Annotated in this window: 56 protein-coding genes and 1 riboswitch (2 of these 57 cut by a window edge); of the genes, 18 read left to right on the forward strand and 38 right to left on the reverse strand. The window is 62.2% G+C overall.

The annotated features are described in order from the left end of the window. The 12 genes from HFO71_RS32240 to HFO71_RS32295 form a co-directional block, all read right to left on the reverse strand. Positions 1-159: the 5' portion of an ABC transporter substrate-binding protein gene (locus HFO71_RS32240; protein ID WP_221988879.1), read on the reverse strand. 717 nt of this gene lie to the left of the window's left edge; the window shows 159 of its 876 coding nt (coding positions 1-159); it begins with the start codon at positions 157-159; the stop codon falls past the left edge of the window. A gap of 3 nt (positions 160-162) precedes the next feature. Further along, positions 163-942, reverse strand: a complete 780-nt coding sequence (locus tag HFO71_RS32245) for an ABC transporter ATP-binding protein (protein ID WP_168340043.1) — start codon at positions 940-942, stop codon at positions 163-165. A gap of 92 nt (positions 943-1,034) precedes the next feature. Then, positions 1,035-3,194 (reverse strand): TonB-dependent siderophore receptor, encoded by a 2,160-nt coding sequence (locus HFO71_RS32250; RefSeq protein WP_221988880.1) that lies wholly within the window; start codon positions 3,192-3,194, stop codon positions 1,035-1,037. Positions 3,195-3,361: 167 nt separating this feature from the next. Next, the gene (locus HFO71_RS32255) at positions 3,362-4,246 is read right to left on the reverse strand and encodes a helix-turn-helix domain-containing protein (RefSeq protein WP_168340045.1); all 885 of its coding nucleotides are present in this window, start codon (positions 4,244-4,246) and stop codon (positions 3,362-3,364) included. Between the two features lie 127 nt (positions 4,247-4,373). After that, entirely contained in the window at positions 4,374-5,132 is a 759-nt protein-coding gene (locus tag HFO71_RS32260) for a fumarylacetoacetate hydrolase family protein (protein WP_168340046.1), read from the reverse strand. 79 nt (positions 5,133-5,211) lie between these two features. Beyond that, a complete protein-coding gene (locus HFO71_RS32265) occupies positions 5,212-6,591 on the reverse strand; it encodes an FGGY-family carbohydrate kinase (protein WP_168340047.1) in 1,380 nt (459 codons plus the stop codon). Next, entirely contained in the window at positions 6,588-6,908 is a 321-nt protein-coding gene (gene rhaM, locus HFO71_RS32270) for an L-rhamnose mutarotase (RefSeq protein ID WP_128438651.1), read from the reverse strand. Before rhaM ends, HFO71_RS32265 begins: the two co-directional genes overlap by 4 nt. Beyond that, positions 6,905-7,912, reverse strand: a complete 1,008-nt coding sequence (locus tag HFO71_RS32275; protein ID WP_168340048.1) for an ABC transporter permease — start codon at positions 7,910-7,912, stop codon at positions 6,905-6,907. Before HFO71_RS32275 ends, rhaM begins: the two co-directional genes overlap by 4 nt. Then, the gene (locus HFO71_RS32280) at positions 7,909-8,910 is read right to left on the reverse strand and encodes an ABC transporter permease (protein ID WP_168340049.1); all 1,002 of its coding nucleotides are present in this window, start codon (positions 8,908-8,910) and stop codon (positions 7,909-7,911) included. The genes HFO71_RS32275 and HFO71_RS32280 overlap by 4 nt, the downstream gene beginning before the upstream one ends. 9 nt (positions 8,911-8,919) lie before the next feature. Next, positions 8,920-10,455 (reverse strand): sugar ABC transporter ATP-binding protein, encoded by a 1,536-nt coding sequence (locus HFO71_RS32285; RefSeq protein ID WP_168312210.1) that lies wholly within the window; start codon positions 10,453-10,455, stop codon positions 8,920-8,922. A gap of 72 nt (positions 10,456-10,527) precedes the next feature. After that, complete coding sequence (gene rhaS / locus HFO71_RS32290; protein WP_026265566.1) at positions 10,528-11,523, reverse strand: rhamnose ABC transporter substrate-binding protein; 996 nt, start codon at positions 11,521-11,523, stop codon at positions 10,528-10,530. A gap of 48 nt (positions 11,524-11,571) precedes the next feature. Beyond that, positions 11,572-12,384 carry a DeoR/GlpR family DNA-binding transcription regulator gene (locus HFO71_RS32295; protein WP_003547829.1) on the reverse strand — a complete coding sequence of 271 codons (813 nt, stop codon included), beginning with the start codon at positions 12,382-12,384 and terminating at the stop codon, positions 11,572-11,574. Positions 12,385-12,582: 198 nt separating this feature from the next. On the opposite strand from HFO71_RS32295, the gene HFO71_RS32300 reads away from it, so the two are divergent. Beyond that, on the forward strand, positions 12,583-14,679 hold the full coding sequence (locus HFO71_RS32300) for a bifunctional rhamnulose-1-phosphate aldolase/short-chain dehydrogenase (RefSeq protein ID WP_168340050.1): 2,097 nt from the start codon (positions 12,583-12,585) through the stop codon (positions 14,677-14,679). Between the two features lie 62 nt (positions 14,680-14,741). Here HFO71_RS32300 and HFO71_RS32305 read toward each other — a convergent pair whose 3' ends face one another. Further along, positions 14,742-14,900: a YqaE/Pmp3 family membrane protein gene (locus tag HFO71_RS32305; RefSeq protein ID WP_032991071.1), complete on the reverse strand. Its 159-nt coding sequence runs from the start codon at positions 14,898-14,900 to the stop codon at positions 14,742-14,744. A gap of 77 nt (positions 14,901-14,977) precedes the next feature. Between HFO71_RS32305 and rhaI the strand changes: the two genes are divergently transcribed. Continuing rightward, the gene (rhaI, locus tag HFO71_RS32310; protein ID WP_025397485.1) at positions 14,978-16,270 is read left to right on the forward strand and encodes an L-rhamnose catabolism isomerase; all 1,293 of its coding nucleotides are present in this window, start codon (positions 14,978-14,980) and stop codon (positions 16,268-16,270) included. 94 nt (positions 16,271-16,364) lie between these two features. Here the strand turns inward: rhaI and HFO71_RS32315 are convergent, their stop codons facing one another. Further along, a complete protein-coding gene (locus HFO71_RS32315) occupies positions 16,365-16,823 on the reverse strand; it encodes a carboxymuconolactone decarboxylase family protein (protein ID WP_168286876.1) in 459 nt (152 codons plus the stop codon). Positions 16,824-16,930: 107 nt separating this feature from the next. Here HFO71_RS32315 and HFO71_RS32320 point away from each other — a divergent pair, with 107 nt between their 5' ends. Then, the gene (locus HFO71_RS32320) at positions 16,931-17,797 is read left to right on the forward strand and encodes a sigma-70 family RNA polymerase sigma factor (RefSeq protein WP_168340051.1); all 867 of its coding nucleotides are present in this window, start codon (positions 16,931-16,933) and stop codon (positions 17,795-17,797) included. A gap of 261 nt (positions 17,798-18,058) precedes the next feature. After that, entirely contained in the window at positions 18,059-19,276 is a 1,218-nt protein-coding gene (locus tag HFO71_RS32325; RefSeq protein ID WP_206112735.1) for an amidohydrolase/deacetylase family metallohydrolase, read from the forward strand. A 22-nt stretch (positions 19,277-19,298) separates the two neighbouring features. Here the strand turns inward: HFO71_RS32325 and HFO71_RS32330 are convergent, their stop codons facing one another. Continuing rightward, a complete protein-coding gene (locus HFO71_RS32330; RefSeq protein ID WP_041472614.1) occupies positions 19,299-20,147 on the reverse strand; it encodes an IclR family transcriptional regulator in 849 nt (282 codons plus the stop codon). A gap of 249 nt (positions 20,148-20,396) precedes the next feature. On the opposite strand from HFO71_RS32330, the gene HFO71_RS32335 reads away from it, so the two are divergent. Next, positions 20,397-21,254 (forward strand): SDR family oxidoreductase, encoded by an 858-nt coding sequence (locus HFO71_RS32335; RefSeq protein ID WP_003553847.1) that lies wholly within the window; start codon positions 20,397-20,399, stop codon positions 21,252-21,254. A 123-nt stretch (positions 21,255-21,377) separates the two neighbouring features. Here HFO71_RS32335 and HFO71_RS32340 read toward each other — a convergent pair whose 3' ends face one another. Next, positions 21,378-21,593, reverse strand: coding sequence for a hypothetical protein (locus HFO71_RS32340; protein ID WP_025397489.1), 216 nt, complete (start codon positions 21,591-21,593; stop codon positions 21,378-21,380). Between the two features lie 127 nt (positions 21,594-21,720). Between HFO71_RS32340 and HFO71_RS32345 the strand changes: the two genes are divergently transcribed. Then, positions 21,721-22,344: a TetR/AcrR family transcriptional regulator gene (locus tag HFO71_RS32345; protein ID WP_094088656.1), complete on the forward strand. Its 624-nt coding sequence runs from the start codon at positions 21,721-21,723 to the stop codon at positions 22,342-22,344. Between the two features lie 75 nt (positions 22,345-22,419). After that, positions 22,420-22,608: a hypothetical protein gene (locus tag HFO71_RS32350; RefSeq protein WP_003547852.1), complete on the forward strand. Its 189-nt coding sequence runs from the start codon at positions 22,420-22,422 to the stop codon at positions 22,606-22,608. 47 nt (positions 22,609-22,655) lie between these two features. Here the strand turns inward: HFO71_RS32350 and HFO71_RS32355 are convergent, their stop codons facing one another. Next, positions 22,656-23,096 (reverse strand): DUF1810 domain-containing protein, encoded by a 441-nt coding sequence (locus HFO71_RS32355; RefSeq protein ID WP_131640527.1) that lies wholly within the window; start codon positions 23,094-23,096, stop codon positions 22,656-22,658. A gap of 173 nt (positions 23,097-23,269) precedes the next feature. Continuing rightward, positions 23,270-23,548 (reverse strand): hypothetical protein, encoded by a 279-nt coding sequence (locus tag HFO71_RS32360; protein WP_017958038.1) that lies wholly within the window; start codon positions 23,546-23,548, stop codon positions 23,270-23,272. A gap of 273 nt (positions 23,549-23,821) precedes the next feature. Between HFO71_RS32360 and HFO71_RS32365 the strand changes: the two genes are divergently transcribed. Then, complete coding sequence (locus HFO71_RS32365; RefSeq protein ID WP_168340052.1) at positions 23,822-25,192, forward strand: amidase; 1,371 nt, start codon at positions 23,822-23,824, stop codon at positions 25,190-25,192. A gap of 66 nt (positions 25,193-25,258) precedes the next feature. Next, positions 25,259-26,119: a sugar phosphate isomerase/epimerase family protein gene (locus tag HFO71_RS32370; protein ID WP_168340053.1), complete on the forward strand. Its 861-nt coding sequence runs from the start codon at positions 25,259-25,261 to the stop codon at positions 26,117-26,119. A gap of 137 nt (positions 26,120-26,256) precedes the next feature. Here HFO71_RS32370 and betC read toward each other — a convergent pair whose 3' ends face one another. Then, positions 26,257-27,765, reverse strand: coding sequence for a choline-sulfatase (betC, locus tag HFO71_RS32375; protein ID WP_168340054.1), 1,509 nt, complete (start codon positions 27,763-27,765; stop codon positions 26,257-26,259). A gap of 142 nt (positions 27,766-27,907) precedes the next feature. Here betC and HFO71_RS32380 point away from each other — a divergent pair, with 142 nt between their 5' ends. The 3 genes from HFO71_RS32380 (at position 27,908) to HFO71_RS32390 (ending at position 30,025) form a co-directional block, all read left to right on the forward strand. Next, entirely contained in the window at positions 27,908-28,810 is a 903-nt protein-coding gene (locus HFO71_RS32380) for a choline sulfate utilization transcriptional regulator (protein WP_168340055.1), read from the forward strand. A 119-nt stretch (positions 28,811-28,929) separates the two neighbouring features. Continuing rightward, on the forward strand, positions 28,930-29,133 hold the full coding sequence (locus HFO71_RS32385) for a hypothetical protein (protein ID WP_077980274.1): 204 nt from the start codon (positions 28,930-28,932) through the stop codon (positions 29,131-29,133). Positions 29,134-29,233: 100 nt separating this feature from the next. Next, complete coding sequence (locus HFO71_RS32390; protein ID WP_077980118.1) at positions 29,234-30,025, forward strand: HpcH/HpaI aldolase family protein; 792 nt, start codon at positions 29,234-29,236, stop codon at positions 30,023-30,025. 3 nt (positions 30,026-30,028) lie between these two features. On the opposite strand, the gene HFO71_RS32395 is transcribed toward HFO71_RS32390, so the two are convergent. The 19 genes from HFO71_RS32395 to HFO71_RS32485 form a co-directional block, all read right to left on the reverse strand. Then, on the reverse strand, positions 30,029-30,709 hold the full coding sequence (locus HFO71_RS32395) for a spermidine synthase (RefSeq protein ID WP_168340057.1): 681 nt from the start codon (positions 30,707-30,709) through the stop codon (positions 30,029-30,031). A 70-nt stretch (positions 30,710-30,779) separates the two neighbouring features. Next, positions 30,780-31,679, reverse strand: a complete 900-nt coding sequence (locus HFO71_RS32400; RefSeq protein WP_168340058.1) for an ABC transporter ATP-binding protein — start codon at positions 31,677-31,679, stop codon at positions 30,780-30,782. Continuing rightward, positions 31,676-32,479, reverse strand: a complete 804-nt coding sequence (locus tag HFO71_RS32405; RefSeq protein ID WP_168340059.1) for an ABC transporter ATP-binding protein — start codon at positions 32,477-32,479, stop codon at positions 31,676-31,678. Before HFO71_RS32405 ends, HFO71_RS32400 begins: the two co-directional genes overlap by 4 nt. Then, positions 32,476-33,354: an ABC transporter permease gene (locus HFO71_RS32410; protein WP_024320030.1), complete on the reverse strand. Its 879-nt coding sequence runs from the start codon at positions 33,352-33,354 to the stop codon at positions 32,476-32,478. The genes HFO71_RS32405 and HFO71_RS32410 overlap by 4 nt, the downstream gene beginning before the upstream one ends. A 1-nt stretch (position 33,355) precedes the next feature. Beyond that, positions 33,356-34,333, reverse strand: coding sequence for an ABC transporter permease (locus HFO71_RS32415; protein ID WP_077980113.1), 978 nt, complete (start codon positions 34,331-34,333; stop codon positions 33,356-33,358). A 55-nt stretch (positions 34,334-34,388) separates the two neighbouring features. Beyond that, positions 34,389-35,981, reverse strand: a complete 1,593-nt coding sequence (locus HFO71_RS32420; protein WP_376778088.1) for an ABC transporter substrate-binding protein — start codon at positions 35,979-35,981, stop codon at positions 34,389-34,391. A 95-nt stretch (positions 35,982-36,076) separates the two neighbouring features. Further along, entirely contained in the window at positions 36,077-37,099 is a 1,023-nt protein-coding gene (locus tag HFO71_RS32425) for a glycoside hydrolase family 3 protein (RefSeq protein ID WP_168340061.1), read from the reverse strand. 24 nt (positions 37,100-37,123) lie between these two features. Next, on the reverse strand, positions 37,124-37,603 hold the full coding sequence (locus HFO71_RS32430; protein ID WP_168340062.1) for a GNAT family N-acetyltransferase: 480 nt from the start codon (positions 37,601-37,603) through the stop codon (positions 37,124-37,126). A gap of 217 nt (positions 37,604-37,820) precedes the next feature. Continuing rightward, positions 37,821-38,630, reverse strand: coding sequence for a bifunctional hydroxymethylpyrimidine kinase/phosphomethylpyrimidine kinase (gene thiD / locus HFO71_RS32435; protein WP_168340063.1), 810 nt, complete (start codon positions 38,628-38,630; stop codon positions 37,821-37,823). Beyond that, the gene (gene thiE, locus HFO71_RS32440; protein ID WP_168340064.1) at positions 38,627-39,262 is read right to left on the reverse strand and encodes a thiamine phosphate synthase; all 636 of its coding nucleotides are present in this window, start codon (positions 39,260-39,262) and stop codon (positions 38,627-38,629) included. The genes thiD and thiE overlap by 4 nt, the downstream gene beginning before the upstream one ends. Next, on the reverse strand, positions 39,259-40,062 hold the full coding sequence (thiM, locus tag HFO71_RS32445) for a hydroxyethylthiazole kinase (protein WP_077980107.1): 804 nt from the start codon (positions 40,060-40,062) through the stop codon (positions 39,259-39,261). Before thiM ends, thiE begins: the two co-directional genes overlap by 4 nt. A gap of 43 nt (positions 40,063-40,105) precedes the next feature. Next, positions 40,106-40,202: riboswitch (TPP riboswitch) on the reverse strand. A gap of 150 nt (positions 40,203-40,352) precedes the next feature. Next, complete coding sequence (locus tag HFO71_RS32450) at positions 40,353-42,041, reverse strand: ABC transporter ATP-binding protein (RefSeq protein WP_168340065.1); 1,689 nt, start codon at positions 42,039-42,041, stop codon at positions 40,353-40,355. Continuing rightward, the gene (locus tag HFO71_RS32455; protein WP_025397514.1) at positions 42,038-42,982 is read right to left on the reverse strand and encodes an acetamidase/formamidase family protein; all 945 of its coding nucleotides are present in this window, start codon (positions 42,980-42,982) and stop codon (positions 42,038-42,040) included. The genes HFO71_RS32450 and HFO71_RS32455 overlap by 4 nt, the downstream gene beginning before the upstream one ends. 67 nt (positions 42,983-43,049) lie before the next feature. Beyond that, complete coding sequence (locus tag HFO71_RS32460) at positions 43,050-44,669, reverse strand: ABC transporter substrate-binding protein (protein ID WP_168340066.1); 1,620 nt, start codon at positions 44,667-44,669, stop codon at positions 43,050-43,052. A gap of 26 nt (positions 44,670-44,695) precedes the next feature. After that, the gene (locus HFO71_RS32465; RefSeq protein ID WP_168340067.1) at positions 44,696-45,616 is read right to left on the reverse strand and encodes an ABC transporter permease; all 921 of its coding nucleotides are present in this window, start codon (positions 45,614-45,616) and stop codon (positions 44,696-44,698) included. Further along, positions 45,616-46,464 (reverse strand): ABC transporter permease, encoded by an 849-nt coding sequence (locus HFO71_RS32470; RefSeq protein WP_168340068.1) that lies wholly within the window; start codon positions 46,462-46,464, stop codon positions 45,616-45,618. Before HFO71_RS32470 ends, HFO71_RS32465 begins: the two co-directional genes overlap by 1 nt. Next, positions 46,464-47,045: an ANTAR domain-containing response regulator gene (locus HFO71_RS32475; protein WP_168340069.1), complete on the reverse strand. Its 582-nt coding sequence runs from the start codon at positions 47,043-47,045 to the stop codon at positions 46,464-46,466. Before HFO71_RS32475 ends, HFO71_RS32470 begins: the two co-directional genes overlap by 1 nt. Continuing rightward, positions 47,042-48,175: a transporter substrate-binding protein gene (locus HFO71_RS32480; protein WP_168340070.1), complete on the reverse strand. Its 1,134-nt coding sequence runs from the start codon at positions 48,173-48,175 to the stop codon at positions 47,042-47,044. Before HFO71_RS32480 ends, HFO71_RS32475 begins: the two co-directional genes overlap by 4 nt. A 225-nt stretch (positions 48,176-48,400) precedes the next feature. Beyond that, positions 48,401-48,985: a DUF1349 domain-containing protein gene (locus tag HFO71_RS32485; protein WP_221988881.1), complete on the reverse strand. Its 585-nt coding sequence runs from the start codon at positions 48,983-48,985 to the stop codon at positions 48,401-48,403. Between the two features lie 226 nt (positions 48,986-49,211). On the opposite strand from HFO71_RS32485, the gene HFO71_RS32490 reads away from it, so the two are divergent. The 6 genes from HFO71_RS32490 to HFO71_RS32515 form a co-directional block, all read left to right on the forward strand. Further along, positions 49,212-50,738, forward strand: a complete 1,527-nt coding sequence (locus tag HFO71_RS32490; protein ID WP_131640564.1) for an ABC transporter substrate-binding protein — start codon at positions 49,212-49,214, stop codon at positions 50,736-50,738. 81 nt (positions 50,739-50,819) lie between these two features. Then, positions 50,820-51,761, forward strand: a complete 942-nt coding sequence (locus tag HFO71_RS32495) for an ABC transporter permease (RefSeq protein WP_168340072.1) — start codon at positions 50,820-50,822, stop codon at positions 51,759-51,761. Beyond that, complete coding sequence (locus tag HFO71_RS32500; RefSeq protein WP_168340073.1) at positions 51,761-52,630, forward strand: ABC transporter permease; 870 nt, start codon at positions 51,761-51,763, stop codon at positions 52,628-52,630. The genes HFO71_RS32495 and HFO71_RS32500 overlap by 1 nt, the downstream gene beginning before the upstream one ends. A gap of 50 nt (positions 52,631-52,680) precedes the next feature. Beyond that, complete coding sequence (locus HFO71_RS32505; protein ID WP_168340074.1) at positions 52,681-53,193, forward strand: RidA family protein; 513 nt, start codon at positions 52,681-52,683, stop codon at positions 53,191-53,193. Between the two features lie 68 nt (positions 53,194-53,261). Next, the gene (locus HFO71_RS32510) at positions 53,262-54,458 is read left to right on the forward strand and encodes an aminotransferase class V-fold PLP-dependent enzyme (RefSeq protein WP_168340075.1); all 1,197 of its coding nucleotides are present in this window, start codon (positions 53,262-53,264) and stop codon (positions 54,456-54,458) included. Positions 54,459-54,494: 36 nt separating this feature from the next. Further along, on the forward strand, positions 54,495-56,018 hold the 5' portion of the coding sequence (locus HFO71_RS32515) for an ABC transporter ATP-binding protein (RefSeq protein ID WP_168340076.1). It continues 312 nt past the right edge of the window; only the first 1,524 of its 1,836 coding nucleotides appear in the window; its start codon is at positions 54,495-54,497; its stop codon lies beyond the right edge, outside the window.

Raw genomic sequence — 56,018 nt, forward strand, 5'->3', positions numbered from 1 at the left:
CGTTGCCGCAACGACATTCGCCCCGATCGCCAGCAGGGTTTCGAGCAGCGCCCAGTCGAGCGTTGCGACGCGCACGCTCTCCGCCGCCCGCGAATACGCGGGGACGGAGAGCGAGGCCGCCGCACCGGCCAGAAACTGTCTGCGGGAGAAATACGCCATTGCCTACAACAGATAGCTGACCGGCTCGTTTCGAACCGGATGCGGGAAGACGCCCATGCCGACGCCGAAGATCGACTGCAGCGTGTCGGCCTGCATGATCTCGGAGGGCGTGCCCTCGGCAGTGATCCGGCCGCGGTTGAGCGCGATGATCGCGTCGCAATAGCGCGCGGCGAGGTTGATGTCGTGCAGCACGATGATGACGGTCAGCCCGCGTTCATGGCTGAGTTCCTTGACCAGCGAGAGAACGCTGGCCTGATGGGCGAGGTCGAGCGCCGACGTCGGCTCGTCGAGCAGCAGGCAGCGGGCGTCCTGGGCGAGCATCATGGCGATCCAGGCGCGCTGGCGTTCGCCGCCGGACATGCTGGCGACGAGACGATCGGCAAAATCCTTGAGCTCGGTGCGGACGATCGCCTCCTCGACCATGTTGCGATCCGTCGCGGTGAAGCGGCCAAGCGTGCCGTGCCAGGGAAAACGGCCGAGCGCCACAAGTTCCCGCACGGTCATCCCGTCGGTCGCCGGCGTGAATTGCGGCATGTAGGCGACGTGCCGGGCAAAGGCCCGGCTGCCCCAGTCACCCGCCGGCCTGCCGTCGAAGGAGATGGCGCCGGATTTCGGCCCGACCTGGCGGGCGATGATCTTCAAAAGAGTGCTCTTGCCGGACCCGTTCGGCCCCACCAGTCCGTAAATGCGGCCGCGCTCAAGCGTCAGGTCGATGTCGGACAGGATGGATTTCGGCCCGATGGCATAATCTATCGCCGACAGGGCAAGGAAAGGCGAAGGCATAGTCTGCTCCAGTTCGGCGCCGCAACGGGTTCGGGAGGGCAGGCCCTCCATTTCCCCACAGGTTCCTGCAAAACTAAACTCAGATTGTCAACTTACCACTTTCTGCTGAGCTTGAAGGTGACGGTGCGGGCATCGCCGTAACCGCAGACGGTCAGCCCGCCGCAACCCTTGACATATTCCTTGTCGAAGAGGTTCGCGACATTGAGCGAGGCCCCCCAATTTTCCTTCTCGTAGCGGATCGCAGCGTCGAAGATGGTTGCGGCCGGCACCTTCTCGGTATTGGCCTCATCAGCCCAGGACCAGCCCTGATGGCGGACGCCGGCGCCAAGGCTCATGCCCTCGAAAGCCCCTGTCGTCAGCGTATAGTCGACCCAGAGAGAGGCGGTCACCTTTGGCACGATATAAGGTGAATTGCCGACCAGCGTCGGATTGGCGTCGTTCTCCATCACCTCCATGTCGGTATAGGCGAGCGATGCGAGAACCTTCCAGTTCTCGTTGATATTGACCTTGCCCTCGAGTTCGGCGCCGCGCGAAACCACCTCGCCGAGCTGGCTCTGGGCGAAGGTCAGCGGATTGGTCACCGTGTTGTTGCGCTTGGTGATGTGGAAGACCGAAGCGGTCAGCGAGCCGTCGATGAAGGCCGGCTCATACTTGAGGCCGCCTTCGAACTGCTCGCCCTCTTCCGGCTTCAACGCGCCGGAAACACCGGTGCCGACGAGCGGGTTGAAGAAAGTCGCGGCGCTGACATAGGGCGTCAGGCCGTTGTCGAATTCGTAGGCAAGGCCGATACGGCCGCTGAGCGCGCTGTCGTTGGTGCTGTAGGTCGTGCCGATTACGGCGTCCTGGTTGATATCGACATAGTCGTAGCGGCCGTTGAGCGTCAGCAGCCAGCCATCGCCGAAATGGATCCGATCCTGGGCGTAGACACCGATCTGGTTCTTAGTCACCACGCCGTCCGCATAGACGAAATTGGCGCCCTGTGTCGTGCCATAGATGGGATCAGTCGCGCTGATCGAATTGGAGCCGCAGCAGGCCTGCCAATTTTCCAGGCGGTAATAGGTATAGTCGAGCCCGACGAGAAGATTATGCGTGGCGCCGCCGATTTCGGTCTCGCCTTCGAGCCGGTTGTCGATCGAGAAGCTATCGACCCCCGAGCGGCCTTCGAAGCCGATGCGCGCCAGCTGGTAGTCCGGACCCGTCGGCACGCCGCCGACCCAGCCGTTCAGGTAGGGGCCGATCTCATGCTTATCGAGATGGCCGTAGCGCGCATTCTGTGAGAACCTGATGCCATTGTCGAATTCATGCTCGAATTCGTAACCGATCATCTTCTGCACATAGCTGCCATTGTCGATGTCGGGCTCGCCATAGAAGGCGTCGCGGTCGATCTTGCCGAAAGGCGCATCCTCGACGGTGCCGACATAGGGGAAAAAGCCGTTGCCGGTATGCACCTGGTCGAGCCCGGCGAGGTAACCCCAGACCGTGAGGCTCGTGCTGTCATCCGGCGAAATGGTGAGCTGCGGCATGATGAAGCCGCGCAGATCCTCGGAAAAATCCGAATAATTGTCGCCGCCGGCAACCTTGCCGGTGATGCGATAGCTCATCGTTCCACTGGAGCCGACCTTGTCGGAGACATCGAAGCCGGTGAAGGCGTTGCCGTTGCTGTTGATGCCGATCTCGGTATAGAAGAGCGGTTCGTCGAGCGGGCGCTTGCGGACGAGATTGACGATGCCGCCGGGGTTTGCTCCGCCGTAAAGCACGGAGGCCGGGCCCTTCAGCACCTCGACGCGCTCCAGCATGAAGGGATCGAGCTGGAAGCCGCCGAAGCCATAGCTGAAAAGCGTTAGATTGTCGAAGAAGACGCCGGTCTGGCCGGCATCGAAGCCGCGAATGTAGAACCAATCCGTATCGCCGTCGCCGCCAAAGGGCTGCGACGTGACGCCAGGCGTATAAAGCAGCACCTCGTCGATCTTGTTGGTGATGCCACGATCGTCCATTTCTTCCGTGCCGATGACGGAGACGGATTGCGGAATTTCGTTGAGCGGGGTGTCGCTCTTCGAGCCGGTGGAGGAGTTCTTGGCGACATAGCCCTTGACCGGACTTGTGACGGTGTCGCCGCCGCCCTGGATGACGATCGGCGCGAGCTCAGTCGAATTCGCTTCCTGTGCCGCGGCGGAGTTCGCCATCAGGCCGGCGACCGCGGCGCCTGCCAAAAGAATTACCTTGAAATTGAGACCCCTGGTCTGCCCGCGCATATGTCCTATACCCCACTCGTGCCGCGCGATGCATAGCGTGCGGCGAAGCCCTGAATAAGATGAGTGATTAACTCAGTTTTACCGGGGTGGATTGTCGCGATCGGGGAAAATTGAACGTTTTTGGGCAATTCTCCGCGTTACAAACAATTGCCCGCCAAGCGTTGCAATCAGGCAACTTGTGCCTTCTTCCAGCTCGCCGGGGTGATGCCGACATGCTTGCGGAAGACGCGGGTAAAATGCGCCTGATCGGCAAAGCCGGTTTCGGCGGCGATTGCGGTCAACGCATTTTCGCTTTCGACAAGCAGCCGCTTGGCCCTGTCGAGCCGGGCATTGGTCTGCCATTGATGCGGAGCGATGCCGGTCGAGGCCTTGAAGGCATGGCTGAAATGCGATTGCGACAGGCCGGTCAGGCCGGCGAGTTCCTCCAGGCGGATATTGCGCAGGCAGTTTTCCTCGATGAACTCGGTGGCGCGGCGAAGCTGCCAGCCTGCCAGCTTGCTGCGTTTGCGCGGGACCGCCTTGGAAAGCTTCAGGACGTCGATGATCAAGGCCAATGCCAGGCCGTCGCCATAGAGATCGTGCAGCGGCTCCGGATTGAGGCATTCGGCGGCGACCAGCTGTGCCAGCGACAGCACCCGCTCATCGGAAAACAGAAGCTGAGGGCTTTCGAGACGGCGCGGATCGATATCCTCCATTAGCCTGCGGCTGATGGTGTCGGCATCGAAATGGAGGTCGAGATGGCGCACCGAATGCACGTCGGTCAGATCGGCCCAGACTTCCATGCCGGCCGGTACATAGGAGATCGGCCGTTTTTCCGTATCCTGAATGGCACCCTGCGCCTTCGGCGAGAGCTTGACACGCGAATTGCCCGGTCCGCGCTTGTCGAGCATGATGAACAGCCGCGGGTCGCGCGAGACATAATAGCCGCCAGCATAGGAGGCGCATTCCACATCCCAGACATCGGCGACGATGCCGTTCCACAGCCGGCGATGCACGCCGCCGATGACGGAGAAGCCCTGGATCTTGTTCTGCATCCGCGGTTGAAACGTCATTTCCATTTCCGCCTCCGGCCATGCGTCGGAGTTAAACCTTCAAATTAAACTCAAGTTTATTACCGCAGGCGCAACCGGATGGCAATTACCAAATCCGACGCCAATCCGGGGAAAAACCAGGGTCAAATCAAGCCTTCGACACCGAGAAGCTGAGCCTGATGTCGCCGAGCAGGATGTCGATCTCGCCGGGTTCGGTCAGTTCGATCGCGCCGCTCAACGTACCCGTCGTGATCAGCCCACCGGCCCTTAGCGATGTCTCGGGGCGCACGCCGTCATTGGCATAATCGACGAGCCAGGTGAGAACGTCGCCTTTCGGATGCTGTGCCGGACCATCATAGATCGTGCGGCCGGCATGGGTGACCTTGAGCGGTGTGCCGGCGGCGGTATCGACGACGCTTTTTTCGACCTCCGGGCCGAGCACGTAGCCGCTATTGCCGAGCCGGTCGGCGACGAACAGCAGAAACGAAACGCTGCCGCTTTCCTTCACGGCGCTGACCAGCAGCTCGGCGCCGAGATAAACAGTGGAAATCGCCTCGACGACCTCGGCGCGGCTGTAGGGAATGCCCGCGCGGACCGGCAGGTCGCCGCCGAGACGGACGGCGATCTCGGTTTCGAATTTCAGGCCCGGATACCAGGGAATGTCAGCGCCCGAGACGGCTTTGGCATAGGGATACAACGGAGCGGTGACCGCCTGGCCCTGCGGAGAGACCGTGACTTTCCAGGCATTGCTCGAAATATGGTCTGCAGCAGTGAGCAAATTCTGCGCCTCCATCGCCTGATGGAGATCGGCGGGCAGCGCGAAAGTGTCCGTTGCCTCCTGCCGGCCGGCCTGTCGCAGGCTGTGAAGCCTGGCTGCAAGGGTGCGCGGATCGAATCTCTCTGTCATGCTATCTCCTCGACCTGATTTTCGAGGTGCCACACTAACGAGAAGGCAGGGACGAACAAGGCCGCTTTTGGAAAGACTCCTATTCCATCGCCGCGTGCCAGCGGGTGCGATAGGCGGTCAGTCCGGGGATGGCAGTCGGCGGAACATGCGTTTCGGCACCCGATACCGGCCGGATGCCGGTGAGAAGGGCGGCACCCTGGCTGGTGCCGGTCGAGCCGGGAAGGGCCATGACCTCGCGGCCAGTCAAGGCGGCGAGCAGCTTGAGATAGGTCCCATTCAGCGCAAAAGGCCCTTCGACGATCACGGGGCCCTTGGCGCCGATCAGTCCGAGGCAGGCATCGGTCATCAAGGCGAGATAGAGACAGGCAGCGGCAGAGCGCTCCTCGCGGCTTGCCTCTTCGGCGCCGATCCAACGACTTGCCTTTCCCGGAAAAGGTCCTGAACCGGGGGCGATATTCGGCAGCAGCATTATGCCCTTTCCGATTACCGGGCCGATTGCCGCCTGAGCGGCTTTTTCGTCGACAGGGCCAATCTCGGCCGACAGGATCTCGAATTCCCGTCCCCCCATGAAACGCGAGGAGGGGACGGCGCGGCCATAGGCATCGACATTGGCGAGCGCATCGCGTTTCGGATCGAGATGATCGAGATCGCCGCCGACGCCGAAATTGATGACCCATGTGCCTGTGGAGACGACGGCGAAGGGTGCCTCCCGATGCACCAGATGCGGCAGCAGCGAGGCATTGGAATCGTGAATGCCGCAATACACCGGCACGGCTGCGGCGAGGCCGAGCTCAGCGGCGATATCAGGAAGAACCGGACCGAGCGCATCGAAGGCGGAGCGGATTGGCGCCATGAGGTCGCGGATGGCGAGCCTGTCGACGAGCGAGGAATAGCGGCCGGCCCTCGGGTTCCAGAGGTCTGTATGGCAACCGAGCGATGTCAGCTCATTGGCGGCGACACCGGTCAGCCGCGCCGTCCAATATTGCGCATAGGTGAGGATGGTCGCCGCCTCGGCGAATTCCTCGGGAAAGGCGATCTTCTGGTAGTGCAGCTGCGCGCCGACGTTGAGACCCATCGCCAGGCGCGGCGAAAAGGTTTCGTCGAAGGAGGGGCGCAGCCGCGTATAGGCATCGCGAATGTCCTGCGGATATTCGTGTTCATAGTCGATGACGGGCATGGCAAGCGTGCCGTCCCGGGCAAGGAGTGCTGCGGAGGCGCCATGGGTGGTGATTGAGATGGCGTCGAAACCGGGCTCGCGCGCAAGGCTCTTCAACGCATCGAGCGCAAAGGACCAGAGAGCCTCTACGTCATAATGCGGATAGAGACCGGTTTTGATCGCGATATTCGGCCGTTTCAACATAGCGATCTCGGCGCCCGTCTCGCTGTCGAGCACGACGACCTTGGCATTGGTCTTGCCGATGTCGAGGACGGCGATGCGGCGATAGGAGGTGGCGTTCATGGCATATGGAAGACGGTGACCAGGTCGCTCTGGACCGGTGAATTATCGGGATTGGTCGCCATGATATCGGCCATGTGCGCCCACCACTTTTTCACGACCGGATGCTCCGGCAGGCTCGCCATCGTGTGGTCGGCCGGCCGCGTCAACACGCCGAACAGCGTGTTGGTCTCGCGGTCGAGATGGATGGAATAGTCGCTGGCGCCTGACTTGTGCAGGAGATCGACCAATTCCGGCCAGATCTCGTCATGCCGCCGGCGGTATTCGGCTTCCATGCCGGGATTGAGCTGCATTTTGAAGGCGTGTTTTTCTAAAGTCATCGGGAGCTCATGACCTTGATGCGGCGGGCGATGATCGGGATGGCGATGGTGATGATAAGAAGCAGGCCGATGAAGATCGACATGACGATGCCGGGCACGTTCAACAGGCCGAGGCCGAAGGTGACGAGGCCCATGACGAAGGCGGCGATGACGACGCCGACGATCGTGCCGGAACCGCCGAGGATCGAGATGCCGCCGAGCACGACCATGGTGACGACCTCGAGTTCCCAGCCCTGGGCGATCGACGGCCGGGTCGAGCCGAGGCGTGAGGTCAGGCAGACGGCGGCAACGCCGCTCATGACGCCGGTCAGCAGGAAGAGGATGAATTTAACGCGTTCGACCGGAATGCCGGAGAAGCGGGCGGCGAAGTCGTTGTTGCCGATCGCATAGACCTGTCGGCCGAAATTCGTCGCATGCAGCAGGATGGCAAAAAGGATCGCCAGCACGATGAAGAGCACGAATTCGAAAGAGAACACCCAGACGACATAACCTTGGCCGAAATAGGCGAAATCGGCAGGGTATTTACCATAGGCTTGGTCGCCGAGCACGATATAGGAAATGCCGCGGAAAAGGCTCATCGTGCCGATGGTGACGACGATCGACGGCAGTTTCAGCACCGAGACCAGCACGCCGTTGAAGATGCCGCAGGCAAGGCCGGTGCCGATGCCGATCGCCACCAGGCCCGGAGTGCCGATGCCGACCTGCGCTGCCGCGCCCATCGCCGTCGAGGCGAGCGCGATGATCGCAGCGACCGAGAGGTCGATCTCGCCCGATATGACGAGCAGCGCCATGGCGAAGGCGATCATCGCCTTTTCGGTGAAGTTGAAGGTGGCGTCCGAGAGGTTCCAGGCATCGAGGAAATAGGGCGAAGCCAGCGAATTGAAGATGAAGATCAGGACGGCGACGGCAAAGAGCAGCACTTCCCAGCTCGCGACGACACGGCGAAAAGGTGTGCCGAGGCGGTCGGGGATGACCCGCTTTTGGTGTGTGGACACGGTGCTCATGCTGCGGCCTCCGTTCTGGTCTCGGCTGCGGCGCGGTCGCGCAGGATGATGCGGCCGCGGTTGCGCTCACGCCTGGCGTTGAAGGCGACGGCGAGAATGATGACGGTTCCGGAGATCGCCATTTGCGTGAAGGGTGAAATGCCGATCACCGGCAGCGCATTCTTGATGACGCCGAGGAAGAGCGCGCCGAGCACGGTGCCGGCGACCGAGCCGACGCCGCCGGCAATCGAAATGCCGCCGATGACGCAGGCCGCAACGCTGTCGAGCTCGAAGCCATTGGCGATATCGACATAGGCAACAGCATAACGCGATACCCAGAGATAGCTCGCAAGCCCTGCAAGTGCGCCGGACAGAACGAAGGCCAAAAATTTCGTCCAGCCCGTATCGATACCCGCATAGACGGCCGCGGTCGGATTGCCGCCGGTGGCATAGGCCGAGCGGCCGAACTGGGTGTATCTGAGCAGGACATACATCAGAAGCACGATGACGATGCCCACCCAGCCGAGAACCGGCAGGCCGAGGATCGGCGTGCGCGGCACCGACAGAAAGACCGGCGTCATCTGGTGAGCATTCACCCATGCCCCGCCCGAAAGCACGAAGGCCATGCCGCGATAGATGGTAAGCGTGCCGAGTGTCACGACGATCGGCGGGATTTCGAGCGCCCAGACGAGAAAGCCGTTGATGGCGCCGAGGCAGGCGCCGATGACGATCGCGGCAAGGATCAGCACGACGAGCGGCAGGTCGGGATAGGCGGCATTCATCATCGCGATCGCCATGCCGGTGAAGGCAAGGTTGGCGGCGACCGACAGGTCGATCGATTTCGTCAGGATGACCGTCATCTGCGCCAGCGCCAGGATGATCAGGATGGAGGTATCGTTGAAAATGCCGGCGAGATTCTCCGGCGTTGCGAAATCGGCAGCGCGCGTCGAAAAGATCGCGATCATCACCACGATGATGAGGAACAGCAGGGTTTCGCGTTTTCTGATCAGTCTTGCCATGCTCTTACCTTATGCATTGCCGGTGGCGGCGCGCACCAGCGCTTCCGGCGACAGCTCGGCGCGTTCGAAAATTCCGGCGGAAAGACCTTCCTTCATCACCAGGACGCGGTCCGACATGCCGATGATTTCGGGCAGTTCGGACGAGACCATGATGATCGACAGGCCCTCGGCGGCGAGTTCGCTGATGAAGCCGTGCACGGCCGCCTTCGAGCCGATGTCGATGCCCTTGGTCGGTTCATCGAGGATGATGACCTTCGGCGCCGTTGCCAGCCATTTGCCGATGACGACCTTCTGCTGGTTGCCGCCCGACAGCGTCCCGACGGGCACGGAAAGAGCAGCGGCGCGCAGGTCCAGCCGTTCGGCATATTTGCGGGCGAGCGCGAATTCTTCTGCCGCCCTGAGGAAGCCACGGCGCGAGGTGCGGGTAAGCGAAGGCAGCGTCATGTTCTGGAAGATCGGCATCGGCAGCGCCAGCCCGTGGCGGCCGCGCTCTTCCGGCACGTAGACGATGCCGGCGCGGATCGCATCCTGCGGCGAATGGATGGTGATCTCGCGGCCTTCGAGCATCATGGTGCCCGAGAGCGGCCTGGTGATGCCGAAAAGCGATTGGGACAGTTCCGAACGCCCGGCGCCGATCAGACCGTAAATGCCGAGAATCTCGCCCTGGCGGAGCGTGAAGGAGATGTCGCGGAATTCGGTGCGATGGCTGTAATTGCGGATCTCGAGAACCGGGCCGCCGATGGCGACATCGACCTTCGGAAAGGCATTCTCGACGTCGCGGCCGACCATCATGCGGACGATCTCGTCCTGCGGCGTTTCCTTGAGCCGGCCCTGGCCGACGGCGCGGCCGTCGCGAAAGACGACGAAATCGTCGGCGATCTCGTACACTTCGTCGAACTTGTGGCTGATGAAGAGGATCGCCTTGCCCTTTTCCTTCAGGCCCCGGACGATGCGGAAGAGATCGTCGATCTCCTTGCGGGATAGGGCTGCCGTCGGCTCGTCCATGATGACGATGCGGGCCTCGATCGACAGAGCGCGCGCAATTGCCACCAGATGGCGCTGCGCGATCGAGAGGTCCTTCAGCCGGATCGTCGGATCGATATTGCTTTCGAGCGCGGTCAGCAGCGCCTTGGCGCGGCTGTTCATCGCCTGCCAGTCGATGGTGCGCAGACGCGTGCGCGGCGCATGGCCGAGGAAAATGTTTTCTGCAACCGTCAGCTCGTCGAACAGCACGGTTTCCTGATGGATGGCGGTGACGCCGGCATCGATTGCGGCCTGGGCGCTGGCAAAAGTCACCGGCTGGCCATCGACCAGGATCTCGCCTTCGTTCGGCCTGTAGATGCCGGTCAGGATCTTGACCAGCGTCGATTTGCCGGCGCCGTTTTCGCCGATCAGCGCGGTGACCGTGCCGGGATGCAGCGCGATGCTGACATTGTCGAGCGCTTTCACGCCCGGAAAGATCTGGGAGATGCCGCGCATTTCCAGAATGGCGGGCGCATCACCGGTTTTGCTGTCTGTGGCGGTTTGTTGAAAGGCGGCGTTCATCAGCTTCTACCAGTGTCGAATGAGAATCCCGGCGGCCATCAGGCCGCCGGGCTTTTATGCGTCGGCCCCAGATCAGAAGACCTTGGAGAACTGGTCGATATTCGAAGCATTGTAGACGAAGGGATCGGCCATGGCGGCTTCACCATTGTCGCCGACCTTGATCTTGCCCATGCGACCGGCTTCGATCTCGCTGCCCGGCTTGCCGTCGGTCTCGCCCTTGACCAGGCGATAGGCGATCTGCGTTGCGGAATAGCCGAGATCGATCGGGTTCCAGATGGCGAATTCCTTCGTCGCGCCCGACTTGATCGCGCCGGCCATTTCGGACGGCAGGCCGAGACCGGTGACGTAGACCTTCCCGACCAGACCCTTGTCTTCGACGACCTTGGACGCGGCGAGAACGCCGACCGTCGTCGGAGCGACGATGACCTTGATGTTCGGGTTTGCCTTCAAAAGGCCTTCGGCTTCACGATAGGACTTGTCGGAGAGATCGTCGCCATAGACAGTGGTGACGAGGTTGAGGCCCGGGAAATCCTTGAGCTGCTTCTTCATCTGGTCGATCCAGATGTTCTGGTTGGTCGAGGTGGTCGTGGCCGACAGGATGGCGAAGTCACCCTTGCCGCCGTCGAGATGGTCCTTGACGAGCGTCAGGCACATCTTGCCGATCAGCTCGTTGGACGACGGGTTGAGCTGCAGGATACGGCCTTCAGGTGCCACGCCCGAATCCCAGGAGATGACCTTGATGCCGCGCTGTGCAGCCTTCTTCAGCGCCGGAACGAGCGCGTCGGGATCGTTGGCCGAAACAGCGATGGCGCTGACGCCCTGGGCGATCAGCGAGTTGATGACTTCGATCTGGCCTTCGGCCGTCGTCGTCGTCGGACCGGTATAGATGACCTCGACGCCGCCGAGTTCCTTGGCGGCTTCCTGCGCGCCCTTGTTGGCGGCATCGAAGAAGCCGTTGCCGAGCGACTTGACGACGAGACCGATCTTGATGTCGGCGGCACTGGCCGTGCCGGCCATCATCGCGACGGCAAATGCCACGCCGATTGCGAGTTTCTTTGCGAGTTTCATGCTTTCATCCTCCCACTTGATTGACACTCTTCACACCTCCCCGGCGCCTTATGCGACCGACGAGGAATCCTCCTTGATTGCCTGGGCGGCCGGGCTCGCAACGATGAGCCTGATGCCGGCATTCTCGATCATCCTGACGGCTTCCTCTGGAATGCCGTCATCGGTGATGATCGTAGACACACGCTCGAGCGGGCACAGAATGAGGCTCGACCGGCGATGGAACTTGCTGGAATCGGCCATGACGACCAATTCGTCGGCCTGATGCATCAGCTTCTGTTCGCTTTGAATAATCAGCGCGTCGGCTTCCATGATGCCGAGTGGGCCGATGCCCTGCGCGCCGATAAAGAAGCGGCGGGCGTAGAAGTTGCGGATCGCGTCATTGTCGAAGGGCGAGAGGATCAAGCTCTGCTCGCGATAGATCGCGCCGCCCGGCACCGTCACCGTGTTCTTCGAATGCTTGACCAGATGTTCGGCGATGGCAAAGGAATTGGTCATTACCTGCAGGCGGTGCGCCGCCATGAAATGCACCATCTGGAAGGTGGTCGTGCCGCCATTGATGATGATCGCGTCGCCGGGATCGCAAAGCTCGACCGCCTGGCGGGCGATTGCGCGTTTCTTGTCGATGTTGACCGATTCCGAAACGCGGAAGGGGCGCCCGGCGAGATTGCCGAGCTGCGGTGGATGCACGGCCTCGGCGCCGCCGCGCACACGGCGGATCTTGCCCTGAACATGAAGAGCCGCGATGTCGCGCCGGATCGTCGCCTCGGAAGCCTCGGTCAGTTCGGAAATATCCTGAACCGTCACGACGGACTTTTCCTGAACGGCGCTCAGAATGATGCGATGGCGTTCGCGTTCGTGCATGGGGCTCCTCCTTCAATCGTTTATTTCGCACATATGACAATGTGTCAATCAAAAACGATCATAAATTTTCATATTGCGCTGCACAATAATCGAATTTGATCGTTTTCGATTGACAACTGCGGTTTTGATGAGCGATACCGTCTGCGAAAAGGGGCGCGAACTTTGCGCTCCGATGATGATTTCATATGGGAGGATGACATGGCGGCGAACGTCCGGCTTCTGGAAAACCGGTGGGATGATGCTTACGCGGCAGGCCTCGATGAGCCTGGCAAGCTGCTCTATCGCTCCAACCTGCTCGGCGCCGACAAGCGCATCACCAATTATGGCGGCGGCAACACCTCGGCGAAGGTGATGGAAACCGATCCGCTCAACGGCGGCAAGGTCAAGGTACTTTGGGTCAAGGGCTCAGGCGGCGACGTCGGCACGATCAAGCTCGACGGTTTCGCGACGCTCTACCAGGACAAGCTGGAATCGCTGAAGGGCATCTACAAGGGTGTCGAGGACGAGGACCGCATGGTCGGCTTCCTGCCGCACTGCACCTTCAACCTGAATGCCCGCGCCGCCTCGATCGACACGCCGCTGCATGGTTTCGTGCCTTTCACCCATGTCGACCACATGCATCCCGACGCGATCATCGCGATTGCCGCATCGCAGAATTCGAAGGAATTGACGCAGCAGATCTTCGGCGACGAGATCGGCTGGCTGCCGTGGCGCCGTCCGGGTTTCCAGCTCGGCCTCGACCTCGGCGCATTCGTTGCCGCAAACCCAAATGCCAAGGGCGTCGTGCTCGAGAGCCACGGCCTCTTCACCTGGGCGAACGATGCCAAGGCCTGCTACGAACTGACGCTCGATATCATCAACAAGGCGATCGTCTGGTTTGCCGAAAAGACCGAGGGAAAGACCGTTTTCGGCGGGGCGGTCGCGCAGAGCTTGGCCGTTGCCGAACGCCGCGCCATCGCCGCCCGGCTGATGCCGGAGATCCGTGGCCGCATCGGGAAGCAGGAGCGTAAGCTCGGTCATTTCGACGATCAGGACGCCGTGCTCGAATTCGTCAATTCCAGCGATCTGCGCCCGCTCGGCGCGCTCGGCACCAGCTGCCCCGACCATTTCCTGCGCACCAAGATCCGCCCGCTGATCGTCGATTTCGACCCGGCCAAGCCGGATGTCGACGCGATCGTTTCCGGTCTCGACAAGGCGCTGGAAGACTATCGCGCCGATTACGCCCGCTATTACAACGACTGCAAGCATGGCAATTCGCCCGCCATGCGCGACGCCAATCCCGTCATCTTTCTGGTGCCCGGCGTCGGCATGCTGTCCTTTGCCCGCGACAAGGCGACGGCCCGCATTGCCAGCGAATTCTACGTCAACGCCATCAACGTCATGCGCGGCGCCTCGACGGTCTCCGAATATCAGGGCCTGCCCGAGCAGGAAGCCTTCGATATCGAATATTGGCTGCTTGAAGAGGCCAAGCTGCAGCGCATGCCGAAGCCAAAGAGCCTTGCCGGCCGCGTTGCCTTTGTCACCGGCGGCGCCGGCGGCATCGGCCGGGCGACGGCCGCACGCCTCGTCGGCGAAGGCGCCTGCGTGGTGCTTGCCGATATCGACCAGGCAGCGCTCGAAGGCACCGAAGCCGATTTCGTCAAGAAGTTCGGCGCTGACGCCGTGCGCAGCGTCCGGCTCGACGTCACCAAGGAAGATGCGGTGATCGCCTCCTTCGCGGAAGCCTGCGTCGAATTCGGCGGCATCGATATCCTCGTCTCCAATGCCGGCATTGCCTCCTCCGCGCCGATCGAACTGACCGAGCTTGCGACGTGGAACCGCAATATCGATATTCTCGCGACCGGTTATTTCCTCGTCTCGCGCGAAGCCTTCCGCCTGTTCCGCCGTCAGGCGCTCGGCGGCAACGTCATCTTCGTCGCTTCGAAAAACGGTCTAGCCGCTTCGCCGAATGCATCTGCCTATTGCACCGCAAAGGCTGCCGAAATCCATCTCGCCCGCTGCCTGGCGCTGGAGGGCGCGGATGCCGGCATCCGCGTCAACACCGTCAATCCGGATGCCGTCCTGCGCGGCTCGAAGATCTGGAGCGGCGAATGGCGCGAGCAGCGCGCCGCCTCGTCCAAGATCGAGGTGGACGATCTCGAGGAACATTACCGCAAGCGTTCGATGCTGAAACTCAACGTGTTTCCGGAAGATATCGCCGAGGCGATCTATTTCCTCGCATCGGACCTTTCGGCAAAATCGACCGGCAACATCATCAACGTCGATGCCGGCAACGTGCAGAGTTTTACGCGCTAGAGAAATTCCAGCAACAGTGTGCAGCGGTTTGCGTCCGGAACGCGTAAAGCAAACGGATAGAGCTATTTCCGGAGGATCACCCATATTGCGTGGACGATCCCCGGCAGATAGCCGCAGAGTGTCAGCAATATATTGAGCCAGAAATGCAGGCCGATCCCGACCTGCAAGAATACGCCAAGGGGCGGCAGGATGATCGCAAGAAGAATGCGGAGAACGTCCATCGTAGCTCCTTCGTTTGAAGACATGTAAGCGTTTGAACGCGAACCGTGCCCTATGGTTCGCGACCAGGGAGGAATAGATGACAGATTCCAGGATTGCGCCAGATCTGGTCGCGACTGAAAACGACAAGCGGGCAACCGCGCTGAAAGCCGATTACGAGGCACTGGGCGCGACGCTTGCCCGTCGCGGCGTCGATATCGAGGCGGTCACCCGCCAGGTTGCGGAATTCTTCGTTGCCGTTCCCTCCTGGGGTGTCGGCACCGGCGGCACGCGATTTGCCCGTTTCCCCGGCACCGGCGAGCCGCGCGGCATCTTCGACAAGCTCGACGATTGCGCCGTCATCAACCAGCTGACGCAGGCGACCCCGAACGTCTCGCTGCATATTCCCTGGGACAAGGCGGATGCTAGCGAATTGAAGGCCAAGGGTAACGCGCTCGGCCTCGGCTTCGATGCGATGAATTCGAACACCTTTTCCGATGCGCCTGGCCAGGCCCATTCCTACAAATACGGCTCGCTCAGCCACACCGACGCGGCGACGCGGGCGCAGGCGGTCGAGCACAATCTCGAATGCATCGAGATCGGCAAGGCGCTCGGCTCCAAGGCGCTGACGGTCTGGATCGGCGACGGCTCGAATTTCCCCGGCCAGAGCCATTTCACCAAGGCTTTCGAGCGTTACCTTGCCTCGATGGCGGATATTTACAAGGCGCTGCCCGACGATTGGAAGCTCTTCTCCGAGCACAAGATGTACGAGCCGGCCTTCTATTCGACCATCGTGCAGGATTGGGGCACCAACTACCTGATCGCCCAGACGCTCGGCCCAAAGGCCTATTGCCTCGTCGATCTCGGCCACCATGCGCCAAACACCAATATCGAGATGATCGTCGCCCGGCTGATCCAGTTCGGCAAGCTTGGCGGTTTCCACTTCAACGATTCGAAATATGGCGATGACGATCTCGACGCCGGCGCGATCGATCCCTATCGGCTGTTCCTCGTCTTCAACGAACTGGTGGACGCCGAGCAGCGCGGCGTCAACGATTTCAACCCGGCCCATATGATCGACCAGTCGCACAATGTCACCGACCCGATCGAAAGCCTGATCAACAGCGCCAACGAAATCCGCCGCGCCTATGCGCAGGCACTGCTCGTCGACCGCAAGGCGCTCTCCGGTTACCAGGATGACAACGACGCGTTGATGGCGTCGGAAACGCTGAAGCGCGCCTATCGCGCCGATGTCGAGCCTATCCTGGCGGAAGCCCGCCGCAGGGCTGGCGGCGCGATCGACCCGATCGCCGTCTACCGCGCCAGCGGTTATCGCAGACAAGTGGCGGCCGAGCGCCCGGCATCCGCTGCCGGCGGCGGCGGCATCATCTGAACGCTCGATTGTTTCACATGGGCTGAAGCCATGCTGATTAGGAATGATGATTGCCGGCAGCGCAGGGGTGACGCGCTGCCGGCAACCTCGCCGTTTACGGCTTCCAGGCCCCGGCGATCTGGCGGGTGGCGATGTTCAGCCGGTTCCAGACATTGATATTGGCGATGGCGATGACCAGTGCCGCAAGGCTCTTGCCGTCATAATGCCGCGTTGCTTCGTCCCAGATATCATCCGGCACAGGGTCGGCGCGGTCGCTAAGGCGGGTAAGCGCCTCCGTGAGCCCAAGCGCGGCGCGTTCAGCATCGCTATAATAAGGGGCGTCGCGCCAGCCAGCGACGGCAAAGAGCCGCTCGTCGGTCTCGCCGTGTTTACGGGCAATGCGCCAATGGCCATCGATGCAGACGCTGCAGCCGTTGATCTGGCTGGAGCGCAGATTGACGAGTTCGAGCAGCTTCGGTGAAAGGCCGGATTCGGCCGGCACCTTGCTGAGAGCATTGAGCGCCTGCATGGCTGCGGGAAGGACGAGGGCGGGATTTCCCATTCTCTCCTGCATGATATGTCTCCTTATACGTTTCGTGTTCGACGATCCGCCGGCCCTGTCACATCGGCCGGGTTTCATGCGTCATGGCTTTGACGGAACGCAGCGGAGGAATGTGACACATGGACGAGAAAAAATGGCTGACTGAAGAATTCGAGGCGAACAGAGCGCATCTGAGGGCCGCAGCCTATCGCATGCTCGGCTCGCGCAGCGAGGCGGAGGATGCCGTTCAGGAGGCCTGGCTGCGGCTCAGCCGCACGGATACGACAGGGGTCGGCAATCTCGGCGGCTGGCTGACCACGGTGGTGGCGCGCATCTGTCTCGATATGCTGCGCGCCCGCAAGACCCGGCGCGAGGAGCCGCTGGAGGCGCCTGTTCATGCTGGGATCGCCGATCCGGCGAACGATCCCGAGCGCGAAGCCGCCTTTGCCGATTCGGTCGGTCTGGCGCTGCTCGTCGTGCTGCAGACGCTGGCGCCCGCCGAACGTGTCGCCTTCGTGTTGCACGACATGTTCGATCTACCCTTCGATGAGATCGCGCCGATCATCGGCCGTTCGTCCGCCGCCACCCGCCAGCTCGCAAGCCGCGCCCGCCGCCGGGTGCAGGGCTTGGACGAGACTCCTGATGTCGATTTCGCGCGTAAGAGGACGATCGCCGAGACCTTTCTTGCCGCCTCCCGCAACGGCGATCTGGAGGCGCTGCTTGCGGTGCTTTCCCCCGATGTCGTCTTCCGCCCGGATGCGACGGCGGCACGATACGGCATTGGCGAAATGCGCGGCTCGACCGATGTGGCTGGAGCCTTCAAGGGTCGGGCGCAGGCGGCGGAGCCCGCTGTTGTCGACGGTGAGCTTGGGTTCGTCGTGCACATCGGAGGCCAGATTCGCATCGCAGTGACGCTGGCGATCGGCGATGGCAAGATCGTCGCGATCGATGCCGTCGCGGATCCGGACCGCCTGCGTCAGATCAACTATTCGATCCTTCAGGACTGAAATCAAACGCGAATTTGTAGATCTCTTGGAGACAGGCGCGCTTCGGGAGGAGCGCGCCTTTACGTTTTCAGAGCGTCGGCGGACACGTCATTTTCCTTGACAGTCGCGTCCTCGGCCTTATTCTACTATAAAATCCTATATAGCATAACTATGGAATTGCGGCGATGCCATGCGCCTGAAGCGCCCTCTCTAACTTCCCCATACCATGATGACCCGCAGACGGATGATCGAGGAGTGATCCCGGTCCGAGACTCAAAAGGAATGCAGATCATGCCCGGCGACCACGTGAAGAAGCCGCTTCTCCTCACCAATGTCAAACCGATTGCCTTCGGTGCCGGCGCAGGCGAGGGTGTTATCGACATTCTCGTCAATGCCGGCGGCAGGATCGCCGAGATCGGTCCGTCGCTTGCGATCTCTGAGGATGTAACGCGCATCGACGGCAAGGGCGCCTTCATTTCGCCGGGCTGGGTCGACCTGCACGTGCATATCTGGCACGGCGGCACCGATATTTCCATCCGCCCGTCCGAATGCGGCGTCGAGCGCGGCGTCACCACGCTGGTCGATGCCGGCTCAGCCGGTGAGGCGAATTTCCATGGCTTTCGGGAATATATCATCGAGCCCTCGCGCGAACGTATCAAGGCCTTCCTCAATCTCGGCTCGATCGGCCTCGTCGCCTGCAACCGGGTGGCGGAATTGCGGGATATCCGCGATATCGATCTCGACCGCATTCTCGAAGTCTATGCCGAAAACAGCGAGCACATCGTCGGCATCAAAGTGCGCGCCAGCCATGTCATCACCGGCTCCTGGGGCGTCACTCCCGTCAAGCTCGGCAAGAAGATCGCCAAGATCTTGAAAGTGCCGATGATGGTGCATGTTGGCGAGCCGCCGGCGCTCTATGACGAGGTGTTGGAGCTTCTCGGCCCCGGCGACGTCGTCACCCATTGCTTCAACGGCAAGGCCGGGTCGAGCATCATGGAGGACGAGGACCTCTTCAATCTCGCCGAGCGCTGCGCCTCCGAGGGCATCCGCCTCGACATCGGCCATGGCGGCGCCTCCTTCTCCTTCAAGGTCGCCGAGGCGGCGATCGCGCGCGGGCTTCTGCCGTTCTCGATCTCGACCGATCTGCACGGCCATTCAATGAACTTCCCGGTCTGGGATCTGGCGACGACGATGTCGAAACTGCTCAGCGTCGGCATGCCTTTCGACAAGGTGGTGGAAGCCGTCACCCATGCGCCGGCATCCGTCATCAAGCTGTCGATGGAGAACCGGCTTTCGGTCGGCTCGCAAGCGGAATTCACCATTTTCGATCTGGTCGATTCCGACCTCGAGGCGACGGATTCCAACGGCGACGTTTCGGTCCTCAATAAGCTATTCGAGCCGCGCTATGCGGTAATGGGCGCCGATGCTTTCGCCGCCAGCCGCTATGTGCCGCGGGCGCGCAAGCTGGTGCGCCACAGCCACGGCTATTCCTACAGGTAGGATCTGCGGGCCGGGCGCATGCTCAGCGGTTGCGCCAGCCCATCAGCTTTTCGATCCGTTCCGCTGAACTGCGCACATGCGCCGTATAGTGGTTCTCGTCGGAAAACGCCTTCTGTTCCGGCAGCACGATGGAAATCGTGGCGACGCACTGGCCGTCGCGATCGCAGATCGGCGAGGCGATGCAGGCAACCGCATAATCCGATTCCCCAGCCTGGATCGACAGGCGCGATTCGAAGGCCTTGCCAGCGGCTTCCGACAGCGTGCCCGGATCGATCTCGGCGCGGCCGGTCGGTGAAGATCGGGCGCAGCGCTTGAAGAGTTCGATGCGCTCCTCCTCGGCCAGGTGGCCGACGAGCAGGCGGCCGGAGGCCGTCCAGTTCAGCGGCACCCTTGTGCCGACGCGGGACGCCACCTGAAAATGGCTCGGGCCGTCGGCCATGGCGAGCACCAGCATATAGTCGCCGTCACGACCGCAGACCTGCACGGTTTCGCCGGCCTGGCGGCAGAGATCGTGCATTTCGTGGGTGGCGATGCTCATGAAGTCCAGCGACCTGGCATAGGCAAGGCCGTAATGGTAGAGCCGCGCGCCGAGCCAGATCGAGCCGTCGGCCTGGCGTGTCAGCATGTTCTTCTCGACGAGATCGTCGACGATCACGTAAACGGTCGACAGCGGCGCCTTCACCGCCTTGGCGATGGCATAGACGCCGGCGGGTGATCCGGTCTCGTAAAGATGGTCGATCACCTGAAGCGCCCGGTCGATGCCGCTGACGCGTGCGCGACGCGCACCCTTGCCGCCGGCCTCGCCGGCAACGCCCTCATCTTCGGAGTAAACTGCGGATGATGTCTTTCCGTCCAATTCCACGCACCTCATGCAAACGCGATTATGTTACATTACTATGGCATAGCCGTCGCCGTGGCAAATGGCAACATTTCGCGGGTTGCTAGTCGGATTGGGCCGACTAGATGAGCCTCTGTTTTCAATAATCACCGGAAATTTAGGATGCGGCGGCGGCCGTGAGCGTGCTTAGCGTGAGCGGTTGCTGGAGAAGTCATTCCGCCGCGAGATTTTGGAACAACAAGCCCTAGCCCGAGTTTGACCCCCTGAACCCAGGAGGTCACGATGCCAAATTATCCCACACCACCTTTCCCATCTCAGAAACAGCCGATGCCGGGTTTTACCGCGCAGATGGACCCGGTTCCCGACCATGGCGAAAAAAGTTATCGCGGTTCCGAGCGGCTGAAAGGCAAGCGGGCGATCATCACCGGCGGCGATAGCGGCATTGGCCGGGCTGTGGCAATCGCCTATGCCAGGGAGGGTGCCGATCTGCTGCTTTCCTATCTCGACGAGGATGAGGATGCCGATGAGACGAAACGTCTCGTCGAGCAGGCCGGACGCAAGGCTATCCTCGTCAGCGGCGACATCCAGGATCCCGCCCACTGCAGACAGATCGTCGAGACAGCGGTCAAGGAGCTTGGTGGTATCGACATTCTCGTCAACAACGCCGCGCACCAGGCGAGTTTCAAAAGCATCGACGAGATCAGCGATGAAGAGTGGGAACTGACCTTCAAGGTCAATATCCATTCGATGTTCTACCTGACCAAGGCAGCCGTCGCCCACATGAAGCCCGGCAGCGCCATCATCAACACGGCGTCGATCAATTCGGACAATCCGAACCCGACGCTGCTTGCCTATGCGACGACCAAAGGCGCGATACAGAATTTCACCGCCGGCCTTGCCCAGCTTCTGGCCGAGAAAGGCATTCGCGCCAATGCCGTGGCGCCCGGGCCAATCTGGACGCCGCTCATCCCCTCGACACTGCCTGAAGAAAGCGTCAGCAATTTCGGTAAGCAGGTGCCGATGAAACGGCCCGGCCAGCCGGCCGAGCTTGCGACGGCCTACGTGATGCTGGCCGATCCCTTGTCGAGCTATGTCTCGGGCACGACGATCGCGGTCACCGGCGGCAAGCCGATCCTATAAAGCGCGCAAGTCCGTTGGACGCTTTTGCGCGACATGCTTTAAAGCGGCAAGGGCCGCCGTCTGGTTGTGACGGCAGCCCTTGACGGGGGAGGGAGAGATCCCCAAGCTGTTTAGGCGGCGTCTTCAGCCGAAGCAGGGCACTGCCGGCAGATTGGCGCGGCTTGCGAGTGCTCCGATCATATTGCCGACCGATGTCGAGCGTGGCTCACGTTTGCGGGCTGCCGTCTCCAGGAGCTGCTTGAAGTCTTCAAGCTTCACGCCGTCGGCGCGTAACACCATGGCAATCAGGGGGTCGCGAAGGGCTTCGGATATCGTCAGGTCATCTCTGGTCTTTGTCATGGTTGTCCTCCTTTCGTGGGCGGTCGCCCGTGTTCCACTTTCCGCTGCCATGCCCTCGGCATTGACTTTCGCGTTTCGTGGTGTTACCGGTAAGTAACAATGCATTTGTTACCGATCGGTCACATTGATGTCAAGGACTACGTCCGCAAAAAAATCAGAAACTTCGAATGAAATCCCCGCAGCCGTTCCAGAAGATCGCATCCCGCCGCGGGAGCGTATCGTCTCGACCGCCTCGGAGCTTTTCCGCGAGCGCGGCATTCGCGGCATCGGCGTCGATGCCATTGCCGACGCGGCTCTGACCAACAAGATGACGCTCTACCGGCATTTCGGCTCGAAGGACGAGCTCGTCTGCGAGACGCTTCGCCGCGCCTCCGAAAAGGCCGGTGCCATCTGGCGCGATCTGGAATCGGCCTATCCCGACAATCCGCGCGCCCAGTTGGACGCCTGGGTGGAACTGCGGGCGCAATGTCTGAACGGTGAGCCCGCCGGCTGCGATCTCGCCAATGCCGCCATCGAGCTGAAGGGCGAGGGCCATCCGGCCCACGAAATGATCGAACGGCACAAGGCCGAACAGCGTGATCGCCTGGCCGCGCTCTGTTCGGCGGCCGGTGCGCGCGAACCCCAGCTTCTTGCCGATACGTTGACGCTGCTGCTCGAAGGCGCGCGCGTCAGCCGCCAGGCCATGGGCGCTGCAGGCTGCTGCGGTCATTTCGCCAAGGCCTGCCACGCGGCGATCGCTTCTTTCGCCTGACCGCCGCAAGAGGGGGAACCTTACCGCTTCCATGCCGTTTTTAAACTAACCCGAGGGCGATGTGGAGGCAGGGAGATGAACTACGTCTATCTCAAACGCCTGTATGCCAAACGCGCCGAGCTCGAAGCCAAGCTGGAGCTCCATGATGCGCGCTATTGTTTCGGCGAGGAAGAGGTCGATGACGGCACCGACAGCGATTTGCGTCAGCGGCTGAGCGAAATTTCCGAGGAAATTGCTACGTTGGAGAGCAGGCCGGGCAGATAACTCTAAAATTTGCTTCAGCATTCAGATTTAAGCCGACTGGTATAAAATCAGTCTGTGCTGGCATTGAGGATTTCCATCGTCCGATCGTCGAATTTTCCCTGATAGAAATGCTCGATCACCCGGTGGAAGGGCGAACCATGGTCGCTGATCGCGGCAAACAAGGTCATCGACGAGCGCAGCTTGAGGTCGTCGGGTGAACCAAGGATTTCGTGCGCCGATCGGCCGTCCACCGACAGGATCGCCTCGACGCAACGCAGCAGCCGGCTTGCGAGAATGGGATCGGCGAGATAGGCGGCCGCTTCCTCGGCTGAGCGGATCGCATATTTTTCGGCCATCGCCGAGGTACCGAGACCGGCGATCTGCGGGAAGATGAACCACATCCAGTGGGAGGTCTTGCGCCCGGCTTTCAGCTCCAGGAGCGCTTGTTCGTAGACGCCGTTCTGCGCGTCTATGAAGCGGTGAAGCTTGTAGTCGATGTCGCCGGCCATGATCCTTTCCCTTTTCCTGCTGTATGCAGCCTGGGCCAAGGTTTCCACGCCCGGCGATCTACAGCGCCGCGCGTCTTTCAGACGCGCAAAGGACGCTGTAGCATTTCGAATGACTGCATAATTTCATCCTTAAATCGGTTTACGAATTAAGGAATTATGCAGTGGTTTTGCTATCAGCAGACCCTCTCAGCGTAGGGGCTGCTGTCGCGGCAATGGCCGTAGGCCGGATGAGCCGGCATGGTATCGCCGGCCGGGGCGGCAATGGCCGATGTCGTCATCGGGTCCGTATTGCCGGAAGAATATGCGGCAAAACCCGCAAAGCTCAAGAGAACCAGCGCTCCGACCACGACAATGCGCTCGAACGCCGAAAGTTTCTGGGCGCTGACATGATCTACATAATCGCGCTCGCCTAAACCGGCGGTTTCGTCCTCTTTTACATGGAGGGTCACCATATCCTGGCGACGGCTTAAAGTTTCACAATCTGTCATTTAATTACTCCTGCAACACATGCGGAGCCGGGGTCTCAGAGCAAACTCTCACCCTCGTGCCGAACCGGCTTCGCATGCGAGCAGCATGTGTGTCTTCGATCGTGGCAATTGAAGGGGCGATATTCAAACTCAGTGTTCAAAAATTCGTACCAATAAAAGCAAAATATCGTGAAGCTCTGGTTCACCGGAATGATCCGGGGTAGTCCAGACAGGAACATCTCTCTTCTGGATAGTCCCATGAGCAAATCCTTCGGCGCGATGTCGGTCGCGCAGCTTTCGGTCCTCATTCAAGGTGGCGCGGCCGATCCGGTCGAGGTGGCCGAGGCGGTCTTCGATTCCATCGCGAATTATGCCGACAAGGCGGTCTTCACCACATTGCTCGAAAGCCGGGCGATGGAGGAGGCGCGAGCCTCTTCGCGACGTCTGCGGGAAGGGCGCTCGCTTGGATTGCTGGACGGCATTCCGATTGCCTGGAAGGATCTTTTCGACATTGAAGGCCTGCCGACGACGGCAGGTTCCGTCGTTCTGGCAAAGGATATGCCGGCCAAACGCGATGCGGCTGTCGTCGCTTTGCTGAGACAGGCGGGCATGGTCGCCGTCGGACGCACCAATATGAGCGAGTTCGCCTTTTCCGGCCTCGGCATCAATCCGCATTACGGCACGCCGGTAAATCCGCGCGGCACTGATCTGCCGCGCATTCCGGGCGGCTCATCCTCCGGCGCTGGTGTCGTCGTCGCGGCCGGGCTGGTGCCGGTCGCCATGGGCACCGATACTGGCGGCTCGGTGCGTATTCCCGCCGCTTTCAACGGTATCGTCGGCTACAAAGCAACACGCGGCCGCCACGCGATGGCAGGGGTCTATCCGCTGGCAAGGAGCCTGGATTCGCTGGGACCGCTCTGCCGCAGCGTCAGGGACGCGGTCTGGATCGACGCGGCGATGCGCGGCCTGACGGCGCCCGACGTCGTTGAGCGTCCTCTGCAAGGGCTGGAACTCATCGTGCCTGAAAATATCGCCTTCGATGGCGCTGAAGCCGGCGTCGTCGCCGCGTTCGAGGCAGCTCTGGGACGTCTTCAAAAGGCCGGCGCCAAGGTTGCCCGCACCGTCATCCCCGCCTTCAACGAGATATTCGATCTGATGACGAGATATGGTCCGCTGGTCACGGCGGAGGCTTTCGCACTTCACCGCGAGCGCTTGGCAGGACCGGACGCGGACAGCATGGACCACCGTGTCGTCATGCGCACCCGTCTCGGAAGCAAGACGACGCTGCCCGATTACCTGGCGATCCTCGAGGCGCGCAGCCGCCTGATCGTCGATGTCGAGCGCCTCGTCGGCGACCGGCTGCTCGCCTTTCCGACCGTCGCCCATGTCGCGCCGCCGATCGGGCCGTTGGAGCAGGATGACGAGCTGTTCTTCGCGACGAACAACAAGACGTTGCGCAACACCGCGCTCGGCAATTTCCTCGACTGGTGCGGCGTTTCCATTCCCTGCGGTACGGGCGAGGCTGGCATGCCTGTTGGACTGCTGCTTTCGGCCACCCCCCATCGCGATGAGGCGCTGCTGGGGATTGCCCTTGCGGCCGAGGCGGTCATCCGCGACGATTTTGCCTGAATTGGCAATTGAACCGCCGGGTTTTAGTTGCCATTGATGGCATGAGGAGATCCCGGAGGAAAGCAAATGCAGGTTTTGCAAAACGGACGTTTCGCGGTTTCGACATGGTCGCTGCATCGGCTGCTTGGCGCCATTCATGCCTATAGTCCCGATCCCGACAAAAGCGCTGCGCCGAAAGAGCCCTACGGACCCGGTGCCGCAGCGCTGATCGACGTGCCGGCGGCGCTCTCGGCGCGCGGCATCAACCGGCTGGAGGTCTGTTCCTTCCATCTGCCGAGCCTCGACGCCGGCTATATAAACGACTTGCGTGGCGCGATGGCGGCCTCGAAGGTGCTGTTCCAGACGTTGCTCGTCGAGGATGGCGATCCGAGCCATCCGGAGACGGCCGAACGCGACGTCGAATGGATGGCGGAGTGGATCGACATCGCCGCAGCCCTCGGGGCTGAGAGGATGCGCGTCATTGCCGGCAAGCAGAAGCCGACGGAGGAAAACCTTACCCGTGCCGCCAACCATCTGAACTGGCTGGCCGGAAAGGCCGAAGGCAGCGGTGTGCGTGTCGTCGTCGAGAACTGGTTCGACCTGCTGCCGTCGCCCGTCGAGATGAACTGGCTGCTCGACCGGCTGGATGGCAGGGTCGGCCTCAACGGCGACCTTGGCAACTGGCCGGCGCCAGCAAAATATGTAGGCCTTGCCGATATCATGGGCCGGGCGGAAATCTGCCATGCCAAAGCCGATTACGGCGTCGCCGGTCTCGACACCGAGGATTACCGCAGGTGCCTGGAGATGTGCGAGAGAGCCGGTTATGACGGTCCCTTCACGCTGATCTACGACTCGCCCTTCTTCCCTGACGAATGGGACGGCATCCTGCTGCAAAAGGCGTTCATCGAGGATTTCCTGCGCGAGGCGCCGGCGCGCAAGACGGCTTAAATCAGAAGCACTTCTCGCTCATTCCTAGAGCATGATGCCGAAAAGTGTGAGCGGTTTTCGGACGACATCATGCTCTAACTCTATAATGTAGAACAGGATTCAGATTTTAGGCCGACCCGGCCTAAAATCATCCTGTTCTAGCGTGGGAACCTTTGGTTTTCCTCCAGCACGTTCAGATCCATGTGGTTGCGCATATAGCGCTCCGAGGCTTTCTGCAGCGGCTGGTAGTCCCATGGATAATAGGCCCCATTGCGCAGCGCCGCATAGACCACCCAGCGCCGCGCCTGGCTTTCGCGCACGGCTGCGTCGAAATCGGAAAGATTCCAGCGCCGGCCGGCCTGTTCGACAAGCCTTGCTAAGATCTCGGCATGCGCCGGATCGGCCGCCAGATTGTCGAGTTCCTGCGGATCGGTCTCGAGATTAAACAGCATCGGCGGGTCCTTGTCGCAAAGCGAGAGCTTGTATCGTCCGTCGCGGATGCAGACGAGCGGTGCCTCGGAACCCTCCGCGGCATATTCCATCGGCACCGCGCCGCGGCTGCCGGTGCCTTCCGCAAGCGCTGCGAGATCCTCGCCCTCGGTCCATGGCTTTAGCGAGGCGATATCGATCCCGGCAAGACCCGCCAGCGTCGGCGTCACGTCGAGGGTGGAGACAGGCTGGTCGATCCGTCTGGGCTGCCAGCCGGGTGCTGCGATCATCAGCGGAACGCGGGCCGATCCTTCGAAGAAGTTCATCTTGAACCAGAGGCCGCGGTCGCCGAGCATGTCGCCATGGTCGGAGGCAAAGAGGATGATCGTGTTTTCGGCCATGCGGCTCCGTTCGAGGACGCCGAGAATGTCGCCGATCTTCTCGTCGACATAGGAGATATTGGCGAAATAGCCCCGCCTTGCCCGCCTGATCTGCTCATCGTTGATGTCGAAAGCGTCGTGATCGCAGGCTTTCATCAGACGCTGCGAGTGCGGGTCCTGCCGCTCGAAGGCAATCGGCGCAACCTCAGGGTCAAGTGCCGGGCAATCCTCGTAGAGGTCCCAGAATTTGCGGCGCGCGACATAAGGGTCATGCGGATGGGTGAAGCTGACGGTCAGACACCAGGGGCGCTCGTCATGACCGCGCGAGAGATCGAATAGCTTGCGGCCGGCGTGGTAAGCGACCTCGTCGTCATATTCCATCTGGTTGGTGATCTCGGCAATCCCGGCGCCGGTGACTGAACCCAGATTATGATACCACCAGTCTATGCGTTCGCCGGGTTTGCTATAGTCGGGCGTCCAGCCGAAATCGGCCGGGTAGATGTCCGTCGTCAGGCGTTCCTCGAAGCCATGCAACTGGTCGGGGCCGACGAAGTGCATCTTGCCGGAAAGTGCGGTCTGGTATCCGGCCGCGCGCAGATGATGCGCATAAGTCGGAATATCAGAGGCAAATTCCGCCGCATTGTCATAGACGCGGGTTCGGCTCGGCAATTGCCCGGACATGAAGGAGGCCCGCGCCGGTGCGCAGAGCGGGCTTGCCGTATAGGCGTTGGTGAAACGCACGGAGCGCTCCGCCAATGATTTCAGATGTGGCGTATGCAGGAAATCGGCAGGGCCATCGGGAAAGAAAGTGCCATTCAACTGATCGACCATCAGGATGAGGATATTCGGACGCGCCATGTGAAATTGTCTCCTATGGTCTCAAAGGCCGGGCCGATCTTCCTGGAAGGGGACGTCCCTTGCTATTTGCAGATCTTATCAAAACCACTATCATACCTCTTGTAAAGCCAGCTTTTTTTGATGCTTGCCAAAAGGATTTTTTATGCCGGACCGCCTGCCTGAGCTGGGATGGATGCGCATCTTCGCTGAGGTCGCAAGGCTCGGCAGCTTTTCGGCCGCGGCGGCAGTTCTCGGCCTCACGCAGCCTGCCGTCAGTTATCAGATCCGACGGCTGGAAGAGCAGTTCGGCGTCGCCCTGCTGCGCCGGCTGCATCGCGGCGTCGAGTTGACCGCGGAGGGCGAACGGCTTTTCCAGGTTGCCGCCAAGACGGTTGCTGACGTCGATGCCCTGGCGCGCAGTTTCCGCACCGAGGCTCAAAGGCCGGTCGTCAGACTGAGAACCGACTATGCCTTTTCAGCGCTCTGGCTGATCCCGCGCATGCATGGCTTTCGCCTGCTTCACCCCGAAACGGATATACAGATCGTCGCGACGCAGCGGCTCGAGCCCGGCTTTCGTGACGACGCAGATGTGGCGGTGGTTTTCGGCACAAAGGCGGAATTCGGTGCCGTCGGATCACTTCTGCTGCAGGAAAAGGTGGTGCCCGTCTGCACGCGAGGCTTTCTCGATCGCAACGGCCCGTTCGACGATCCGCAGCAGCTTGCCAAGGCGATCCTGATCCATCTCGATTCGCCGACGCCATCTCCCTGGTTCGACTGGCGAAGTTATTTTGCCGAATTCTCCGTAACTCGCGATCTCCACGCCGGCCGCGGTGATGTCAGTTTCAACACCTACTCGCTGGTCGTCCAGGCGGCTCTCAGCGAGCAAGGCGTGGCGGTCGGCTGGATGGGGCTGGTCGATACGCTTCTCTCCACACAAATGCTGGTGGAAGCCGGGCCGCCGCTCGAGGCACGCGACCGCGGTTACTGGCTGATACCGCCGCGATCGGCCAATATTCACAGCGAGAGGCTCAGCAGCTGGCTGGTGGATGAAGTCGGCCGCATATGACATTCGGACCGAGGCCGGTGCCTCATCGTATCCGGAATATGTTCGCTCCCAGGAGAGAAGCCTTGTCATGACCGATGCCGATCGACATTGTGGCATCGATTCATAGGGAGGGCCGAAGCATGCCGCGAACCGTCGGATACGTCGTTGGACTGCTCATGATCCTCCTGGGGCTGATCTGGATCGCACAGGGAAGCGGTTATTTTCCCTATCCCGCATCCAGTTTCATGATCAACCAAAGCATCTGGGTTCTCTGGGGAGGCATCATGGCTGCAGCGGGGATCGCCGTGACGGTCATTATTTCACGGCTGCGCAGGAGAGGATGAGCCGGCAACCCGTGCATGGCTTTGAGGGAATTCGACATCGAAGAGTTCCTCAAGATGAAATATCTGGCCGCAGGCGGCCTGTCGAACTGAGGAGAATGGCATGAGCGCAGCTGAAATCGACGGCTTTGCGGACCGGATCAGGCAACACCGGGGCGGCATGATCTCCGCCTGGGTCGGTATTCCCGACGCCACGCTCGCCAATCACCTGGCGCAGGAGGCTTTCGACACCATCGTGCTGGATATGCAGCACGGCATGTGGGACATGCCCTCGGCAGCGAACGCCGTGGCCCAGGTGCGGCTTGCCGGCAAGCCGGCGCTGGCGCGCATACCGGTCGGCGATTTCGCGTCCGCCTCGCGCCTGCTCGATGCCGGTGCCTCCGGCATCATAGCGCCGATGATCAATTCGGCCGAAGACGCGCAAGCCTTCGTCAAGACCACGAAATATCCGCCTCTCGGCGAACGCAGCTGGGGACCGTCGCTGGCGCTCAACCATACCGGCCTGTCGGCCGATGATTATCTGAAGAACGCCAACGCGCTGACCGTCGCCATCGCCATGATCGAGACCCGGGCGGCACTCGAGGCGATTGACGGTATCCTCGGCGTTGCCGGCATCGACGGTATCTTCATCGGCCCCTCCGACCTTTCGATCGCACTCTCGAACGGCGACCAGGTTGCGCCGAACGCCGCCGAGATCGACAGCGCCATGCAGCATGCGGTTTCGCGCTGCCGCGCCCATGGCAAATTCGCCTGCGCCTTCGCCGCCGACGGCGAGCGGGCGGGCGAGCTACTGAAATTCGGCTTCGATCTGGTCATTGCCGGTGCCGAGACCGCGCAACTGCGCTCCGGCGCTCGCCGCGCCATCAATGCCGCCCGCAGGATCGCGTCTGCTTGAGCGTCATTTCACTGGTTTGACGGCCAGCCAGATGACGTGGCGGGCGCCGCCGCGTTTGCCGTTGGCGCGCGTGTTGACCACATCGACGGCAAAACCGCTGCCCTTGAGACGTCGGGTGAAATCGGGGTCCGGACCGGACGACCAGACGGCGAGCACGCCGCCGGGGCGCAACGCGTCGCCGGCGGCGCGAAGGCCAGCGAAATCGTAGAGCCGGTCGTTGGATTTGCGGGTCAGGCCATCAGGGCCATTATCGACATCGAGCAGGATGGCGTCATAGGCGCCTTTACCGGAACGGATCGCCTCGCCGACATCGCCCTGGTGGATACCGACGCGCGGGTCGTCGAGACAGCCCTTGAAGACCTCGGCCATCGGCCCGCGTGCCCAGGCGACCACGGCCGGCACCAGTTCGGCGACGGTGACGCCGGCATCTTCCGGGAGGACGGCGAGAGCGGCGCGCAGGGTAAAGCCCATGCCGAGGCCGCCGATCAGGATCCGCGGCTTCGGATGCGTTTTGATCCGATCCCAGGAAAGGGTCGCCAGCGCCTCCTCCGAGCCGCTGAGGCGGCTGTTCATCAGCTCGTTGGCGCCGAGCATGATCGAAAACTCGCTGCCGCGCCGCTTCAGCCGCAATTCGCCGTTTTCACCGGGAATGGTCGCGGAATCGAGCTGGATCCAGAGCAGCATGACGGTATCGCCTCATCTGAAAGAGACCGTCCCCTAGCATGGGGCGCCAGATGAGGCCAGCAAGCCGGCCTCAGATCATCCGCATGAAATGATCCTGCTCGAATTCGACGATGTCGTCCCGCGGCACGGCCGAACGGCGGCGGATGTCCTCCACCTCGTCGGGCCTCAGCCGGGCCTTCGGGTCGTCGAACCGGACTTCGGGATCGGGCACGGCCGAGAGCAGCAGCCTTGTATAGGGATGCAGCGGATTGTCGATCACCTTGGCGACGCTGCCCCATTCGACGATCTGGCCGGCATACATCACGGCGATGTCCTCGGCGACATAACGGGCGGTGGCGATGTCATGGGTGATATAGAGCAGGCCGAGATTCATCTCCTGCTTCATCTCGTTCAACAGGTTCAGCACGCCGAGGCGCACGGAGACGTCGAGCATCGAGGTCGGTTCGTCGGCGACGATTACCTCCGGCTTGACGGCCAAGGCGCGCGCGATGTTGATGCGCTGGCGCTGGCCGCCGGAAAGCTCGTGCGGATATTTCGGCGCGACGAGATCGGGATCGAGCCTGACGCGCCGCAGAAGTTCACGGATCGCGGCGTCGATCTCGGCCCCCTTGATCTCCGGGCGGTGCAGTTTGAGTGGCCGCCGGAGATGATGGGCGATGGTGTGGGCCGGGTTGAGCGAGGCGAAGGGATCCTGGAAGATCATCTGCACCGAACGGCGGTAACGGGCGATCTCGGCGGATTTCGCCGCCTCGACAGGCCGGCCCTTGTAGAGAATCCGGCCCGATGTCGGCAGATATTCGCGCATCGCCATGCGGGCGCAGGTGGTCTTGCCGCTGCCGGATTCGCCAACGAGCGCCAGCGCCCGGCCGGCATGCAGCGAAAACGAGATGGCGCGCGCCGCATGCACGGCCCCGAAGCCATGGCCGAAAGTCTTGGTCACCTGGTCGAGTGCGAGAATGGCGTCTGTCATAGCAGCACTCCTCCACGCAGCGAGGGGAAGGAAGCCCAGAGCTTTTTCGTGTATTCATGCTTGGGCGTCCTGTAGATCGCCTCGGCCGTGTTCTGCTCCACCAACTGGCCTGATAGCATGATGCCGATGCGGTCGCAGAATTGCACCATCAGCCCGAGATCATGGGTGATGAACAGCACGGAGAAGCCGAAGCTGCGGCGCAATTCGTTGATGCGCTGCAGGATCTCGCGCTGGACGACGACGTCGAGCGCCGTCGTCGGTTCGTCCATGACGACGAGCTTCGGATTGAGCGCCATGCAGATGGCGATAACGATGCGCTGGCGCATGCCGCCGGAAAACTGGTGCGGATAGTCGCGCATGCGATCCGGCGCGATATCGACGAGGGTCAGCATCTCGGCGGTGCGCTCACGGGCTTCCGTGCGGCTCATCCCCTTGTGGGTGCGCAGCATGTCGTAGAATTGCGTCTCGATGCGCAGCACCGGGTTCAGCGAGTTCATGGCGCTCTGGAACACCATGGCGACCTCGCGCCAGCGGAACGCACTGAGCGCCTGCCTGTTGAGGCCGAGCACGTCGCGACCGTCGAGCAGGATACGGCTCTCCTTGCGGATCAGCGCCGGCGGTTTGTGCAGGCGGCTGATGGCAAAAGCGATGGTGCTCTTGCCGCAACCGGATTCGCCGGCAAGGCCGAAGACCTCGCCCGGCGCGACGTCGAAGCTGACATCGTTGACGGCGCGGAAGTCCTTCTCCTCGCCGATATAGTCGATGGTGAGGTTCCTCACTGAAAGCAGCGGCTGCGTCACAGGCGGCCCTCCCCGGAGCGGACGAGCAGGGACCAGCGCTTCAGGTGATTGCCGGTGCGCAGCCGCGGATTGGCGATCTCGTCGACAGCGAAATTCAAGAGTGACATGCCGATACCGAGGAAGGCTAGTGCGAAGCAGGGGGTGAGAATATCCCACCAGGCGCCGACCGAAAGGGCCGAGGCCTTCTGTGCATTGTAGAGCATGGTGCCCCAGGAGATCGCTCTCGGATCGCCGAGGCCGAGGAACTCGAGCGTCGCCTCGGTGATGATCGCGAAGATGACGCTGCCGATGAAGTTGATGCCGACGATTGAAATCACATTGGGAAAAATCTCGAATGTCATGATACGCCATTGCGGCTCACCCATCATCTCGGCCGATTTGACGAAATCCTTCTGCTTGACGGAGAGCGTTTCGGCGCGGGTGACGCGTGCGCCCCAGGCCCAGGAGGTGGCGCCGAGGATAAGGGCGATGACGAGAGGGCTTGCCTGGCCGATGAAGGCGGCAAGCACCAAGAGCAGCGGCAGGTTGGGAACGACGAGTACCATATTGGTGAAGAAGCTGATGATCTCGTCGGTCTTGCCGCCGCGATAGCCGGAGATGATGCCGAGTGCGGTGCCGACGAGCGTGATCAGCAGGCCTGCGCCGAAGCCGACGGCAAGCGAGGTGCGGGCACCGTAGATCAGCCGGGCGAAGACATCCTGGCCGATGCGCGTGGTGCCGAGGATATGATCGAGCGATGGCGGCTGGTGCGGCCGCCCGGTGCGGGCGGCGGGATCGTACTGCGTCAGCAGCGGCGCTGCGATCGCGACGAGGACGATGAAGGCGATGATGACGAGACCGACGAGCGCCTTGCGGTTTCGAAGCAGGGTCTTCATCTCACGCTCCCTTCAGCCTGGGATCGAGCAGCACATAGCTGACGTCGACGATAAAATTGGCGATCAGCATGGTTGCGGTCATGATGAGGAGCTGGCCCTGGATGACAGGGTAGTCGCGGGCGAGGATCGCCTGGTAGAGAATGTTGCCGAGGCCGGGATAATTATAGACGACCTCCGTCACCAGCGATCCGCCGAGGATGGTGCCGATGGCGATGGCAAGGCTGGAGACGGTCGGCAGCAGGGCGTTGCGCGCCGCGTACCAGAGCATCACATGCCGATCCGAAAGGCCCTTGGCGCGGGCCATGACGATATAGTCCTCGCCGAGCAGATTGATCATGTTGTTGCGCATGGTGACCGTGAAGCCGCCGATCAGCACGGTGCAGAGCGTCACCATCGGCAGGATGCCGTGGTAGGCGAGGCTGCCGATATATTGCAGGCTGAAGGCGGGATCGAGCGATGGGTCGGCGGCATAGCCGTTCGGAAACCAGCCGAGCGTGAAGCCGAAGATGAAGAGCACGATCAGCGAGGTGACGACGGCCGGCACCGAGGTGGCGAAGATCGCGCCGACGGAGACGATGACATCGAACGTGCTGCCGCGTCGCCAGGCGGCGACGATGCCGAGAAAGGTGCCGATCGCGAAGCTGACGATGGTCGCTGTGCCCATCAGGCCGACGGTCCAGATGAGCGCATTGCCGAGCACGGAGGTGACGGGCAGCGGGAAATACTTGATCGAGCGGCCGAGATCGCCGGTGAAGATGCTGCCGAGATAGGTGAGGTATTGTTGCCAGAGCGGGCCGTCGACGAAGCCGAAGGTGAGTTTCAGCGCCTGCAGGCTTTCCGGCGGCAATTCGGTGCCGGCGCTTGAGAACATGATCTGCACCGGATCGCCCGGCATCAGACGCGGCAGGAAGAAATTGATCGTCGCTGCCGCGATGAAAGCTGCCATGTAGAAGACGAGGCGGCGAAGCAGAAAAGCCATGGGGACTCCGTCGTGACGGAGCGGCGCTTTACGCCGCTCCGGAGGATTGCGATGCTTACTTGACCGGCTCGAGGGCCAGCAGGTTCAGCAGGCGTGCCGGGTTGGTCCGGGAGATCGACGGATTGACGAAGGGGTTTTCCTTGGTCGACCAGCCGCTGAAGCGCTTGGTGTTGTACTGATACCAGTTCGGATTGTTGAAGACGGGAATCATCGGCATGTTTTCAGCGACGATGCGTTGCGCCTTGTTCATCGCGTCCTTCTGCTTGGCAAGATCGGCGGTATGAGTGAACTCGGTGACGAGTTTTTCGACCTCCGGATTGAACCAGCGCTGCGCGGTGAAGCGGGTCTTGCCCTTGTCCGAGGCGCTGAAGGCGCGCTTATAGGGGTAATAGGGCGAAGCCGATGCCGGCAAGCTGTTGATCGCCGCATCGAAGGTGCCGTTGATGAGGTTGCCGGTCCAGACGGCTTCCTCCGGCGTTTCGATCTTGGCGTCGAGGCCGACAGCCTGGATGCCTTCCACGGCGATGTTGACTGTGTCGACCCAGTCCGTCCAGGAATTCGGGACAATGATGGAGAAGGAGATCTTACTGCCGTCGGGATTGTCGCGGAAGCCGTCGCCGTCCTTGTCCTTGTAGCCTGCCTCGTCGAGCAGGGCCTTGGCTGCATCGGCATCATAGGTTGCAAACTTCCCGAAGTCGGCTTTGACGGACGGGTCCGCCCAGCTCTTGTAAAGCTCGCCCATCAGGCCGGGGTCTTCGTTCAGCGTCGGATAGCCGTAGCCGGCGACGTCGATCATCGTCTTGCGGTCGAGCGCCATCGAGACAGCACGGCGGAATTTCAGGTCGTTGAAGGCCTTCTTGTTGTTCTCGTTTGCCGTTTCCAAGTTGAACAGAAAGGCGACCATGCTGCTTGGCGAATACCAGTAATGGAAGTGCGCCGGATCCTTGGAAACATAGACATTGTCGATATCGGGAATGAAGGAGACGCCCCAGTCGAGCGTGCCGTCGGCCGTTGCCGTCAGGATCTGGTTGTTGTCGGCAAGCTGCGGGAAGCGCATGCAATCGACCTTCAGATGAGCGTTGTCCCAATAGTGCGGGTTGCGGCACTGGTCATAGGTCTGGCCGGTGAAGCGCGGCACTTCTGTCAGCGGGCCGCTACCAACAGGGGTCTCGTTGGCGAAAGTCACGGGATCGGCGACGTCCTTCCAGACATGTTCCGGAACGATCGGTAGCTGCGAGATCTGTTCGGCCGCAAGCGAGCTCGGATTGGCGAGCGTGAAGCGCACCGTCTGGCCGTCGACGGCCTTGATATCGGTGACGAAGGTCCAGATGCTGACGAAGTCGAGCGCCGGGAATTTCTTCAGGTAATCGTAGGTGAACTTGACGTCGGCTGCCGTCAGCGGCTTGCCGTCAGACCATTTCAGGTCTGAGCGCAGCTTGAATTCGATGCTCTTCAGATCATCGGAGAGCTTGAAGCTTTCGGCCAGGCGATAGACCGGCTTGTTGCTGTCGAAGCGGTTGAAGACGACCAGCGGCTCGTAGATGAAATCGAGCGTCGACTGGCGCGCCGAGGTCTGGTTGAACGGGTTGAAGTTGCGAACCCAGGTCGTCGCCGGTTCGATATTCGCCGTCAGCACCGTTTGCGCCATGGCGGATCCGGAAAGCAGCGTTAGCGCGGCGGCAAGAAGATATTTTTTCAAGTTTTTATTCCCCTTTTCTTATGCGGTGAGAGATGAGGTGCCGGTCAGGAGACCAGCGCGCTTGCAAACATGTCTTCGACTTCAGTATGGGCGGCGCGGACATCGATCTTGAGATTGCCGAGGCGGGCCTTGCCGGCGGTGATGCGCTTGAGGGCGGCTTCGGTCAGCGGACGGGCGGCCTTGGCGGCTGCTTCGCTTTCCGGGATGTCGCCATGGCTGTGGAGCGCGATGTCGAAGCCTGCGTCGAGCACCTGTTTGACGCGCTCCGGAAGGGTGCCGGAGAGCGACTGCATGAAGATGCAGTCGGAAATCAGCACGCCGTCATAACCCATGTCGTTGCGGATCACGTCGTGCATAACAGGCGAGACGGACGCCGGCAGCTCCGCGTCATAGGCCGAATAGACGACATGGGCGACCATCGCCCAAGGCGTATCCTTCAGCGCCACGAAGGGCTTGAAATCGGTGGCGGTAAGCGTCTCGCGGCTGGCATTGACCACCGGACGCTCCTTGTGGGAGTCGAGCGTCGCACGGCCATGGCCGGGTATGTGCTTGATAACAGGCATGTTGCCGGTCTCGAGCAGGCCATCGACCACCTCGCGGCCGAGGGCAGCGATGAAATCGGGATCAGGGCCAAAGGAGCGGGCGCCGATGACCGCGCTCGTCGTCTCGAAGACGAGATCGAGAACGGGCGAGCATCCGCTGGAAAGGCCAAGTTCCGTCATCATCGCGCCCATGGCCTGGGAGGAAAGGCGCAATGCTTTTTTGCCGAGATCGAAATCGCGGCGCGCAAGTTCGGCGAACTGGCCGAAACTGCGGAAGAGCGGCCAGGGGCCGGCATCGAGATGCTGGACGCGGCCGCCTTCCTGGTCGGTGAAGACAGGCGCGTCGTCGCGGCCGACGGCTTCGCGGAAGCGCTCGATCAGCCGCCTCGTCTGCTCCGGCTCGCGCTGATTGCGCCGGCCGACGAAGAGGCCGAGCGGATTGGTGTCGCGAAAGAGGGCGAATTCATCATCCGAGATAGTGGGATTCGGAAGGCCGACGAAAAGGGCGAGCGGGGTCGAGAACAATTCTGGTGCTCCGGGATCAGATGGTCATTTCGGCATACTTCTCAGCATGCCTTCGTAGATGCCCTTATCGGGGGCGGGGATGACGATTGCGCCTGCGGTCCTGGCGTAGAAATCGACCGGCCCGGCATCGCCGATGAAGGCATAGGCGTGACCGAGCGCCTTCATGGTCTGAAGGCAGGCGGAAAAGAGGGCGAGCCCGATCCCTTTGCCGCGCGCATCGGGATCGACGCCGGTCGGGCCGAAGAAGCCGCGCGCCGTCGTGTCGTAGCAGGCAAAGCCGAGCAGCTTGCCTGCTTCAACGGCGATCAGGCAGGCAACGGGCTGGCGGGAAAAGGCGACCGCGACTTCGCTGGCCCAGTTCTCGCTGAACCGTTCGCGAACCCAGCTGACGATAAGATGCAGTTCCGGTGGGAGGGCCGGACGGATGGAGATGCCGACATCGTCGGCTTTGCTTTTCAGGTCGGCGAGCTCTGTGGAATATAGGCTCACAAGCAGGTCTGGCACCTGTCAATCCTCCAGTTATTCCGTTATTGCAGAACATATCCCCTTTTAGTGTCATAGACTTGGCTATCCGGCCGGGCTTGTCAACTAGGTTTTTCAAACGGCCAAAGGCATGCCGCCGCTGTCCCCAGGGTTTCAACGCCAGGTAGGTGCCGAACGCAAAAACGGCCCAGGAAGGGCCGGGCCGTTTCGATTGGCGATATGTTGGTTGAGCGAGCGTCTATTCGCCGTCTTTCCAGAGCGCATGAAAATGCTGCACTGGGCCGTGGCCGGAGCCGACGGTAAGGTGTCCGGCAGCCGCGACCGCGCCGGCGAGGTAATCCTTGGCGATGGCGACGGCCTCCCGCGCTGAGGCGCCCTTGGCGAGCTCGGCCGCCAGCGCGCTGGAGAGCGTGCAGCCGGTGCCGTGGGTATTCTTGGTCGGCACGCGCGAGGCTTCGAACCAGTGCAGGCCGGCGGCCGTGGCAAGCACGTCAGGGCTCTCGTCGCTGTCGAGATGTCCGCCCTTGACCAGCACCGCGGCCGGCCCAAGCGCCAGCAGGCGCTCGGCCTGCGCCGCCATGTCAGCTCGGTTTGTCGCCACCGGCTGGTGCAGCAGGGCGGCAGCTTCCGGCAGGTTCGGGGTCAGAAGCGTGGCAAGCGGCAGCAGCCGGCGGGTCAACACGTCGACCGCTTCAGGCGCGAGCAAGGCGGCTCCACCCTTGGCGATCATGACAGGGTCGATGACGATCGGAATATCGCGGTGGTCAGTCAGCGCACCGGCAACGGCGTCGGCGATGCCGGCATTGGCGATCATGCCGATCTTGACGGCATCAACGCGCACATCCGCAAAGACGGCTTTGATCTGGTCGGCGACGAATTGCGGTGGCACCAGGTACACGCCGCTGACGCCTTGCGTGTTCTGCGCCGTCAGTGCGGTCAGCACCGCCATGCCGTAGACGCCGCGGGCGGAAAAGGCCTTGAGATCGGCCTGGATGCCGGCGCCGCCGGAGGGATCGGAGCCGGCGATGGAGAGAACGTTGCGGATCATGCGCGGGCCTTTCGAATTTCTGCAGCGATGCGGCGCGTGGCCGCTTCGGGGTCGGGCGTGCCGCAGATGGCCGAAACGACGGCAAGTCCCTTGGCGCCTGCGGCGAACACCTGGGCGACATGATCGGCCTTGAGTCCGCCGATCGCGACCGATGGCACCGGCGAGGCCTTTACCAGCCTTGCAAGTCCGTCAAAGCCGATCGGCTGCTTGTGATCGGCCTTGGTCGGTGTCGCAAACACCGGCCCGACGCCGGTGTAATCGGCGAGATGAGGATCGACGGCACCGGCAAGCGCCTCGTTCTCGACCGATAGGCCGAGGATCATCTCGGGACCGATCATCGCCCGCGCTTTGCGCGCATCCATGTCCTCCTGGCCGATATGCAGGCCGTCGGCGCCGATGGCGATTGCCGCCTCCACGTCATCGTTGACGATGAGCAGGGCGCCGGTCCCATCCAGCGCCTGTTTCAAGGCGCGGCCGGTCTCGATCATCCTGATGGTGCCTGCGTGTTTGTTGCGCAACTGCACGATGGTCGCGCCGCCGGCAACGGCAAGGCGCGCAGTTTCGACCATGCCGATCCCGGCGCAGAGATCGGGGTCGAGGACGAGATAGAGCGAAAGGTCGAAGGCCTTCATGCGGCTGATATCCTTGCCCTGGCGTCAAGCGTTTCGGAGTCGAGCGCGGCCAGCGCATCGAGGAAACGCCAGGAGAAGGAGCCGGGGCCGGCCGCTCCACGGGCGGCCTCCTCACCGGCGATGGCGAAGGTTGAAAGTGCAGCGACCGTCGCACCGAAGATATCCTCAGGCGCTGTCGCGGCAAAGGCGCCGACAAGGCAGGTGAGCGAGCAGCCCAGTGCTGTGACCTGAGGCATCAAGACCGATCCGCCTTCGATGCGCACGGCTCGCTCGCCATCGGTGACGAAATCCACGACGCCGGTAACGGCGACCACCGCCTGCTGCCGTTCCGCCAGCCATCGCGCCGAACCTTCCGCTTGCTCGACCGGGTCGCGGCTGTCGACCCCCTGGCCGCGGCTCTCTCCGCCGGCAAGCGCGATGATCTCGGAAGCGTTGCCGCGGATGATAGTCGGTCGCAGGGCGAGCAATTCGGCAACCGCATTGCGGCGGAAGGCCGTGGCATAATGCGCGACTGGATCGAGCACCCAAGGTTTGCCGGCTGATGTCGCCACCTTCGCCGCCGCCTGCATGCCGTCAATCCATTGCGTCGACAGGGTGCCGATATTGATTGTCAGCGCGCCGGCGATCCCGGCGAATTCGCCGGCTTCATCCGCGGCATGCACCATGGCGGGCGAGGCGCCCGATGCAAGCAGGACATTTGCGGCGATATTCATGGCGACGTAATTGGTGATGCACTGAACGAGCGGCGGCTTCTCGCGCATCGCCTTTAGCATCGCTCCTGGTGTGGTTCTGGTCTGCATGTGGCCCCTTTCAGGCGGGGGCAGGCACGGGGCGGCCCGTATGGCGATGCCCCGAGCGACTCCCTCCGCCGGCATTATCCGGTTCAGGTTCGAAGGGTGCTTCTCAGCCCGTCTGTCGACGGGCGCCCCTGTCTCTCATCGCGCTCTTTTTCGCAGAGAACGGGGCTGATGTCATCCCGAAAAAGAGAGTTCCGTGATCGACGCGGCGCAACTCGACGATTTGGAAAAGTCGAGCCATTCCAGCAGTCGTGCGACATCCTCGTTTGTAACATTTAGCCATGCTTGGCCTTTCACGCATGCACTTCCCTGCCGCGATAGACCTCCGGATCGGGGATCGGAACCGCGGCGATCAGTGCGCGGGTGTAGGCTTCCCTCGGGTTCTCGAATATCTCTCGCCGTGTGCCGGTTTCGATTATGCGGCCGGCGCGCATGACGGCGACGTTGTGCGACATGCGCTCGACCACCGCCATGTCGTGGGAGATGAACAGATAGGCGAGCCCCATCGTTTCCTGCAGTTCGAGCAGCAGGTCGAGCACCCGGGCGCGGACCGAGACGTCAAGCGCTGCGACGCTCTCGTCGGCGACGATCAGCTTTGGCTCCAGCGCCAGCGCCCGGGCGATGCAGATGCGCTGGCGCTGGCCGCCTGAAAACTCGTGCGGATAGCGCGTCGCCGCATCAGGCGTCAGGCCGACCCGGCGCAGCAGTTCGGCGACGCGGTCCTGCCGTTCGCTGTGGTTGCCGATGCCGTGGATGACCATCGGTTCGCCGATCGCCTTGCCGACGGCCATGCGCGGGTCGAGCGAGGCATAGGGATCCTGGAAGATCATCTGCGCCGACCGACGCACGGGCTGCATCTCACGCTGGCTGAGCCCGGCGATATTGCGGCCGTCGATCAGGACATTGCCCTTGAAGGGAATGAGACCGAGCACGGCCTTGCCGGTGGTTGATTTGCCGGAGCCGCTTTCGCCGACGAGGCCGAGCGTTTCACCCGGCAGGATATCGAAGGAAACGCGATCGACGGCTGCGACCGGCGGCTTGCCCTTGAAAAACCGGCTTGCGGCATTGCCATAGGTGACGGTGAGGTCGCGCACGTTCAGGACCGGCGTGCGGTCCGGATGCAGCGTCTCGACGGCGCGCTGGGTGATGCGCGGCGGACGGTCGGTGCCGGCAAGCGCGCCGAGCCGCGGGACGGCGGCGAGCAATTGCTGCGTATAGGCCTCCTTCGGCCGCTGGAAGACGGCGAGCGCCGTTCCTTGCTCGACGATCCTGCCATTCTGCATGATGACGACGCGATCGGCCATTTCGGCGACGACGCCCATGTCGTGGGTGATCAGGATGATCGAGGTGCCGAATTCGCGCTTCAACTCGCGCATCAGCCTGAGGATCTGTGCCTGCACGGTGACGTCGAGTGCCGTCGTCGGCTCGTCGGCGATCAGCACCTTCGGCCGGCAGGAGAGCGCCATGGCGATCATCACCCGCTGGCGCATGCCGCCGGAAAGCTCGTGCGGATATTGCTTCAGCCGCCGGGCCGGCTCGGTGATCTGCACGGCATCGAGCATCTTCAGCGCCACCGCCTCGGCATTGTCGCTGCCCTGGTGCGCGCGGATTGCCTCAGTCAGCTGGTTGCTGACCGACATGACCGGGTTGAGCGAGGTCATCGGCTCCTGGAACACCATGGCGATATCGCCGCCGCGCACGCTGCGCATCGCCCGGTCGGAAAGCGTGAGCAGGTCGCGTTCGCCAAGCAGCACGCTGCCGGAGGCGACCCGCAGCGAGGCCTTGGGCAAGAGCCCCATGATCGACAGCGAGGTGACCGACTTGCCGGAACCGGATTCGCCGGCGATGCAGAGCGTTTCGCCGCTTGCAAGCTCGAAGCTGACATCCTGGAGCACCGGCTTGCGACCTTCGGGTGTGCGGGCATCGACGCTCAGCTTGCGAAGGCTGAGCACCGGTGCTGCGGCGGGCATGGCCTCGGTCACGCGAACACGATCCTCGGGAAGTAGAAGGAAACCACCCAGTTCGGCTGGTCGACGATCTCGCTGATCCGCAGATCGCCGCAGACCGAGCAGAGCAGATAGGCATCGATGGCGCTCATGCCGTGTTCGGCGCCGAGAAGATCGATCATGCGCATGACGCTTTCGCGCGCCCCGGTCATCAGATCAGGGCCGATGCCTGTCGTGACTTCGTAGCCGGCGCCGTCGAGATGGCGGGTCACCGGTTCGGTCGTGGTGAAGCGCGGCGTCTGCAGCTTGGCGTCCTTGACGAGCTCGATCGTCGCTTCGACGTTCATCTGGCTTTCGATCGCCGTGCCGCAGACTTCGCCATCGCCCTGGGCGGCATGGGTATCCCCGATCGAAAACAGTGCGCCGTCGACCTCGACGGGCAGATAGAGCGTCACGCCTGCCGTCAGGTCGCGGATGTCCATGTTGCCGCCGACGCGACGCGGGGGAACGACGGAATGGGTGCCGGGCTCGGCGGGTGCGACGCCTATCGTGCCGGCGAAGGGCTTCAGCGGCACGCGCCCGCCCGGACCGTAAAGGGCGGGCACCATGCTGTTGGCGTCATAAGACCAGACGTGCAGCGCCGGATCCTTGAATTGGTCGGCAAGCAGGCCGAAGCCTGGAATATTGGCCGTCCAGCCGACGCCCGACGGAATGAACTTGCGCAGCGTCACCTTCAGCGCATCGCCGGGCTTGGCGCCTTCGATATAGACCGGGCCGGAGACCGGGTTGATCTTGCCGAAATCAAGCGCGTTCAGCGTTTCGAGCGTCGCCTCGCTTCCGAGCTGGCCGCCCGATGAATCCATGCATTCGAAGTGGATGGTCTCGCCTGGCTTGGCGACGACTGCGGGGGCGAAATCCTTGTTCCAGCCGAAATTATGCTGGGCGCGGTGAATGGTGTGGGTGCAGGCGATGCACATGTCATGTCTCCCTCGATTTTATGACGCCTTCCCGGGCGGGACCGGGAAGGCTTTGTTTCTTCAGGGCTTATTGCTTGACGTAGATCGCGTCGTAATTGATGACGCGGGTCGGATCGATGTAGATGTTGTCAGCACCGCCCATGCGCAGCGACTTGGCGACGACGCGACGTTCGTTGATGACGGGAATCCACGGCGCATCGGCCATGATATCGGTGAAGATCTTGCCCCAGGCGGCGGTGCGCTCGGCGGCCTTTGCCGGATCGGACATGGAGTCGGCGGCAACGGCGCGTTTGTCGAGATCGGCGTTGCAATACCACGACCAGTTCCAGCCGCCCGGAACCGCACCGGCGCAACCGAGGATCGGGCCGTAGAAGTTGGACGGATCGGGGAAGTCGGCGATCCAGGCCATGCCGCCCGACCAGATCATCGGCGCTTCGCCTTCCGTGCCGCCGGCCGAGATGACGTTTGCCTGGGCCAGCGCCCGGACTTCGGCCTTGACGCCGACGGCGGCCAGATCCTGCTGGATCGCCTGGGCGCTACGCGGCTGCGGGTCGGTGTTCGTCGAGTAGAGCACGGTTTCGAAGCCGTCGGGATAGCCGGCTTCGGCAAGCAGCGCCTTGGCTTTCGCCACATCATAGGCATAGCCGGTGAAGGACTTGTCGTAGCCCGGCATCAGCGGCGGTAGCGGCTGATTGGCAGGCGTTGCGCGGCCGTTGAGGATGCGGGTGATGCGGTCCTTGTTGATCGCCATGTTCAGCGCCTGGCGAACCTTGACGTTGTCGAAGGGTTTCACTTTGGTGTTCAGCGTGATGTAGCCGGTGTGCAGCTGTTCGCCGTCGACGATCATCTGCGCGCCGTCGGCCGAATTCTTGATTTCGAGGAATTTTGCCGGCGGAATGCCGTCGCCGGCAATATCGACCTCGCCCTTCTGCAGGCGCAAGAGCGCCACCAGCGGCTCTTGGCCGACCTCGACCTTGAAGCTGTCGATGTAGGGAACGCCCTTGACGAAGTAATCCTTGTTGCGCTCGAAAACGAGCTGCTGGCCGATCGTCCAATCCTTGAGGATGAAGGTGCCGGAGCCGACCGGCTTCTTGCCGAAGTCGCCGGCGGCCGCCTCGACGGCTTCCTTCGGCACGACCGAGGCGAAGTTGATCGCGAGAACGTGCAGGAAAGTGGCGTCTGGGCGCGAGAGGTTGAAGATGACGGTGCTATCGTCAGGCGTCTCGATGCCGGAGAGCGTCGTCGTCTTGCCGCCGGTTTCATCCTCGAAGCCTTTGATGGCGCCGAAGAAACCCGCGCCAGGCCCCTGAGTCTTCGGGTCGACGGCGCGTTCGATCGAATATTTCACGTCGGAGGCGACGACCTCGCGACCGTTCGAAAACTTCACGCCCTTGTGCAGCTTGAAGGTATAGGTCAAGCCGTCGGGCGAAACGGTGAAGCTCTCGGCAAGCGAGGGAACCGGGTTCGGCGTGCCGGGCGCATAATCCATCAGGCGGGAATAGAGGCTCTTGATCATCGACCAGTTGACCCAGTCGTAGCCGATTGCCGGGTCGAGCGTGGTGATGTCGTCCTTGTAGGTGACGACGATATCGCCACCCTGCTTAGGCGTTTCCTGAGCCATGACGGACAATGGCGCGAGCGCCACGATCGTTGCCATGGTCGTCTGTTGCAGCCAGCGTTTGAACATTTTTGGTTCCCCTTCTTTGGTTGCTGTCAGCGTGTGCGGATGCGCGGATCGATGACCGGCGCGACGAGGTCGGCAAGCAGGTTGCCGATGATGATGGCAAGCGCCGAGGTCAGGGTGACGCCCATGATGATCGGGATGTCGACCTGCTGGATCGCCTGCCAGGCGAGTTGGCCGATGCCGGGCCAGCCATAGACCGCCTCGACGACGACCACGCCGCCCATGAACTGGCCGATATCGATGCCGATCATGGCGATGATCGGCAGCACCGCATTGGGCAGCGCATGCCGCAGGATCACTCGCTTCGAGGAAAGACCCTTGGCGCGCGCCGTGCGGACATAATCCTGGTTCAGCACGTCGATCATCGATGAGCGCACCATGCGGGCGTACCAGCCGGCGCCGCAGATGCCGAGCGTTACGGCCGGCAGGACGAGATGCGAGAAGCTGCCGTAGCCGCTCATCGGGAACCAGCCGAGCGTTGCCGCCAGCAGGTAGAGCAGCAGCAGGGCGACGAGGAATTGCGGTGCGGAGGTGCCGACAAAGGAGGCCATCATCACCAGCCGGTCGACGAAGCCGCCGCGACGCACGGCGGCGATGGTGCCGAGCGTCAGGCCGAGCACCACCTCGACGAAGATGCCGGCAAGCATCAGCGTCAGCGTCGCCGGCAGGCGTGCGGCGATCAACGTCCAGACATCGGTTTTCTGCGCATAGGAGCGGCCGAGATTGCCATGCAGCAGATTGCCGACATAGGTGCCGAACTGGACCAGCAGCGGCTGGTCGAGGCCGAGTTCATGGCGGATGTTGGCGACCGTCTGGGCCGTAGCGCTGCGGCCGGCGATCATGCGGGCCGGATCGGCCGGAAGGGCGTAGAGCAGCACGAAGGTGATTGCCGCGACGCCGAGCAGGATGAGGGCCGCCTGCGCCAGCCTGCGGAGCATGAGTGATGCCATCAGCCCCTCCCGCGCTGGGTCGGGTCGAGAATGTCGCGCAGCGCATCGCCAACCAGATTGAAGGAAAGCGCCGTCAGAAGGATGATCGCGCCCGGAATGAAGACGAGCCAGGGGGCGGCCTGGAAATAGCTTTGGCTCTCGAAGATGATGTTGCCCCAGGAGGGCTGCGGTGGCTGCACGCCGACGCCGAGGAAGGAGAGTGTGGCTTCGAGCAGCACGGTGGTGGCGATGCCGAGCGTTCCCCAGACGATTGCCGTCGGCATGAGGTGCGGCAGGATATGCATGAAGAGCACGCGCATGTGGCCGGCGCCAAGCGAGCGTTCGGCCATGATGAAATCGCGCTCCACCAGGCCGCGAGTCTCGGTATAGACGATGCGGGCGACCTGCACCCAGTTGACCAGCGCGATCACCATGGCGACGATCCACAGGCTCGGCTTCAACAGGGCTGCCAGCACGATGGCGAGCAGCAGCGCCGGAAAGGCCATCATCAGATCGGTGAAGCGCATCAGGATGTTGCCCGGCAATCCGCGGAGATAACCGGCAACGATGCCGACGAAGAGGCCGATCGCCACCGCGATGCCATTGGCGACAAGGCCGATGATCAGCGAGGTGCGGGCCCCGAAGAGCAGGCGTGAAAAGAGGTCGCGGCCGAGCGTGTCGGTGCCGAGCAGATAGGGACCGCCCGGCGCCAGCGGCGCGCCTTCGAGCGAGAGGCCGTCAAACATCTGCTCGTCGGGGCTGAACGGCGCGATCCACGGCGCTGCTATGGCGAGCCCGATGACGAGCGTGACGACGATCAGGCCGAAGAGCGCCGTCGGCTGGCGGATCATCTGTTTCAGCACATGCATCAGCCGGCCTCCGGCAGGGGTTCGGCACCCGCCAGGATGAAGGCTGATATCTGCTCCATCGGCAGACGGCGGCGCATGGCGCAGTTGCGCAGGATTGCGTAAGCGCTCTCCTCGTCGATGCCGTGTGCGGCCTGAAGCTTTTCGACGGCGGCGTGAACGAGCGGCCGCAGCCGGACGCGCTCTTCGAGATATTGCAGCTTTTCCGCAGTCGCCTTGCGCTCCTGATGAATGGAGACGGCCATGACAAGCGCCGGATAGATGGCAGATGTGGCGATCGGCTTGGCGATGATCGCGCCGGCGCCCTGTGCGAGCGCCCAGGCGATGCGGCCGGGCGCTTCCGAACCAAGCAAGGCGACGACGGGGCAGGCAGGCGTTTCGCCGTTCCAGGGCAGCAGATCGTCCCAGCCTTGATCGGCATCGACGATGACGAGATCAGGCAGTGCCACGGCCGGAAGCGGCGCCCATTGCAGCGTTGCGTGGATGCCGAGCAGGCGAAGCTGGCGGATCAGCTTTTCTGCGTTGCCGTCCTCGCGATGCAGGACCATCGCCTGCCAGCCGGTGAAATTGGGTGTCTCTCTCATGACACCACCCTTAACCACGGAAAGGCCTGTCGGTTGCGGCCGGTCAGATAGGGGTCGGCGGCGAGCGGCGGCCGCGAGGCGACGACATCGAAGCCGTTGTCGGCGTTGATCCGGCCGAGATGAAAGGGCAGGGCGGCATGATTGGTCTCGCGATCGATCGCCAGCGCCCCGAACGGGGTCGGCCAGGATCTGTTGTAGAGCTCGCGGCGGACGGCGTCGGGATCGTCGCCGCCGGCGGCGACGATCGCGTCGACGCAGAGCCGGACGGCGGTATAGGCGCTGGCAAAGACGCTGGAGACACGCCGCTCCGCGCCGTGACGCTCGGTGACGCGGGCCTTGAAGGCGGCATTTTCGGGGGTTGCGATACTGTCGAAATAGGAAGCGGCGCAAAGCTGGCCGGCGGCAGCTCCGGCGGCGATATCGTCGAGTTCGCATTCCATCAGGTCGCAGCTGACCACCGGGCAGTTTTCCGCGCGAAAGGCCGGGTCGCGATCACCGAGGGCCTTGATCGCCTCCAGGAAGGCGTAGCTTGAGGGGCCGATCAGATTGTTGAGGATGAAGCTCGGGCGGCGCTGCGCGATCTCCGCTACGATGCGTTCGACGGCGGTCTCCTCGAGTGGAAGATAGCGTTCGCCAAGCACCTCGCCACCGGCATTGGTAATGAGTTCGCGGGCGAGCCGGTTCATCTCCCAGCCCCAGACGTAGTTGGCGCCGACGAGGTAGGGCCTTGCGCCATAACGCGGGATCAGGTGCTCGAACAACGGCAGCAGATGCTGGTTGGGGCAGCCGCCGACATAGATGACGTTCTCATTGGCCTCGAAGCCTTCATAGGGGCACATATACCAGAGCAGGCCGTCATGTTTTTCGACGAGCGGGATGACTTCCTTGCGCGCCGCAGATGTGATCGTGCCGACGATATGGCGGCAGCCGGCGCGCAGAAGATGACGCGCGCCGTCGAGGTAGGCGGCAAGATCGGCATGCGGATCGAAGAAGACCGGCTCGATTGCCAGTCCTTCGACGCCGGCATATTCGGCCATCGCGAAATCGGCGCCGTCGCGCGCGTCGCGGCCCATCGAGCCGTAAGGCCCGGTGGTCGAAAAAAGGATGCCGATTTTCAGCGCGTCGTTCATCAAGTGACCACATCAAAAACCCCACGACGCTGGTCCCATCGAGCGATGAGGCGTCATGGGGCGAAACTGCCCGGGGACTATCGGAGTCATGTCAATGCGGCTGGCCTTCTGCCTAATCCGCAGGCCTGAGTAAAATACAGGCAGCTTGTCTTTGTCAAGTGTGCTGCGCGGCACTCGCCGTCATTTGATCTTGCTCTCTCGGTAGAGCAGCCAAAGGTCGCGCTTCTAGCTCAAGTCATGCAGATCCTTGTCGGTCGTCGGCCCAATCGAGAATTCGGAAAAGCGGACCGTCAGTCCGCTACGCTCCGGCGTGCAGGCGGTCGGTCCGACCTCGTAGTGCGCTACTGCCGGGAAGGGCGCGAGCCGCAGCAGCGGCCAGAAGCTGCCGTCGCGCGAGGCCTGGATGCGCATCGCGCCGTTGGCGACAGTGACGCGGATGCGGAAATCCTCCAATTCCCTGAAGGGCTGTGCCACCGACCAGTCGGACTTGCCGTCGGTGACGACGGTGCTGAGGAAGGCTTCACCGTCGGTGAACTCGACGCCTGTTTTCACCCAACGTTTTTCGTCGATGCGAACCATCAGGCCGGCCTGGTCGTAGAGCGTGCGGAATTCGCCCTGGACGCGGATCTGCGCGGTGAAGGCGTCGGTGGTGGGAAAGGCGAGGAAATGGCCGCTGTCGCGGGTGAAGCCGTAATGGGTTTCCCGCCAGAAATCTGTTTTCTCGTCGGTCGTTAGGGTGAGGCCGGCTTCCTCCGCGTGCCAGATGGCCGGTTCGTTCAGCCATTTTCCGTCGTTGAAATTGGTGCTCATCTGATTGTCCCGTTCTGTTGAGGCGTCACCGCAGGGTGTTTGACTCACCTTGGCATAATGCGCGGTCTTGTTGCAGGCCGGCGCAGCCGAAGTTGTGTGTTTTTCCGGCGTCTCGGCTTCGGCCGAGGGCATAATCCGTCGCTCGTGCTTGACAGGATCGATCCATCTCTTATTCTGTTACAAAAAGATGAATTACATAATTGTGGAACTAAACGGGAGCTGTCACATGAAAACACTGGTCGCATTCCTTCTCGGTACCGCGCTTGTCGCCCTGCCTTCGACCCTCTTTGCCCAGGAAAAGGGCGGCGTCATCAATGTCGCGACGATCGGCGAGCCGCCGACGCTCGATCCGATGTCGTCGACGGCCGATCTGGTCGGCATCGTCACCCAGCACATTTTCGAAACGCTCTACACCTTCGACAAGAGCTGGAACGTCACGCCGCTTCTGGCCGAAAGCCTGCCTGAGATCAGCGCCGACGGCAAAACCTATACGATCAAGCTCAGGACCGGCATCAAGTTCCACGACAATAGCGACATGACATCGGAAGATGTCGTCGCCTCGCTTGGCCGCTGGATGAAGATCGCCTCGCGCGGCAAGCAGGTGGCCGGCTTCATCGATAAGGTCACCGCCGTCGATCCGGCGACCGTGACGATCACGCTGAAGCAGCCCTATGCGCCGCTGACCTCGCTGCTCGCCTTCAACAATTCGGCCGCAATCATCATCCCGTCCGAAAAGCAGGACGAGCCCATGAAGGACTTCATCGGCACGGGTCCCTACATGCTGAAGGAGCGCAAGGCTGACCAGTATATCCAGCTCGTCCGTTTCGATGGCTATAAGTCCCGCGAAGGCGACAGCAATGGTTATGGCGGCGCCCGCCACCAGTATCTCGACGAGATCCGCTTCGTGCCGGTGCCGGATCCGAACACCCGCGTCGAGGCCGCCGTTTCCGGCCAGTATGATTATGTCGACTCGATCCCGGTCGAATCCTACGACAAGCTGAAGGCCTCCAACGCCTCGCAGCCGATCATCCTGAAGCCCTTCGGTTATCCCGTCTTCGTCTTCAACACGAAGGAAGGTATTGCCGGGAATGTCGAAGTCCGCAAGGCGATCCGTCAGGCGCTCAGCATGGAAGATATGCTGGCCGCGGCCTTCGGCAGCACCGATTTCTACGCGCTCGACGGCGCCATCTATCCAAAGACCTTTGCCTGGTCGACGGATGCCGGCGTCGAGGGCGCCTATAACGTCGCCGATCCGGAAGGGGCGGCGGCTGCCGCCAAGAAGGCCGGCTACAACGGCGAACCGATCCGTATCCTGACCAGCCGCCAGTACGAATTCCACTACAAGATGGCGCAGGTCGCCGCCGAATATCTGAAGCTTGCCGGCTTCACCGTCGATATGCAGGTTGTGGACTGGGCGACGCTGACGCAGCGCCGCGCCGATCCGAAGCTCTGGGATATCTACATCACCCATAGCCCCTTCCTGCCGGAGCCGGCTCTTATTGGCTCGCTTTCGACCAGCTCGCCGGGCTGGTGGGATACGCCGGCCCGCAAAGCCGCCGTCGATGCCTTCACCTCGGAAGTCGATCCGAAGAAGCGCGTCGCGCTCTGGGCCGATGTCCAGAAGGCGATCTATGCCGACGCCCCCTTCATGAAGATCGGCGACTTCAACGCGGTTTCGGCGGAATCGACCAAGCTCGAAGGCGTCGATCCGGCTCCGTGGCCGTATTTCTGGAATGCTTCGATGAAGAAGTAAGCATCGCCACCGATACCGGCCCGCCGTGGCCGGTATCGGTCTTCTTTTTTCGCAGCATCTGCAAGGGTTTGCCAGGCATTCATGATACGCTACATCCTCCAGCGCCTGTTCGGCATGATCGTCGTGATGTTTCTCGTCGTCACGATCGTCTTCGTCATCGTGCGCGTGACCCCGGGAGATCCGGCCGCCGTCATGCTCGGGCCGGATGCGACGCCGCAGGATATTGCCGACCTCAGGTCCCGGCTCGGCCTCGATCAGTCGCTCGGCCTGCAATATGTCTATTATATCGGCCAGATGCTGAGAGGTGATCTCGGCCAGTCGATCTTCCTCAACATGCCTGTCACCTCGGCCTTGCTCGACCGGGCCGAGCCGACCTTCTTCCTGACTTTGTTTTCGCTCGCCATTGCCAGCATCATCGCCTTGCCGATCGGCATCTATGCCGCCTATCGGCGCGGATCCTTCATTGACCAGGCGGCAACCACGCTCGCCATGTTTGCCGCCAGCATTCCGAGCTTCTGGCTCGGCCTGATCCTGATGCAGTTCTTCGCCGTCAGGCTCAACCTCTTCCCGGTCTCGGGTTATGGCGGCCCGGGCTCGACCTTTTTCGAGCGCATGTATCACCTGACGCTGCCCGCCTTCGCGCTCGGCATCGTCTCCTCGGCGCTGATCCTGCGTTTCACTCGCGCGTCGATGCTCGATGTGCTCGGCGACGATTATATCCGTACGGCCCGCGCCAAGGGGCTGATCGAGCGTCGGGTCATCCTCAAGCACGCGCTGAAGAATGCGCTGATCCCGATCCTGACGGTAATCGGCCTGACGGCAGCGGTATTGATTTCGGGCGCCGTCGTCACCGAGACCGTCTTCGGCCTGCCGGGTGTCGGCAATCTCGTCGTCTCCGCGGTGCTGCGCCGCGACTATCCCGTCATCCAGGGCGCGCTGCTCGTTATCGCCGCGCTCTACGTGCTGATCAATTTTGCGATCGACATGCTCTATCTGCTGATCGATCCGAGGGTGCGCTACTGATGGCAGATATCGCAATCAAATCAGTCGAAGGCGAGGGCAGCAAATTCGCCAGGCGCCTGCTGAAGCGCAAGACGGTCGCCTTTGGCCTGCTGATCCTGACAATTTTCGTGCTTCTGGCAGTCTTCGCGCCTGTTGTCGCGCCCTATTCGCCGTCGAAGCTTTCCATCGTCAATCGGCTGAAGCCGCCGAGCGGCACCTTTTTCTTCGGCACCGATGAGTTCGGCCGCGACGTCTTTTCGCGGACGATCTTCGCCGGCCGCCTGTCGCTGCTCGTCGGTGTAGCGGTCGTGACCTTGTCGGCCGTGATCGGCGTGACGCTCGGCCTGCTTGCCGGCTTCTTCCAGAAGCTCGACACGCCGATCGCCCGGCTGATCGACGCGATGATGGCGTTTCCGGATATTCTGCTGGCGATCGCGCTCGTCGCGGCCCTCGGCCCTTCGTTGACGACGGTGATCATCGCGCTGTCGATCGTCTATGCGCCGCGCCTTGCCCGCATCGTGCGCGCTTCGACGCTGGTCATTCGTGAACTCCCCTATGTCGAGGCGGCGAGGGCGCTCGGCATTTCGACCTTCCATATCATGACCCGACATGTGCTGCGCAATCTGCTGTCGCCGATCCTCGTGCAGGCGACGTTCCTCTTTGCGAGCGCGATGCTTGCCGAAGCTGGCCTGTCTTTCCTCGGCCTCGGCGTCAGCCCCGAAATCCCGACCTGGGGAACGATGATTGCCGCCGGTCGGCAGTATATCGGCCAGGCCGACTGGATGACGCTGTTTCCGGGTGTCGCCATCATCCTCTCCGTGCTGTCGCTGCAGATGGTCGGCGATGGCCTCAGGGACATGCTCGATCCTAGGCTGCGCAAGGATCTTTAATCCGCCGACCAAGCGTTGGCCCAATCGAAATTCGCCAAATCGAAAATTGCATGACAGGAGTTTGCGTGAATCAGTTTCCCACCGCCGCCGGCAAGGTCGAGAACTCGCCTTACGAACGGCTTGCCGCCCTCGGCATAACGCTTCCGCCGCCGCCGCCGCCGATCGCCAATTTCGTCACGCACGTGATCGAAGGCAATATGCTCTACCTCTCCGGCCAGGGGCCGCGCGAGGCCGACGGCTTCATGCATGCCGGCAAGGTCGGCGGTGGGGTCAGTGTCGAGCAGGCCTACGGCCATGCGCGGCTGACCGGCATCAACCTGCTTGCCGTCATGCAGGACGCGCTTGGCGATCTCTCCCGCGTCAAGCGGGTGGTCAAGCTGCTCGGCATGGTCAACGCCGTGCCTGAGTTCGAGGATCATCCGAGCGTCATCAATGGCTGCTCGGATCTGCTGATCGCAGTCTTCGGGCCGGCCGGCGAACATGCCCGCTCGGCCGTCGGCTTCGGCTCGCTGCCCGGCAACATCACCGTCGAGATCGAGGCGATCGTCGCCTTGCACGGCTGACGGAAGCTCGACACATTTGATCGACCGCCCCATGTTTCGTTTTTCGACCCAGAATCCTGGAGACCTCCATGTCCACTGATATCCGCCCGTCGCTTGGCCTCCGCCCTGTCATCAATGTATCGGGCACGATGACCAGCCTCGGCGCCTCGATTGTCGTTCCTGAAGCGATCAGCGCGATGGCATCGATCCTGCCGCACTTCGTCGAGATCAACGACCTGCAGCGCAAGGCAAGCGCCGTCATCGCAAGGCTGACCGGCGGCGAGGCGGGCTTCGTCACCGCCTCCTGTTCGGCAGGCATTTCGCTTGCCGTCGCCGGCGCAATCACCGGCAATAACCTGCTGGCGATCGAGAAGCTGCCGGATGTGGTGCCGGAGAAGAACGAGGTGCTGGTGCAGATGGGCCATGTCGTCAGTTACGGCGCCCCGGTCGACCAGGCGATCCGGCTTGCCGGCGGCAAGGTCGTGCTTGTGGGGCAGGCGACCTCGACACATCGCTTCCACATGGAAAACGCCATCACCGACAAGACCGCCGCCGCTGTCTATGTCGTCTCCCACCATGTCGTCGATTACGGCCTGCTGAACCTCAAGGAATTCGTCGAGATCGCCCATGCCAAGGGCGTGCCCGTCATCGTCGATGCGGCCTCGGAATATGATCTGCGCATCTTCCTGGAGCAGGAGGCCGATATCGCGCTCTACTCCGGCCACAAGTTCCTCGGCGGCCCGACCTCGGGTATCGTTGCCGGCAGGAAGGAGCTGGTGCGCCATGCCTTCCTGCAGAACATGGGCATCGGCCGCGGCATGAAGGTCGGCAAGGAGAGCATCTTCGGCGTCATGGCGGCACTCGAAGCCTGGGAAAACCGCGACCATGCCGGAATCCGGGAACGCGAGACCGGCTACCTCAACTTGTGGAAGCGCACGCTCGAAGGCCGCCCTGGCGTCACCGCGCTGATCGAGCCTGATCCGACCAGCAATCCGCTCGATCGGCTGCGCCTGATCGTCGATCCCGAGCAAGCCCATATCACCGCCTGGGATCTGGCCGATGCGCTTGCCAAGGGCAGCCCGCCCATCATCGTGCGCGATCATGAGGTGGAGCACCGCTATTTCTACCTCGACCCCTGCAACCTGCACCCGGGCGAGGAGACGGTCGTCGCGGAGCGCCTGGCGCAGGAACTCGACAAGGCGCGCGCCTCCAACGAGATCATCGCAACGCCGATCGAGAACCGCAGCAGGCACCGTTTCGACGGTGTGCTGCGTTGGCCGGATTGAACCGCCGCCGCTCATCCGCCGCAAGAGGAACAGTAAATGGCCAGCGCCCAAACGAAACCGATCCAGACGACGACCGACGTTCTTTCCGTCGACAGGCTGACGACCTCCTTTCTGGTGGACGGCGTCTGGAAACCGGTCGTACGCGATGTTTCTTTCACGGTGGCGCCAGCGGAGACGGTGGCGATCGTCGGCGAATCCGGTTCGGGCAAGAGCGTCACCTCGCTCTCGATCATGCGGCTGCTGCAGGCGGATACGAGCCGTGTCGAGGGCCGCGTCATGCTCGGCGGACGCGACCTTCTGGCCTTGCCGGAAAATGCCATGCGGCAGGTGCGCGGCAACGAGGTGGCGATGATCTTCCAGGAGCCGATGACATCGCTCAATCCGCTTTTCACCATCGGCGACCAGATTTCCGAGGCGCTGCTCTGCCATTCCGATATGAGCAGGGCCGATGCCAAAGCCGAGACGATCCGGCTCTTGGAAAAGGTCCGCATCCCCTCGGCTGCCTCGCGCTTCGGCGAATATCCGCATCGTTTCTCTGGCGGCATGCGCCAGCGGGTGATGATTGCCATGGCGCTTGCCTCGCGGCCGAAATTGCTGATCGCCGACGAGCCGACGACGGCGCTCGACGTCACCATCCAGGGCCAGATTCTCGACCTGATCAAGATGCTGCAGGATGAGGAGGGGACCTCCGTCCTTTTCATCACCCATGACATGGGTGTCGTCGCCGAGATCGCCGACAGGACGGTGGTGATGTATCGCGGCGAACAGGTGGAAAGCGGCGCCACCGCCGATATTTTTCACCGCGGCAAACATCCCTATACGAGAGCGCTGCTTTCAGCCGTGCCGGTGCTCGGTTCGATGCAGGGCAGGCAAAGGCCGCTGCGCTTTCCCGTGGTCAATACCGCAACGGGTGAATCGGATATTCCCGCTGAGGTCGCCGATACGGTGGCAGCGACGCCTGTCCTACAGGTGAAGAACCTCACCAAGCGCTTCGACATTCATTCCGGCCTGTTCGGCCGGCTGACCAGCCGGGTGCATGCGGTCGAAAACGTCTCCTTCGATCTTCATGCCGGCGAGACGCTGTCGCTGGTCGGCGAATCCGGCTGCGGCAAGTCGACGACCGGCCGCGCCATCATGCGGCTGATCGAGCCGCAGGCCGGTTCCGTTCTGGTCGAGGGCAGGGAGGTGCTCGGCCTCGACAGGAAGGATCTGCGCGAGATGCGCAAATCCGTGCAGATGATCTTTCAGGATCCCTTTGCCAGCCTCAACCCGCGCATGACGGTTGGTGCTGCGATCGCCGAACCCTATCTCGAACACAGGATGGGCAATTCAAAGCAGGCAAAAGACGTCGTCGCCGATCTGCTGGTGAAGGTCGGTCTGTCGGCGGATATGGCCGCGCGTTACCCGCATGAATTTTCCGGCGGCCAGCGCCAGCGTATCTGCATTGCCCGCGCGCTTGCCTTGCAGCCGAAGGTCATCGTCGCCGATGAAAGCGTCTCGGCGCTCGACGTCTCGATCAAGGCGCAGGTCATCAACCTGATGCTCGACCTGCAGCAGAGC

Origin of the sequence: Rhizobium laguerreae, assembly GCF_019778565.1 — a bacterium.
Taxonomy (GTDB): Bacteria; Pseudomonadota; Alphaproteobacteria; order Rhizobiales; family Rhizobiaceae; genus Rhizobium; species Rhizobium laguerreae.

Bases quoted from the DNA above. Each gene is read 5' to 3' on its own strand.
- HFO71_RS32245 (WP_168340043.1), bottom strand. From the start codon at position 942: ATGCCTTCGCCTTTCCTTGCCCTGTCGGCGATAGATTATGCCATCGGG.
- HFO71_RS32250 (WP_221988880.1), bottom strand. From the start codon at position 3,194: ATGCGCGGGCAGACCAGGGGTCTCAATTTCAAGGTAATTCTTTTGGCA.
- HFO71_RS32255 (WP_168340045.1), bottom strand. From the start codon at position 4,246: ATGACGTTTCAACCGCGGATGCAGAACAAGATCCAGGGCTTCTCCGTC.
- HFO71_RS32260 (WP_168340046.1), bottom strand. From the start codon at position 5,132: ATGACAGAGAGATTCGATCCGCGCACCCTTGCAGCCAGGCTTCACAGC.
- HFO71_RS32265 (WP_168340047.1), bottom strand. From the start codon at position 6,591: ATGAACGCCACCTCCTATCGCCGCATCGCCGTCCTCGACATCGGCAAG.
- rhaM (WP_128438651.1), bottom strand. From the start codon at position 6,908: ATGACTTTAGAAAAACACGCCTTCAAAATGCAGCTCAATCCCGGCATG.
- HFO71_RS32275 (WP_168340048.1), bottom strand. From the start codon at position 7,912: ATGAGCACCGTGTCCACACACCAAAAGCGGGTCATCCCCGACCGCCTC.
- HFO71_RS32280 (WP_168340049.1), bottom strand. From the start codon at position 8,910: ATGGCAAGACTGATCAGAAAACGCGAAACCCTGCTGTTCCTCATCATC.
- HFO71_RS32285 (WP_168312210.1), bottom strand. From the start codon at position 10,455: ATGAACGCCGCCTTTCAACAAACCGCCACAGACAGCAAAACCGGTGAT.
- rhaS (WP_026265566.1), bottom strand. From the start codon at position 11,523: ATGAAACTCGCAAAGAAACTCGCAATCGGCGTGGCATTTGCCGTCGCG.
- HFO71_RS32295 (WP_003547829.1), bottom strand. From the start codon at position 12,384: ATGCACGAACGCGAACGCCATCGCATCATTCTGAGCGCCGTTCAGGAA.
- HFO71_RS32300 (WP_168340050.1), top strand. From the start codon at position 12,583: ATGGCGGCGAACGTCCGGCTTCTGGAAAACCGGTGGGATGATGCTTAC.
- HFO71_RS32305 (WP_032991071.1), bottom strand. From the start codon at position 14,900: ATGGACGTTCTCCGCATTCTTCTTGCGATCATCCTGCCGCCCCTTGGC.
- rhaI (WP_025397485.1), top strand. From the start codon at position 14,978: ATGACAGATTCCAGGATTGCGCCAGATCTGGTCGCGACTGAAAACGAC.
- HFO71_RS32315 (WP_168286876.1), bottom strand. From the start codon at position 16,823: ATGCAGGAGAGAATGGGAAATCCCGCCCTCGTCCTTCCCGCAGCCATG.
- HFO71_RS32320 (WP_168340051.1), top strand. From the start codon at position 16,931: ATGGACGAGAAAAAATGGCTGACTGAAGAATTCGAGGCGAACAGAGCG.
- HFO71_RS32325 (WP_206112735.1), top strand. From the start codon at position 18,059: ATGCAGATCATGCCCGGCGACCACGTGAAGAAGCCGCTTCTCCTCACC.
- HFO71_RS32330 (WP_041472614.1), bottom strand. From the start codon at position 20,147: ATGAGGTGCGTGGAATTGGACGGAAAGACATCATCCGCAGTTTACTCC.
- HFO71_RS32335 (WP_003553847.1), top strand. From the start codon at position 20,397: ATGCCAAATTATCCCACACCACCTTTCCCATCTCAGAAACAGCCGATG.
- HFO71_RS32340 (WP_025397489.1), bottom strand. From the start codon at position 21,593: ATGACAAAGACCAGAGATGACCTGACGATATCCGAAGCCCTTCGCGAC.
- HFO71_RS32345 (WP_094088656.1), top strand. From the start codon at position 21,721: ATGTCAAGGACTACGTCCGCAAAAAAATCAGAAACTTCGAATGAAATC.
- HFO71_RS32350 (WP_003547852.1), top strand. From the start codon at position 22,420: ATGAACTACGTCTATCTCAAACGCCTGTATGCCAAACGCGCCGAGCTC.
- HFO71_RS32355 (WP_131640527.1), bottom strand. From the start codon at position 23,096: ATGGCCGGCGACATCGACTACAAGCTTCACCGCTTCATAGACGCGCAG.
- HFO71_RS32360 (WP_017958038.1), bottom strand. From the start codon at position 23,548: ATGGTGACCCTCCATGTAAAAGAGGACGAAACCGCCGGTTTAGGCGAG.
- HFO71_RS32365 (WP_168340052.1), top strand. From the start codon at position 23,822: ATGAGCAAATCCTTCGGCGCGATGTCGGTCGCGCAGCTTTCGGTCCTC.
- HFO71_RS32370 (WP_168340053.1), top strand. From the start codon at position 25,259: ATGCAGGTTTTGCAAAACGGACGTTTCGCGGTTTCGACATGGTCGCTG.
- betC (WP_168340054.1), bottom strand. From the start codon at position 27,765: ATGGCGCGTCCGAATATCCTCATCCTGATGGTCGATCAGTTGAATGGC.
- HFO71_RS32380 (WP_168340055.1), top strand. From the start codon at position 27,908: ATGCCGGACCGCCTGCCTGAGCTGGGATGGATGCGCATCTTCGCTGAG.
- HFO71_RS32385 (WP_077980274.1), top strand. From the start codon at position 28,930: ATGCCGCGAACCGTCGGATACGTCGTTGGACTGCTCATGATCCTCCTG.
- HFO71_RS32390 (WP_077980118.1), top strand. From the start codon at position 29,234: ATGAGCGCAGCTGAAATCGACGGCTTTGCGGACCGGATCAGGCAACAC.
- HFO71_RS32395 (WP_168340057.1), bottom strand. From the start codon at position 30,709: ATGCTGCTCTGGATCCAGCTCGATTCCGCGACCATTCCCGGTGAAAAC.
- HFO71_RS32400 (WP_168340058.1), bottom strand. From the start codon at position 31,679: ATGACAGACGCCATTCTCGCACTCGACCAGGTGACCAAGACTTTCGGC.
- HFO71_RS32410 (WP_024320030.1), bottom strand. From the start codon at position 33,354: ATGAAGACCCTGCTTCGAAACCGCAAGGCGCTCGTCGGTCTCGTCATC.
- HFO71_RS32415 (WP_077980113.1), bottom strand. From the start codon at position 34,333: ATGGCTTTTCTGCTTCGCCGCCTCGTCTTCTACATGGCAGCTTTCATC.
- HFO71_RS32420 (WP_376778088.1), bottom strand. From the start codon at position 35,981: ATGGCGCAAACGGTGCTGACGGCGAATATCGAACCGGCGACGACCTGG.
- thiD (WP_168340063.1), bottom strand. From the start codon at position 38,630: ATGATCCGCAACGTTCTCTCCATCGCCGGCTCCGATCCCTCCGGCGGC.
- thiE (WP_168340064.1), bottom strand. From the start codon at position 39,262: ATGAAGGCCTTCGACCTTTCGCTCTATCTCGTCCTCGACCCCGATCTC.
- thiM (WP_077980107.1), bottom strand. From the start codon at position 40,062: ATGCAGACCAGAACCACACCAGGAGCGATGCTAAAGGCGATGCGCGAG.
- HFO71_RS32455 (WP_025397514.1), bottom strand. From the start codon at position 42,982: ATGTGCATCGCCTGCACCCACACCATTCACCGCGCCCAGCATAATTTC.
- HFO71_RS32460 (WP_168340066.1), bottom strand. From the start codon at position 44,669: ATGTTCAAACGCTGGCTGCAACAGACGACCATGGCAACGATCGTGGCG.
- HFO71_RS32465 (WP_168340067.1), bottom strand. From the start codon at position 45,616: ATGGCATCACTCATGCTCCGCAGGCTGGCGCAGGCGGCCCTCATCCTG.
- HFO71_RS32470 (WP_168340068.1), bottom strand. From the start codon at position 46,464: ATGCATGTGCTGAAACAGATGATCCGCCAGCCGACGGCGCTCTTCGGC.
- HFO71_RS32475 (WP_168340069.1), bottom strand. From the start codon at position 47,045: ATGAGAGAGACACCCAATTTCACCGGCTGGCAGGCGATGGTCCTGCAT.
- HFO71_RS32480 (WP_168340070.1), bottom strand. From the start codon at position 48,175: ATGAACGACGCGCTGAAAATCGGCATCCTTTTTTCGACCACCGGGCCT.
- HFO71_RS32485 (WP_221988881.1), bottom strand. From the start codon at position 48,985: ATGAGCACCAATTTCAACGACGGAAAATGGCTGAACGAACCGGCCATC.
- HFO71_RS32490 (WP_131640564.1), top strand. From the start codon at position 49,212: ATGAAAACACTGGTCGCATTCCTTCTCGGTACCGCGCTTGTCGCCCTG.
- HFO71_RS32495 (WP_168340072.1), top strand. From the start codon at position 50,820: ATGATACGCTACATCCTCCAGCGCCTGTTCGGCATGATCGTCGTGATG.
- HFO71_RS32500 (WP_168340073.1), top strand. From the start codon at position 51,761: ATGGCAGATATCGCAATCAAATCAGTCGAAGGCGAGGGCAGCAAATTC.
- HFO71_RS32505 (WP_168340074.1), top strand. From the start codon at position 52,681: ATGACAGGAGTTTGCGTGAATCAGTTTCCCACCGCCGCCGGCAAGGTC.
- HFO71_RS32510 (WP_168340075.1), top strand. From the start codon at position 53,262: ATGTCCACTGATATCCGCCCGTCGCTTGGCCTCCGCCCTGTCATCAAT.